33 protein-coding genes (1 of these 33 running past the window's edge) are annotated in these 57,671 nt (G+C 70.9%); 14 read left to right on the top strand and 19 right to left on the bottom strand.

The genetic code is table 11. The annotated features are described in order from the left end of the window. The 3 genes in view from G5C60_RS08780 to G5C60_RS08770 are tightly spaced (at most 34 nt apart) and all read right to left on the bottom strand, a layout consistent with a single transcriptional unit that may run on beyond the window. Positions 1-193 carry the 5' end (the start) of an ABC transporter ATP-binding protein gene (locus G5C60_RS08780; RefSeq protein ID WP_241266606.1) on the bottom strand. Its footprint begins 689 nt before the window's first position, so 193 of the gene's 882 nt are visible here — the first part of the coding sequence; its start codon is at positions 191-193; its stop codon lies off the left edge, out of view. A gap of 34 nt (positions 194-227) precedes the next feature. Beyond that, on the bottom strand, positions 228-1,346 hold the full coding sequence (locus G5C60_RS08775; protein ID WP_165256479.1) for a FecCD family ABC transporter permease: 1,119 nt from the start codon (positions 1,344-1,346) through the stop codon (positions 228-230). A gap of 2 nt (positions 1,347-1,348) precedes the next feature. Then, complete coding sequence (locus G5C60_RS08770) at positions 1,349-2,374, bottom strand: iron chelate uptake ABC transporter family permease subunit (protein WP_165256477.1); 1,026 nt, start codon at positions 2,372-2,374, stop codon at positions 1,349-1,351. Positions 2,375-2,484: 110 nt separating this feature from the next. Between G5C60_RS08770 and G5C60_RS08765 the strand changes: the two genes are divergently transcribed. The 3 genes from G5C60_RS08765 to G5C60_RS08755 are packed head-to-tail and all read left to right on the top strand — an operon-like array spanning position 2,485 to position 23,178. Next, complete coding sequence (locus G5C60_RS08765) at positions 2,485-21,372, top strand: non-ribosomal peptide synthetase (RefSeq protein ID WP_165256475.1); 18,888 nt, start codon at positions 2,485-2,487, stop codon at positions 21,370-21,372. Further along, positions 21,369-21,596, top strand: coding sequence for an MbtH family protein (locus G5C60_RS08760; RefSeq protein ID WP_165256473.1), 228 nt, complete (start codon positions 21,369-21,371; stop codon positions 21,594-21,596). The genes G5C60_RS08765 and G5C60_RS08760 overlap by 4 nt, the downstream gene beginning before the upstream one ends. A 4-nt stretch (positions 21,597-21,600) precedes the next feature. Further along, positions 21,601-23,178, top strand: coding sequence for an amidohydrolase (locus G5C60_RS08755; protein ID WP_165256471.1), 1,578 nt, complete (start codon positions 21,601-21,603; stop codon positions 23,176-23,178). A gap of 159 nt (positions 23,179-23,337) precedes the next feature. Here the strand turns inward: G5C60_RS08755 and G5C60_RS08750 are convergent, their stop codons facing one another. The 4 genes from G5C60_RS08750 to G5C60_RS08735 form a co-directional block, all read right to left on the bottom strand. Further along, complete coding sequence (locus G5C60_RS08750) at positions 23,338-24,396, bottom strand: iron-siderophore ABC transporter substrate-binding protein (RefSeq protein ID WP_165256469.1); 1,059 nt, start codon at positions 24,394-24,396, stop codon at positions 23,338-23,340. Beyond that, a complete protein-coding gene (locus tag G5C60_RS08745; RefSeq protein WP_206439262.1) occupies positions 24,396-26,261 on the bottom strand; it encodes an ABC transporter ATP-binding protein in 1,866 nt (621 codons plus the stop codon). Before G5C60_RS08745 ends, G5C60_RS08750 begins: the two co-directional genes overlap by 1 nt. Positions 26,262-26,311: 50 nt before the next feature. Then, positions 26,312-28,015, bottom strand: a complete 1,704-nt coding sequence (locus tag G5C60_RS08740) for an ABC transporter transmembrane domain-containing protein (RefSeq protein ID WP_165256465.1) — start codon at positions 28,013-28,015, stop codon at positions 26,312-26,314. Between the two features lie 165 nt (positions 28,016-28,180). Further along, positions 28,181-29,572, bottom strand: coding sequence for a SidA/IucD/PvdA family monooxygenase (locus G5C60_RS08735; RefSeq protein WP_165256463.1), 1,392 nt, complete (start codon positions 29,570-29,572; stop codon positions 28,181-28,183). A gap of 85 nt (positions 29,573-29,657) precedes the next feature. Between G5C60_RS08735 and G5C60_RS08730 the strand changes: the two genes are divergently transcribed. Then, positions 29,658-30,605 carry a methionyl-tRNA formyltransferase gene (locus tag G5C60_RS08730; RefSeq protein WP_165256461.1) on the top strand — a complete coding sequence of 316 codons (948 nt, stop codon included), beginning with the start codon at positions 29,658-29,660 and terminating at the stop codon, positions 30,603-30,605. Between the two features lie 71 nt (positions 30,606-30,676). Here G5C60_RS08730 and G5C60_RS08725 read toward each other — a convergent pair whose 3' ends face one another. The 8 genes from G5C60_RS08725 to G5C60_RS08690 form a co-directional block, all read right to left on the bottom strand. Further along, a complete protein-coding gene (locus G5C60_RS08725) occupies positions 30,677-31,606 on the bottom strand; it encodes an RNA polymerase sigma-70 factor (protein WP_165256517.1) in 930 nt (309 codons plus the stop codon). A 50-nt stretch (positions 31,607-31,656) separates the two neighbouring features. Then, a complete protein-coding gene (locus G5C60_RS08720; RefSeq protein ID WP_165256459.1) occupies positions 31,657-32,580 on the bottom strand; it encodes an NAD-dependent epimerase/dehydratase family protein in 924 nt (307 codons plus the stop codon). Positions 32,581-32,688: 108 nt separating this feature from the next. Then, complete coding sequence (locus G5C60_RS08715; RefSeq protein WP_165256457.1) at positions 32,689-33,093, bottom strand: nuclear transport factor 2 family protein; 405 nt, start codon at positions 33,091-33,093, stop codon at positions 32,689-32,691. 177 nt (positions 33,094-33,270) lie between these two features. Further along, positions 33,271-34,476 carry an ROK family protein gene (locus G5C60_RS08710; RefSeq protein WP_165256455.1) on the bottom strand — a complete coding sequence of 402 codons (1,206 nt, stop codon included), beginning with the start codon at positions 34,474-34,476 and terminating at the stop codon, positions 33,271-33,273. Between the two features lie 13 nt (positions 34,477-34,489). Continuing rightward, positions 34,490-35,770 carry a sugar ABC transporter permease gene (locus G5C60_RS08705; RefSeq protein ID WP_165256453.1) on the bottom strand — a complete coding sequence of 427 codons (1,281 nt, stop codon included), beginning with the start codon at positions 35,768-35,770 and terminating at the stop codon, positions 34,490-34,492. Next, positions 35,767-36,543, bottom strand: coding sequence for an ATP-binding cassette domain-containing protein (locus tag G5C60_RS08700; protein ID WP_165256451.1), 777 nt, complete (start codon positions 36,541-36,543; stop codon positions 35,767-35,769). Before G5C60_RS08700 ends, G5C60_RS08705 begins: the two co-directional genes overlap by 4 nt. A gap of 113 nt (positions 36,544-36,656) precedes the next feature. Further along, positions 36,657-37,754 (bottom strand): sugar ABC transporter substrate-binding protein, encoded by a 1,098-nt coding sequence (locus tag G5C60_RS08695; protein ID WP_165256449.1) that lies wholly within the window; start codon positions 37,752-37,754, stop codon positions 36,657-36,659. A gap of 699 nt (positions 37,755-38,453) precedes the next feature. Continuing rightward, positions 38,454-39,659, bottom strand: a complete 1,206-nt coding sequence (locus tag G5C60_RS08690; protein WP_165256447.1) for a PucR family transcriptional regulator — start codon at positions 39,657-39,659, stop codon at positions 38,454-38,456. 280 nt (positions 39,660-39,939) lie between these two features. On the opposite strand from G5C60_RS08690, the gene G5C60_RS08685 reads away from it, so the two are divergent. The 3 genes from G5C60_RS08685 to G5C60_RS08675 all read left to right on the top strand — a co-directional run bounded on the left by G5C60_RS08685 (position 39,940) and on the right by G5C60_RS08675 (position 43,787). After that, positions 39,940-40,815, top strand: a complete 876-nt coding sequence (locus G5C60_RS08685; RefSeq protein ID WP_165256445.1) for a DUF4394 domain-containing protein — start codon at positions 39,940-39,942, stop codon at positions 40,813-40,815. Positions 40,816-41,019: 204 nt separating this feature from the next. Continuing rightward, complete coding sequence (locus G5C60_RS08680; RefSeq protein WP_206439257.1) at positions 41,020-42,369, top strand: long-chain-fatty-acid--protein ligase; 1,350 nt, start codon at positions 41,020-41,022, stop codon at positions 42,367-42,369. Continuing rightward, complete coding sequence (locus G5C60_RS08675) at positions 42,366-43,787, top strand: acyl-CoA reductase (protein ID WP_165256441.1); 1,422 nt, start codon at positions 42,366-42,368, stop codon at positions 43,785-43,787. The genes G5C60_RS08680 and G5C60_RS08675 overlap by 4 nt, the downstream gene beginning before the upstream one ends. Positions 43,788-43,879: 92 nt before the next feature. Here G5C60_RS08675 and katG read toward each other — a convergent pair whose 3' ends face one another. The 3 genes from katG to G5C60_RS08660 form a co-directional block, all read right to left on the bottom strand. After that, positions 43,880-46,096 (bottom strand): catalase/peroxidase HPI, encoded by a 2,217-nt coding sequence (gene katG, locus G5C60_RS08670; RefSeq protein ID WP_165256439.1) that lies wholly within the window; start codon positions 46,094-46,096, stop codon positions 43,880-43,882. Between the two features lie 33 nt (positions 46,097-46,129). Further along, a complete protein-coding gene (locus tag G5C60_RS08665; RefSeq protein WP_165256437.1) occupies positions 46,130-46,570 on the bottom strand; it encodes a Fur family transcriptional regulator in 441 nt (146 codons plus the stop codon). 208 nt (positions 46,571-46,778) lie between these two features. Further along, the gene (locus G5C60_RS08660; protein ID WP_165256435.1) at positions 46,779-47,492 is read right to left on the bottom strand and encodes a GntR family transcriptional regulator; all 714 of its coding nucleotides are present in this window, start codon (positions 47,490-47,492) and stop codon (positions 46,779-46,781) included. Between the two features lie 139 nt (positions 47,493-47,631). On the opposite strand from G5C60_RS08660, the gene manD reads away from it, so the two are divergent. From manD to G5C60_RS08635, 5 genes are all read left to right on the top strand, one after another. Beyond that, positions 47,632-48,840 carry a D-mannonate dehydratase ManD gene (gene manD, locus G5C60_RS08655; RefSeq protein WP_165256433.1) on the top strand — a complete coding sequence of 403 codons (1,209 nt, stop codon included), beginning with the start codon at positions 47,632-47,634 and terminating at the stop codon, positions 48,838-48,840. After that, complete coding sequence (locus tag G5C60_RS08650; protein ID WP_165256431.1) at positions 48,837-50,288, top strand: mannitol dehydrogenase family protein; 1,452 nt, start codon at positions 48,837-48,839, stop codon at positions 50,286-50,288. Before manD ends, G5C60_RS08650 begins: the two co-directional genes overlap by 4 nt. A 100-nt stretch (positions 50,289-50,388) precedes the next feature. After that, complete coding sequence (locus G5C60_RS08645) at positions 50,389-51,819, top strand: MFS transporter (RefSeq protein ID WP_165256429.1); 1,431 nt, start codon at positions 50,389-50,391, stop codon at positions 51,817-51,819. After that, complete coding sequence (locus G5C60_RS08640; protein ID WP_241266605.1) at positions 51,816-52,895, top strand: L-idonate 5-dehydrogenase; 1,080 nt, start codon at positions 51,816-51,818, stop codon at positions 52,893-52,895. Before G5C60_RS08645 ends, G5C60_RS08640 begins: the two co-directional genes overlap by 4 nt. A gap of 45 nt (positions 52,896-52,940) precedes the next feature. Continuing rightward, the gene (locus G5C60_RS08635) at positions 52,941-53,975 is read left to right on the top strand and encodes a sugar kinase (RefSeq protein WP_338145745.1); all 1,035 of its coding nucleotides are present in this window, start codon (positions 52,941-52,943) and stop codon (positions 53,973-53,975) included. A 24-nt stretch (positions 53,976-53,999) separates the two neighbouring features. On the opposite strand, the gene G5C60_RS08630 is transcribed toward G5C60_RS08635, so the two are convergent. Next, on the bottom strand, positions 54,000-54,788 hold the full coding sequence (locus tag G5C60_RS08630; RefSeq protein WP_165256427.1) for an IclR family transcriptional regulator: 789 nt from the start codon (positions 54,786-54,788) through the stop codon (positions 54,000-54,002). 102 nt (positions 54,789-54,890) lie between these two features. Here G5C60_RS08630 and G5C60_RS08625 point away from each other — a divergent pair, with 102 nt between their 5' ends. Continuing rightward, on the top strand, positions 54,891-56,324 hold the full coding sequence (locus G5C60_RS08625; RefSeq protein ID WP_338145744.1) for a gluconate:H+ symporter: 1,434 nt from the start codon (positions 54,891-54,893) through the stop codon (positions 56,322-56,324). A 14-nt stretch (positions 56,325-56,338) separates the two neighbouring features. Beyond that, complete coding sequence (locus tag G5C60_RS08620; RefSeq protein ID WP_165256425.1) at positions 56,339-57,667, top strand: enolase C-terminal domain-like protein; 1,329 nt, start codon at positions 56,339-56,341, stop codon at positions 57,665-57,667. Positions 57,668-57,671: the final 4 nt, after the last annotated feature.

Raw genomic sequence — 57,671 nt, 5'->3', positions numbered from 1 at the left:
GCAGGAGTGTGGACTTGCCGCAGGCGTTGGCGCCGACGATCGCGGTGATCCGGCCGGGCGGTACGGCCAGGTCGAGGCCGTCCACGACCACCCGGTTGTCGTACGCCAGGCGCAGCCCGCTCGCCCGCAGGTCAGGGTCGGTGGTCGACGAGGCATCAGCCGTGGGATCGGCCGACATGGGATCAGCCGACATGGCATCAGTCGACATGCGATCAGCCGACATGGGATCAACCTCCTGAACCCGCGCGGTTGGCGCGGACGAGCAACCAGAGCAGTATCGGCGCACCGAGCACACCGGTGACGATTCCGACCGGCAGTTCCGTGCCGGAGACGAGCGTACGGGCGATGAGGTCGCTGCCCAGGACCACCAGGGCCCCGGTCAGCCCCGAGGCGACGGCGGGCGGCCAGGCGGTCCCGGCCAGCCGCTGGGCGATCTGCGGTGCGGCGAGCGCCACGAAGGCGACGGGTCCCGCGGACGCGGTGGCGAAGGCGATCAGCCCGACCCCGGTCAGCAGGATGGAGAGGCGCACCACCTGCACCCGGGTGCCGAGGCCGGTGGCGACGTCGTCGCCGAGCTGGAGGGTGCGCAGCAGACGCCCGAACAGCAGCGCCGCGGGCAGCAGCACCGCCAGCGCGATGGCGAGCGGGCCGACCTGGTCCCACGTACGGCCGTTGAGGTTGCCCACCAGCCAGCCGAGGGCGGCCTGCGCCTGGAACCGTCCGCCCTTCGCCACCAGATAGTCGGTGGCACTCGTGCAGATCCAGGCCACCCCGATGCCGACCAGGATGATCCGGTAGCCGGTGGTGCCGCGCCGCCAGGCCAGGGCGTACACGATCAGAGCCGTGGTCAGCGCGCCGAGCAGCCCGAGGGCCTGGGTGCCCAGGCCGCCGTCCCAGCCCAGCACGATGCCCGCCACCACGGCGGTGCCCGCACCCTGGGTGAGGCCGATCATGTCGGGGCTGGCCAGCGGATTGCGGGTCATGGTCTGGAACAGTGCGCCGGAGACGGCGAACGCGATCCCGGCCAGCAGACCGACCAGGGCACGCGGCAGCCGGAGTTCCTGGACGACCAGTACGGTGCCGGGATCGCCGGCGCCAACGAGGGCCCGTACGACATCGGCGAAGGCGATCGGATAGTCGCCGATCGTCAGGCCCCAGCAGAACAGCAGGAAGGTGGCCGCCGCGAGCACCGTGCACAGCGCCACGAGGCGGGGACGCAGGATGCCGGAGACGGGCGGTACGGCCAGCCGGTAGGTGCGGTAGGAGCGGACGCGGTCGGGGGCAGGCGAAGTACCGGGATCGAAGCGGGACTTCGACAGGGGCAGGGTGGACCTCGACTCGGTCATGCTCACACCTCCGACAGCTGGCGTCGGCGGACCATGGCGATGAAGAACGGGCCGCCGATGAAGGCGACGATGACACCCGCCTGTATCTCGGTCGGCCGTGCGGCGACCCGGCCGACGATGTCCGCGGCGAGCAGCAGGCTCGGGGCGAGGACGGCCGACAGCGGCAGCAGCCAGCGGTGGTCGGGACCGATCCCCGCCAACTGGGCGAGGACCCGGGCGACATGGGGGACCACGAGCCCGATGAAGACGACCGGGCCGATGACCGCGACCGCCGCACCGGTCAGCAGGGTGACCGCGGCGACGCCCTGGAGCCGGACCAGACCCAGCCGCCGCCCGAGCGAGGCCGCCACGTCCTCGCCGAGGGCCAGGCTGTTGAGGGCCGGCGCACAGGCCAGCGCCAGTACGGCCCCCACGGCGAGGAAGGGCAGGATCCGCAGCACCGTGGCACCGTCCTGGTCGGCCATCGAGCCGGCGGTGAAGAAGCGGTAGCGGTTCAGCGCGTCGGGGTCGGTCAGTGCGATCGCGCTGGTGAACGAGGTGAGCAGCGAGGTCACGGCGATGCCGGCGAGTGCCAGCTTGACCGGCGTGAGGCCGGAGCGCCCCAGCCTGCCGAGGAGGTAGACCACGACGCTCGCCGCGAGCGCGCCCGCGAAGGCGAACCAGACGTACCCGTAGAACGAACCGAGCCCGAACACCCCGACGGCCAGCACGATCGCGAAGGACGCGCCGGCGCTGACCCCGAGGATCCCGGGGTCCGCGAGCGGATTGCGCGTCAGGGCCTGCATGAGGGCACCGGACAGCCCGAGGGCCGCGCCCGCCGCGAGGCCGAGCGTGGTGCGCGGCACGCGCGCCGACCAGACGATGTTGTCCACGAGCCGGCTCGGCGCGTCACCGAACAGCGCCCGGACCACCTGGTCCGGCGGGATGCTCGCCGCCCCCAGTGCGAGCGACAGCAGACAGAGCACGACCAGAACAGCGCCGAGCAGCGCCACCAGCAGAACGGGGCGAACTGTCTTGCCCCGCGTCACCGTTCGGTCTCCAACGGCCAGACTCCCTTAGGTTAGGCAGGCCTTAATCCTAGTCGGGAGTGGGGATCCGCCGAGACTGGCCCTTTTGGTTAGGTAATCCTTACCTTAGTATGACCTGCGGTCCTCCGGCAGAGCCGGTTCCGCACACCCGGGAGGCACGGTCAGCTGTGTCCGGTTTCGTAGAGCGTGTGTCTGGCATCGACGACAACGAAGTACAGGCGTTCTGGAGTCGACGGCTCGACCCGCTCCCTCAGGAGACAGCGCTCCCGGTCGACTTCCCGTACCCGCTGCGGCCCGGCGGGGAACGGCGGACGGTGAGCCGCCCGTTGGGGTTGGGCACCGCGGCCGATGAGACGACGCTGCTGTCCGCGTATGTCGCGGTGCTGCATCGCTACAGCGGCGCTCGGGACATCACCGTCGGGTACGGCGGACTGCCGGTGAGGGTCACGCTGGACGGTGGCACGGAGTTCACCGAGCTGGTGCGCCTGGTGGCCGAGGCATGTGCGGAGGCCCGGGACCACCGGGTCGAACTGTCCACGCTCATCGCGCAGTTGCGGCCGGACCCCACCCGCGGGGGCGGACTGCTGTTCAACACGGCCTTCGGCGGCAGCGGCGCCACGTCTGCCGCCGCGTCCGCCGGACCGCTGGACGTCACGCTCGAAGTCTCGGCGGACGACGTGCGGGTGACGTACCGTCAGGACCTGTTCGAGGCCGCGACCGCCCAGCGGATGGCCGACCACTACGCGACCCTGCTGGCCGACGCCCTCGCCCGGCCGCACACACCCGTCGGCGAACTGGCACTGCTCGACGCCGAGGAACGCCACCGCATCCTCGAGGAGTGGAACGACACCGACCACGACGTCCCGCCGCGCACCTGGCCGGAGATGTTCGCCGAGCAGGTGCGCCTGCGCCCGGACGCCGTCGCCCTCGTCTTCGAGGACACCCGGCTGACCTACGCCGAACTCGACGAGCGCGCCAACCGGCTGGCCCACGCCCTCATCGCACGCGGCGCCGGACCCGAACGGGTGGTCGCCCTGGCCGTGCCCCGCTCGGCCGAGCTGATCGTCGCCGAGGTCGCGGTGCTGAAGTCCGGTGCCGCCTACCTGCCGGTGGACACCGACTATCCGGCGGACCGCATCTCCTACATGCTGACCGACGCGGCCCCCGCCTGCCTGGTCACCACCACCGAGGCCGCGGCCGACATCCCGCCGTGCGACGGCATGGACCGACTGATCCTCGACGAGCCCGAAACCGTACGGGAGTTGGGGGAGCGCCCGACGCACGATCCCGACCACGGCTCACTGTCCGTCGGCAACGCCGCCTACGTCATCTACACCTCCGGCTCCACCGGCCGCCCCAAGGGCGTGGTGCTCTCCCACGCGGGCGTCGCCAAGCTGGTCGCGACGCAGAGCGAACGGTTCGGGATCGGCCCGCACAGCAGGGTGCTGCAGTTCGCCTCGCCGAGCTTCGACGTGGCGTTCTGGGACCTGTGCCTCGGCCTGCTCTCCGGCGGCCGCCTCGTCGTCGTACCGACCGAGCGCCGGGTGCCCGGCGCGCCGCTCGCCGACTACGCGCACGCCCACGGCATCACGTTCATGATCCTCCCGCCGGCCCTGCTCGCCGCGATGCCCGAGGACATCGAACTGCCGCCCGCCACCCTGCTCGCCGGCACCGAACGCGTCTCACCCGAGCTGGTCGGCCGCTACGCGCGCGGCCGGATGATGTTCAACGCGTACGGCCCGACCGAGGCGACCACCAACTCCACCCTCGGCCTGTGCGACCCCGACACCCCCGCCGGCACCATCGTGCCCATCGGCATCCCCGACCCCGGCACCCGCGCCTATGTCCTCGACGCCCGCCTGAAGCCCGTCCCGGCGGGCGTGGCGGGCGAGCTCTACCTCGGCGGCGCGGGCCTGGCCCGCGGCTACCTGGGGCGGCCGGATCTGACGGCCGAGCGGTTCGTCGCCCATCCCTTCGGGCCGCCCGGCGAGCGGCTGTACCGCACCGGCGACCTGGTGCGCTGGAAGGCCGACGGACGCCTCGAGTTCCTGGGCCGGGCCGACTCCCAGGTGAAGATCCGCGGCTTCCGCATCGAACCCGGCGAGATCGAGTCCGTGCTGCGCGGCCACCCGGCCGTGGACCAGGCCGCGGTCGTGGTGCGTGAGGACCGGCCCGGCGACCGCAGGCTGGCCGCCTATGTCGTTCCTTCGCTGGAGGCGGCCACGGACCACGGGGAAACCGAGCAGGTCCAGGAGTGGAAGGACCTCCATGAACTGCTCTACGCGGCGGCGGGATCCGAGGGCCACCGGGAACATGCCGAGGGCGGCTTCCGCGAGAACTTCGCGGGCTGGAACAGCATGTACGACGGACTGCCCATCCCCGTCGACGAGATGAGGGAGTGGCGCGACGCCACGGTCACCCGCATCGAGGAGCTGACGCCCCGCCGGGTCCTGGAGATAGGCGTCGGCAGCGGCCTGATCCTGTCCCGTGTCGCACCCCGATGTGAGGCGTACTGGGGCACCGACCTCTCCGAGGAGGCCGTGCGCGCACTGCGTACGCAGGTCGAGGCGGTGCCGGAACTGGCCGACCGGGTCCGTCTGAGCGCGCAGCCCGCCCACGACACCTCCCGGCTGCCGAAGGGCTACTTCGACACCGTCGTCATCAACTCCGTCGCCCAGTACTTCCCCAGCGCCGACTACCTCGCTGACGTGCTCCGTGCCGTCGCGGAGCTGCTGGCACCCGGCGGCCGGCTGTTCGTCGGCGACGTCCGCAACGCCCGTCTGCTGCGCTGCCTGCGCGCGGCTGTGGAGACCCGGCGGGCCGGCGACCCGGAGGACAAGCAGGCCCTGCGCGCCGCCGTGGAGCGGTCGGTGGCCTGGGAGGGCGAGCTGCTGCTCGACCCCGACTTCTTCGCGGCGCTCGACGGCTTCGACGCCGACATCCGCGTCAAGCGCGGCAGCCATCACAACGAACTGACCCGGTACCGCTACGACGTGGTGCTCACGAAGCGGGCCGCCGCCGCTCCGGCTTCGGCTCCGGTCGACGGCGACGAGATCGCATGGGCCGACCTGCGCGGTGGCCTTGACGATCTCGACGGGCTGCTGGCCGAACGGCCCTCCCCGCTCCGGGTCGTGGGCGTGCCGAACGTCCGACTCGCCGAGGACCTGGCCGCGCTGGCCGTCCTGGACGACAGCAGCCGCACCGCCGCGCCCGCCGACGCGCCTGACCCGGAGGAGTTCCACGCCCTCGGCGCCCGGCACGGCCACCGGGTCGCCGTCACCTGGAACGGCTCCTCCCACGACGGCAGCGTCGACGTGCTGTTCGCCCTCGACGATGCTTTCGGCGGCCTGTACCGCCCGTCGGGCACGGTCCCGCACGCCAACCGCCCCGCGCCCTTCCGTGACGTGAACGCCCTGATGAAGGCCCTGCGTTCGTACGCGGCCGACCGGCTCCCGGAGTACATGGTCCCTGCCGCCGTCGTCCCGCTCGACCGTCTTCCGGTCACCCCCAGCGGCAAGCTCGACGGTGCCGCGCTGCCCGTCCCCGACTTCGGCGCCCTCAGCTCGGGCCGCCCGCCACGCGACGCCCGCGAGGAACTCCTGTGCGCGGCCTACGCCGAGGTGCTCGGCCTGCGCTCGGCCACCATCGACGACGACTTCTTCGCACTCGGCGGCGACAGCATCACCGCCATCCAGCTCCTCGTCCACGCCCGCCGGGCAGGGCTGCGGCTCAGCTCCCGCGACGTCTTCCGGCACCGTACGGTCGCGGCGCTAGCCGAAGCCGCCGACGTACGGACCGATGCGGAGGACCCCGGGGAGGACGCCCCGCTCGTCCGGCTGACCGATGCCGAACTCGCCGAGCTCCAAGGCGAACACCCGGTCGACGTCGAGGACGTGCTGCCGCTGAGCCCTCTCCAGGAAGGCTTCTACTTCCACTCCCTCGTCGACGGCGCCGATCGCGACGCGTACGTCGTCCAGCAGGCCCTCGAACTGTCGGGGCCGGTCGACGGCGAGGCCCTGCGCCGGGCAGCCCAGCGCGTCCTGGACCGGCACGCCCCGCTGCGGGCCTGCTTCCGCCAACTCGCCGACGGGCGCCCGGTGCAGATCGTCGCCGGTCGTCTGGAGCTACCCTGGCGCGAGGTGGATCTGGCCGCGCAGGACGCCGAGGTCAGGCCGCAGCTCGCCGACGCCGTCGCCGCCGACGAGCGTGCCCGGCGCTTCGACCTCGCCCGGCCGCCCCTGGTGCGCTGCGCGCTGGTGCGGCTCGACGAGCACCGCAGCCGACTGTTGCTGACGTTCCATCACATCGTGGCCGACGGCTGGTCGCTGCCCGTCCTGCACCGCGAGCTGATGGCCGGCTACGGGGACACCCCGGCCGCGCTGCCCGAGGTCGCGCCGTACGGCACCTATCTGCGTCGTCTGGCCGCCGCCGACCGCGATGCCGCGCGTGAGGCCTGGCGTACGGCCCTCGCCGGTCTCGACGAGCCCACGCGGCTGGTCGAGACGCCCGCCGACGGGAGGCCGGTCGAGCCCGCGCAGGTCCGCGTCGAGCTCTCCGAGCAGGTCACCGCCCGGCTGTCGGCCCGCGCCCGGGAGCTCGGAGTGACCCTTGGCACGGTCGTCCAGAGCGCCTGGGGTCTGCTGATCGGGCGGCTGACCGCCCGGCAGGACGTGGTGTTCGGCACCACCGTCTCCGGCCGTGACGCCGAGGTCGAGGGCATCGAGTCCATGGTCGGCCTGTTCATCAACACCCTGCCGACCCGTTTCCGCTGGGAGCCCGCCGACTCCCTCGCCGAACTGCTCGGCCGGCTCCAGGACGAGCAGGCCCGGCTCCTCGACCACCAGCACCTCGGCCTCGCGGAGCTTCAGCGTGTCGCCGGACTCGCGGGCAGCGGCGAACTCTTCGACACCCTGGTCGTCTTCGAGAACTATCCGTCCGCGACCGGCCTCGCCGACCCCTCCGGCACGGTCCACGTCACGGGCCACGAGTTCCACGACGCCGTGCACTACCCGCTCGCCCTCATCGTGAAGCCGGGCCGCCGACTCGACCTGCGCCTGAAGCATCACGCCCAGCGGCTCGACGCCGAGAGCGTGCGCCGGATCGGGGACCGGCTCACCCGGATCCTGCACGCCCTCGCCGCCGATCCCGGGCAACCGGCCGCCGCCCTGGAGCTGCTCTCGGCGGAGGAACTGTCGGGGGCCCACCCGCTCGGTGAGCTTCATCAGGTGCCCGAAACCACCCTCGCCGCCGCCTTCGAGGCCCAGGCCGCCCGCACTCCGCAGGCCACCGCAGTGGTGTACGAGGACGAGACGCTCACCTACCGCGAACTCGATGCACGGGCAGAGGAGTTGGCGGCCCGGCTCCGTACCCGGGGCGCAGGGCCCGGCACGGTCGTCGCGGTCGCCGTGCCGCGCTCGACGGAACTCATGGTCGCCCTGTTGGGTGTGCTCAAGTCCGGTGCCGCCTATCTGCCGGTCGACGTGGACTACCCCGCCGACCGTGTGGCGCACATGCTCGCCGACTCCGGAGCGGCGACGGTCGTCACCACGACGGCCACCGCTCCCCGGCTGCCCGAGGTTCCCGGCCTCACTTCCTTGTTGCTGGACACCCCGGCCGACGACGAGTCCGGCACCGCCGCGGTTCCTGTCCCGGCCCGCCCCGACGACCCGGCCTACCTCATCTACACCTCCGGCTCGACCGGCCGCCCCAAGGGCGTGGTCGTCACGCACCGCGCCATCGTCAACCGCCTCGCCTGGATGCAGGGCGAGTATCAACTGACCGCCGATGACCGCGTGTTGCAGAAGACCCCCGCCAGCTTCGACGTCAGCGTCTGGGAGTTCTTCTGGGCGCTGTGCGAAGGCGCCGCCGTCGTGCTCGCACGCCCCGACGGACACCGCGACCCTGCGTACCTGGCCGGGCTGATCCGCGAACAGGGCATCACCACCCTGCACTTCGTGCCCTCGATGCTCGAAGCCTTCCTGCAGTCCGAGGAGATCACCGCCGATCCGGCCTGGGCCGCCTCCCTGCGCCGCGTCTTCAGCAGTGGCGAGGCGCTGCCCGGCGCCGCCGCGTCCCACTGGCGGGAGCTCACCGGGGTGCCGCTGCACAACCTGTACGGGCCCACCGAGGCAGCCGTCGACGTCACGTACCACCCGTACGACGGCACACCCGGCACCACGGTGCCCATCGGCCGCCCGGTGTGGAACACGGGCCTGCGAGTGCTGGACTCCTGCCTGCGCCCGGTGCCGGAAGGCGTGCCCGGAGAGCTGTACTTGACGGGCGTTCAGCTGGCACGCGGCTACCACGCCCGCCCCGGCCTCACCGCCGAGCGGTTCGTGGCCGACCCGTACGGCGGTCCGGGTGAGCGCATGTACCGGACCGGTGACCTGGTGCGCCGCCGCGCCGACGGAAGCGTCGAGTACCTGGGCCGCACCGACCGCCAGGTCAAGATCCGCGGCAACCGGATCGAACTCGGCGAGATCGAGGCCGCGTTGGCCGGCAGGGCCACGGTCGCCCAGGCCGCCGTCACCGTCGCGGGGAACGCACTGATCGCGTACGTCGTCCCCGCCCGCGACGCCCGGCCGGAGCCCGCCGAACTCCGGGCCGCCCTCGGCGAGTCGCTGCCCGCGCCCATGGTGCCCGGTGCCTATGTCGTCCTGGACGCCCTGCCGTTGACCCCGAGCGGCAAGCTCGACCGGGCCGCGCTGCCCGCCCCGCAGGCCGTACGGACCGAGGCGCGCGCCCCGCGTGACGAGCGCGAGCGCGCCCTCACCGAGATCTTCGCGGCCGTGCTGAAGCTGGACGAGGTCGGCATCGACGACGACTTCTTCATGCTCGGCGGCGACAGCATCACCTCGATCGGCGTCTCCAGCCGTGCTCGCCGGGCCGGCCTGGAGCTGAATCCCCGTGACGTCTTCGAGCACCGCACGCCCGCGGCCCTCGCCGCGGCTGCCGTTCCGGTGACGTCGGCCCGCACCCTGCGCTCCGAGTTCTCCCTCACCGCCGAGGAGACCGAGCGCGTCCACCGGCTCAGCCCGGGCCCCGTGGACGACATCTGGCCGCTGGCCCCGCTCCAGGAAGGGCTGTTCTTCCACTCGACGTACGACGACAGCGTCCTGGACGTCTACACCGTCCATGAATCGTTCGACTTCGCCACGCCCATCGATGCGGACCGGCTGCGCAACGCGGCCCGCGTACTGCTGGCGCGCAACCCCAGCCTGCGCGCCGGGTTCACCAGCGAAGGCCTGCGCCAGCCGGTGCAGTTCATCGTCCGCGATCCGCAGATCCCGCTCGACGAGGCCGACCTGTCCGGGCTGCCCGCCGCGGAACAGGACGTACGACTGAGGGAGTTGATGGACGAGGAGCGGACCCGCCGCTTCGACCTGACCCGGCCGCTGCTCTTCCGGATGCTGATCGTGCGGCTCGGCGAGGAGCGCGGCGACCGTCTGGTCGTCGGCCGCCATCTGCTGCTGTGGGACGGCTGGTCCGCGTGGCTCTTCCTCGACCAGCTCTTCGCCCTGTACGAGTCCGGGGGCGACGCGAGTACCCTGCCCGCGCCCGGCTCGTACCGGGACTACCTCACCTGGCTCGAGGCCCAGGACACCGCCGTCGCCACCCGCGCCTGGCGCTCGGCCCTCGCCGGTCTCGACGAGCCCACCCTGCTCGCCGCCGCCGACCAGGGCCTGGAGCCGGACATCCCGGAAAGCCTGGACGCCGCCCTCCCCGCGGACCTGGGCGAGCGGCTGCGCGACACCGCACGACGGCACGGCCTGACCCTCAACACAGTGCTCACCGCCGCCTGGGGCCTGACCCTGGCGAGCGCGACCGGCCGCAGTGACGTCGTCTTCGGCACGACCGTCGCGGGCCGGCCGAGCGAGGTGCCGGACATCGAGAACGTCATCGGCATGTTCCTCAACACCGTTCCCGCCCGCATCGCCTACGACCCCGCCGAGCCCGTACTCGGGCTGCTGCGGCGCGTACAGGACGAACGCCTCGCCGTGATGCCGTACGAGTACCTGGGCCTGGGCGTCCTCCAGGCGGAAACCGGGCACCGGCGGCTGTTCGACACCCTTTTCGTGCTGCGCAACAGCGACACGGAGGAGCGGCTCGCCGAGCTGGCGGACCGGCACGGCGCAACCGCCGTCGCCAACGTCGACGCGACCCACTATCCCGTGAACCTCGTCGTCACGCCGGGACAGCGCATCCAGGTCACCCTCACCCACCGGGCCGACGTCATCGCCCGTCCGCGGGCCCAGGACCTGCTCGACCGCTTCACCCTGCTGCTGGAGCGGCTCGCCCACGACCTGGACACCCCCGTGGGCCGCCTCGATCCGCTGCTGCCCGCCGAGCGTGCCGAGCTGGAGCGTGAACGGGCCGCAGGGCGTGTCCCCGCCCCCGAGGACACCATCGCCGACCTCCTGGCGGCACAGGCCGCCGCCACTCCCGAGACCACCGCCCTGGTCTTCGGCGACAAGACGCTGTCGTACGCCGAACTCGACGCCCGTATCAACCGCATGGCCCGGCTGCTGCTCGCCCGTGGCGCCGCGCCCGAGAAGGTCGTAGCCCTCGGGCTGCCCCGGTCCCTGGACATGGTCGTCGCCCTGTTCGCCGTACTGCGCACCGGAGCCGCGTATCTGCCGCTGGAGCTGGACTACCCGGACGACCGGCTCGCGACGATGCTCGACGACGCCCGGCCGACGCTGATCCTGTCCACGGGAGCGGTCGCCGCACGACTGGAGGGGGCCGCACCCGACTCGCCTCGCGTGCTGCTCGACGACCCGGCGGTGACCGCCGAACTGGCCGCCCTCCCCGGCGACTTGACGCGTCAGGTCTTCAGCCTGGAGCACCCGGCGTACGTCATCTACACCTCCGGCTCCACCGGCCGCCCCAAGGGCGTCGTCACGCCGTACCGCGGCCTGACCAACATGCAGCTCAACCACCAGCGGGAGATCTTCGAACCGGCCATCGCCTCGGCCGGCGGCCGTCGGCTGCGCATCGCGCACACGGTGTCCTTCGCCTTCGACATGTCGTGGGAGGAGCTGCTGTGGCTGGTCGAGGGGCACGAGGTGCACATCTGCGACGAGGAGCTGCGGCGTGACGCCGAGGCGCTGGTCGCGTACTGCGAGACCCATCGCGTCGACGTCGTCAATGTCACCCCCACCTACGCCCATCTCCTCATGGAGCAGGGCCTGCTGGAGGGCCACCGGCCGCCGCTGGTGCTGCTCGGCGGCGAGGCCGTGTCGGAGACGGTGTGGAACCGGCTGCGGGACACCGAGGGCACGTACGGCTACAACCTGTACGGGCCGACCGAGTACACGATCAACACCCTCGGCGGCGGCACCCTCGACAGCCCGACGCCGACGGTCGGGCGTCCGATCCGCGGCACCCGGGCCCACATCCTGGACGCCTGGCTGCGGCCGGTCCCCGAGGGTGTGCCCGGCGAGCTGTACATCGCGGGCATCGGCCTGGCCCGCGGTTATCTGGGGCGGCCGGGACTGACCGCCGAACGCTTCGTCGCCGACCCGTTCGGCGAACCCGGCGAGCGCATGTACCGCACCGGTGACCTGGTGCGGCGCCGCGCGGACGGCAATCTGGACTTCCTCGGCCGCACCGACGACCAGGTCAAGATCCGCGGCTACCGGGTGGAGCTCGGTGAGATCGAGACCGCGCTCAGCCAGCACCCGCGGGTGGCCCAGGCCGCCGTCGTCGTCCGCGACGACCGGCTCGTCGGCTATGTCGTCCCCGACCGGCCCGCCGGCGGCGACCGGGACACCGCCGAGCGCGAACAGGTCGGCGAGTGGCAGGAGATCTACTCCGACGAGTACGAGGAGATCAGCACCGCCGTCTTCACCGAGGACTACGCAGGCTGGGACTCCTCGTACGACGGGCAGCCCATCCCCTTCGACCACATGCGGGAGTGGCGCGAGGCCACCGTCGAACGCATCAGTTCGCTGCGGCCCCGCCGGATCCTGGAGATCGGCGTCGGCTCCGGCCTGCTGCTGTCCAAGCTCGCACCGCAGGCCGAGGCCTACTGGGCCACCGACTTCGCCGCCCCCGTCATCCGCAAGATCGGCGAGGACCTGCGCCAGGACCCGGAACTCGCCGCCAAGGTCACGCTCCGCGCCCAGCCCGCCGACGACCTCACCGGGCTGCCCGGCGACGGCTACTTCGACACCGTCGTCATCAACTCCGTCATCCAGTACTTCCCGAGCGTCGACTACCTGACGTCGGTGATGCGCGGCGCCATGGAACTGCTGGCCCCCGGCGGCACGCTGTTCGTCGGCGACGTACGCAACCTGCGGCTCGCCCGCACCTTCCAGACGGAGATCCAGCTCGCGCGCGGCGTCACCGGGGACGCCCTGGGACGGGCCGTCGAGCGCGGACTGCGCCTGGAGAAGGAACTCCTCGTCGACCCCGACTACTTCACCACCCTCGGCTACGGCGTCGACCTCCGCACGAAGCGCGCCCGCCACCACAACGAGCTGACCCGCTACCGCTACGACGCCGTCCTGTACGCCGGTGAGGCGGGCCTCGACCTCGATGGCGTCCCCGTCGTCGACTTCACGGGCGACCTCGACCTTGCGGAGCTAGTCACTACGGCCCCGCTGCGGCTCACAGGCATCCCCGACGCCCGGATCGGAGCCGACGGGGGACTGGACCCCCAGACGCTGCACGACCTCGGAGCCGAACACGGGCACCGCGTGCTGACCACCTGGTCCCGCGAAGTAGGCACGTACGACGCCGTGTTCCTCACCGGTGACGCTCCCCGACTGACCGCAGGGCTCTACCTCCCCGGCGGTGGGACGGCCCCGTACGCCAACGAGCCGACCGCCGCGCGCGACGCGAACCGCCTGATCCGGCAGCTCCGCGACGACCTCAAGCAGCAACTGCCCGACTACATGGTCCCGGCCGCCTTCGTCACCCTCGACCGGCTGCCCATGAACGACAACGGCAAGCTGGACGTCCGTGCCCTGCCCGAAGCCGAACCGGCCGTCGCGCTCGGCACCGGACGAGGGCCGCGCACCCCGCAGGAAGAGGTGCTCTGCCGGCTCTTCGCCGAGGTCCTCGGCCTGCCGGAAGTCGGCGCCGAGGACGGCTTCTTCGACCTGGGCGGCCACTCCCTGCTCGCCACCCGGCTGATCAGCAGGGCACGCACCGAACTGGGCGCCGAACTGGCCATCCGCGACCTCTTCGAAGCTCCGACACCGGAGCTGCTCGCCGCCCGTGCCGACAGCGGACGCCCCGCCCGGCCGGCCGTCGTCCCCGTCGTCGACCGGCCCGAGCGCATCCCGCTGTCGGCGGCCCAGCGGCGGCTGTGGCTGGTGGAACGGATCACCGGCAGCGGTGTCGCGTACAACTTCCCGCTGGTCTTCCGGCTTCGGGGCGAACTCGACCTGGAGGCGCTGCGGGCCGCTCTGCGGGATGTGGCCGGGCGGCACGAGGCGCTGCGCACCGTGTTCCTGGAGGAGGACGGGGAGCCGTACCAGCGGATTGTTCCGGCGTCCGAAAGCGAACCCTCGTTCACGGTCACGGACTGCACCGAAGGCGACCTGGACACCCTCATCGAGACAGCCCAACGCCGCCCCTTCGACCTCGGCCGCGAACTCCCGCTGCGCTGCGCGGTGTTCCGCACCGGTCCCGCCGACCATGTGGTGGCCCTTGTCCTGCACCACATCACCACCGACGAGTGGTCCGACCGCCCGTTCCTCGACGACCTCACCACCGCGTACCGGGCGCGCCGCGAGGACCGCGAGCCGGAGTGGGCGCCACTGCCGGTGCAGTACGCCGACTACACCTTCTGGCAGGACACCCTGCTCGGCGGCCGGATCGGCGAGCAGCAGCTCGCCCACTGGACCGAGGCCATGCGCGACCTCCCGGACGAACTGGCCCTGCCCCTCGACCGGTCCCGACCGGCCGAGCCCACGGGCCGGGGCGGCAAGGTCCGCCTCGAACTGCCCACCGACACCGGCCGGGAGCTGCGCGAGCTGTCCGCCGCCACGGGCACCAGCATGTTCATGCTGTTCCAGGCCGCGACGGCCGCGCTGCTGCACCGGCTCGGCGCCGGGGACGACATCCCGCTCGGCGCACCGATCGCGGGCCGTACGGACGACGCGCTCAACGATCTGGTCGGCTTCTTCGTCAACACCCTTGTCCTGCGTACCGATCTCTCCGGCGGTGACCCGTCCGACGGCGGCCTCACCTTCCGCCAACTCCTCGGCCGGGTAAGGGAGTCGGCACTGGAGGCGTTCGAGCATCAGGACCTGCCCTTCGACCAGGTCGTCGAGGCGGTCAACCCGTCGCGCGTGGCGGGACGCAATCCGCTCTTCCAGGTCATGCTCGGCTATCACTACCGGCCCGACGGCGATCCGGACGTGCTCGGCATGGCGACCGAGTGGTTCGACATGGACACCGGCATGGCCAAGTTCGATCTCCACTTCACCTTCGTGGACGAGGCGGGCCGGGACCGTCTTGTGCTGCTCCTGGAGTACGCGGCCGACCTGTGCGACGAGACGACGGCCGAGCGCCTTGCCGGGCGCCTGGTGCGGCTGCTGGAACAGGTGGTCGCCGATCCCGACCGGCCCGTACGGGACCTGGAGGTCCTGGACGAGCCCGAACGGCAGTCGGTCCTCGGCCGGTGGAACGACACCGCGCACGACGTTCGGCCCACCACGCTGCCGGAGCTGTTCCGCGCCCAGGCGAGCCGCACACCCGACGCGCCCGCCCTCGTCTTCGGTGAACAGCGCCTGACCTACGCCGAGTTGGACGCACGCGTCGAGCACACCGCCCGGGTGCTGGCCGGCCTGGGCGTGGGCCCGGAGCGCACGGTGGCGGTCGCGCTGCCCCGCTCGGTGGACCTCGTGGTGGCCCTCCTGGCGGTGCACCGCGCCGGTGGGGCGTATCTGCCGCTGGACGCCGACTATCCGGAGGAACGGCTCGCCTTCATGGTGGAGGACGCCCGGCCCGTGTGCGTCATCCGGGACGCCCTGCCGGACGGACCGGCAGGCGAACTGCCGTCGCACCACGACCCGTTGAGCCCGGCGTACGTCATCTACACGTCCGGGTCCACAGGCCGCCCGAAGGGCGTGGTGGTGCCGCACCAGGGCATCGTCAACCGTCTGCTGTGGATGCAGGACACGTACGAACTCACCGGCGACGACCGGGTGTTGCAGAAGACGCCGTCCAGCTTCGATGTGTCGGTGTGGGAGTTCTTCTGGCCGCTGATCACCGGGGCGACTCTCGTCCTGGCCCGGCCGGAAGGCCACAAGGATCCGGCCTATCTGGCCGAGTTGATCCAGGAGCAGCACATCACGACGGTGCACTTCGTGCCGTCCATGCTCCAGCTGTTCCTGGAGGAGCCTGCCGCCGCGCGGTGCACCGGCCTGCGCCGGGTCATGTGCAGCGGCGAAGCCCTGCCCGTACCGCTGGCGAACCGCTTCCACCAGGTGCTGCCCGCCGAACTGCACAACCTCTACGGGCCGACCGAGGCATCCGTCGACGTCACCGCGATCGAGGTGCGACCGGAAGCGGAGAGCGTGCCGATCGGCCGCCCCGTGTGGAACACCCGCGTGTACGTCCTGGACGCCGGCCTGCGTCCGGTGCCCCCGGGCGTCCCCGGTGAGCTCTACCTGGCGGGCGTCCAGCTCGCCCGGGGCTACCTCGACCGCCCGGGACTGACCGCCGAACGCTTCGTCGCCGATCCCTACGGCGCGCCCGGCGCCCGCATGTACCGCACGGGCGACCTGGCCCGCTGGACGGCCGACGGCACGGTCGAGTACCTCGGCCGCACCGACGACCAGGTCAAGATCCGCGGCTTCCGCGTCGAACTCGGTGAGGTCGAGGCCGTGCTCGCCCGGCACGACACCGTCGCCCACGCCGTCGTCGTTCCGCACGACCAGCGGCTCGTGGCGTACGTCGTCCCGGCCCCGGACCGGACACCTGAGGCGGCCGCCCTGCGCGCCCACACCGCGGCGGCCCTGCCCGAGCACATGGTCCCCGCGGCCTTCGTGACGGTCGGCGCGCTGCCGCTCACCCCGAACGGCAAGCTCGACCGCAAGGCCCTGCCCGCCCCCGACTTCGCGGCGGAGACCGGAACGGGCAACGGTCCGCGCACTCCGCGCGAGGAGATCCTCTGCGGCTTGTTCGCGGACGTTCTGGGCCTGGAACGGGTCGGCGTCGACGACGACTTCTTCGCCCTCGGCGGACACTCGCTGCTGGCCATGCGGCTGGTCAGCCGCGTACGGGCGGCCCTCGGGGCGGAGCTGGCGCTGCGCACGGTGTTCGACGCCCCCACAGCTGCCCGGCTCGCGGAGCGACTGGCGCGTGCCGTGGACGGGCCCGCGCGTCCGGCCCTGACCGCCGCGGCCGACCGTCCGCAGCGGCTGCCGCTGTCCTTCGCCCAGCAGCGCCTGTGGGTGCTGTACCAGGTGGAGGGCCCCAGCCCCACGTACAACATCCCGCTCGCCTGGCGGCTGACCGGACCGCTCGACACGGGCGCGCTGCAGCTCGCCGTCGACGACCTGGTCGCCCGGCACGAGCCGCTGCGCACCGTCTTCCCCGAGGAGGGCGGGCGCGCCCACCAGCTGATCCTGGACCCGCGGCAGGCCGGGATCGAGGTGGAGATCACCCGCACCGATGAGGAGGAGCTGCCCGGGCGGCTGGCCGAGGCCGCCTCGTACGGCTTCGAGCTCGACCGCGAACCGCCGCTGCGCGTCCGCCTCTTCCGGATCGCCGACGACGAACACGTACTGCTGCTCCTGCTCCATCACATCGCGGGCGACGAGTGGTCCGACCTGCCGCTCACCCGAGACCTGGCCGAGGCCTACGAGGCGCGGGCCGCGGGCCGGACCCCGGAGCGGGCGCCGCTGCCCGTCCAGTACGCCGACTACAGCCTGTGGCAGCGGGCGATGCTCGGCGACGAGAAGGACCCGGACAGCCTGGCCTCCCGCCAACTCGGCTTCTGGCAGCAGACCCTGGCCGGGATCCCCGAGGAACTGGCGCTGCCCACCGACCGGCCGCGTCCGCTGGAGGCCGGCTACCGCGGTGGAGCCGTGGACCTGGCCCTCGACCCGGGCCTCGAGGCGGGGCTGCGCGAACTGGCCCGGTCGAGCGACGTGAGCATGTTCATGGTGGTCCAGGCCGCGGTGGCGGCGCTGCTGACCCGGCTCGGGGCCGGTACGGACATCCCGCTCGGCAGCCCCATCGCCGGGCGCACCGACGAGGCCCTGGAGGACCTGGTCGGGTTCTTCCTCAACACGCTGGTGCTGCGCACCGACACCGCCGGTGACCCCACCTTCCGCCAACTGCTCGGCCGCGTACGGGAAACCGACCTGGCCGCCTTCGACCACCAGGACGTGCCGTTCGAGCGCGTGGTGGAGGTGCTGAAGCCCGCACGTTCGCTGTCCCGCCACCCGCTGTTCCAGGTCATGGTCGTGTACCTCGTCGCGGGCGGCGGCGAGGCCTCCCTCGCGGGCCTGCGGTCGCGACGCGAACAAGTCGGCCAGACCACCGCCAAGTTCGACCTCTCCTTCGACTTCGTGGAGCGGGCCGACGGCGAGGGCGTCGACGGAGTCCTGGAGTACAGCACCGACCTGTTCGACCACACCACCGCCGAGGCCTTCGCCGAACGGCTGCTCCGGCTGCTGCGTGAGGTGGTCGCGGCCCCCGACACCCCGATCACCCGGATCGACGTCCTCGGCGCCGCCGAACGCGAGCGGATCCTCACCGAGTGGAACGCACGGCCCGCGCTCGCCCCGCCGACCACCGTGCCGGCTCTCTTCGAGCGGCAGGCCGCGCTCTCACCGGACGCCCCTGCCGTGGCGTCCGACGGCATCCGGCTGACCTTCGCCCAGCTGAACGCCAAGGCCAACCGGCTCGCCCGGCTGCTGGTCGCGCACGGTGCGGGCCCGGAGCGGATCGTCGCCCTGGCCCTTCCGCGTACCGCCCGCACGCTGCTGGCCATCCTGGCGGTGCACAAGGCCGGTGCCGCCTATCTGCCGCTCGACCCGGACGCCCCGGCGGGCCGTACCCGGGACATGCTCGACGACGCCCGCCCGGTGCTCGTCCTCACCACGGAGGAGATCGCCCCGCTGCTGCCCTCGGACGGCCCCCCGGCGATGCTCCTCGACGACCCGCGGACCGCGGAACTGCTCGCGGCCCAAGACCCGGCCGACCTTCTCGACACCGACCGCGCCGCGGCCCTGACCCCGCGCCACCCGGCCTATGTGATCTACACGTCCGGCTCCACCGGCCGCCCCAAGGGCGTCGTGATCACTCACGAGACCGTCGGCAATCTCTTCCACAGCCACCGCGAGACGCTGTACGAACCCGCCCAGCAGATCACCGGCCGACGCCATCTGCGCGCCGGACACGCCTGGGCGTTCTCCTTCGACGCCTCCTGGCAGCCGCAACTGTGGCTCCTCGACGGACACTGCGTGCATGTGGTGTCGGACGAGACGCGCCGCGACCCCGAACTGCTCGCCGCGGCCGTCGTCGAGCACGGCTTCGACTTCCTCGAAGTCACGCCGTCGTTCTTCGCGCAGATGGCCGAGACCGGGCTGGTCCGCGAGGACGGGAGCTGCCCGCTCGCCGTCGTCGGAGTGGGCGGCGAGGCCGTACCCGCGGCGCTGTGGGAGCGGCTCGGGCAGCTGCCCGGCACCGAGGCGTTCAACCTGTACGGGCCCACCGAGTCGACCGTCGACGCCCTCGTGGCGCGGGTGCGCGACAGCGACCGGCCGCTCGTCGGCCGCCCCGTCGCGGGCACCCGGGCGTACGTCCTCGACGACCGGCTGGGGCCCGTACCGCCCGGCGTGACGGGCGAGCTGTACCTGGCGGGCGGCGGCCTCGCCCGCGGCTATCTGGGCCGTCCCACCCTGACCGCCGAGCGCTTCGTCGCCGACCCGTTCGGGCCGCCGGGCTCCCGGCTGTACCGGACCGGCGACCTGGCCCGCTGGACCGCAGACGGACAGCTCGACTACCTGGGCCGGGCCGACGACCAGGTCAAGATCCGCGGCTTCCGGATCGAACCCGGCGAGATCGAGTCCGTGCTCGCCGCTCAACCGGACATCGCCCAGGCCGTGGTGACGGTACGTCAGGAAGGCCCGCGGAAACTGCTCGTGGCGTACGTGGTCCCGGTCCCCGGGCGACAGCCCGACCCCGGACGGCTGCGCGGGCACGTCGCGCAGCGCCTGCCGGACTACATGGTCCCGGCCGCCGTCGTACTCCTGGACCGGCTGCCCGCACTGGCCAACGGCAAGCTGGACCGGGCCGCCCTGCCCGCCCCGGACTTCAGCGCCGTCTCCAGTGGGCGGGCTCCCGGTACGGCGCTGGAGAAGACCCTGTGCGCAGTCTTCGCCGACGTGCTCGGCCTGGACGAAGTCGGCGTCGACGACGACTTCTTCACCCTCGGCGGCGACAGCATCGTGGCCATGCAACTCGTCAGCAGGGCCCGCGCGGCGGGCGTGCGGATCACCCCGCGCCTGGTGTTCCGGCACCGTACGGTGGCCGGTCTCGCCGAGGTCGCCACCGCTGCCGAAGAGGCAGGCACCCGCATGGCCGACGACGGCATCGGAACCGTGCCGCTGACTCCGGTCATGCACTGGCTGCGCGAACTGGGCGGCGCATTCCAGGGCTACCACCAGTCGGCCCTGGTCCGCACGCCCGCCGCCCTGGACCGGCCGAAGCTCGCCGCCGTGCTGCGGGCCCTCGCGGACCGGCACGCCATGCTGCGCGGCAGGCTGGTCCGCACGGGAGCGGACGCGGGCGACTGGGCCCTCGAAGTCCCGGGCCCGGACGCCGTCGACACCGATGCGTGGATCGAACGGGTCGACATCCGCGGCCTTGACGCGCCGGCCGGCGAGGCGCTGCGGGAGATCGTCGCGGACCGCGCCCACGCCGCCCGCGCGGCGCTCGACCCGGATGCCGGAGTCATGGTGCGGGCCGTCTGGTTCGACGCGGGCGGCGCGCCGGGCAGGCTGCTCCTGATGGCCCACCACCTCGTCACCGACGGTGTGTCCTGGCGTGTCCTGCTGCCCGACCTTGCGGCCGCTTGGCAGGACGTCGCAGCCGGGCGCCCGGCGGGGCTCCCACCCGTCGACACCTCCTTCCGCACCTGGGCACACAGGCTCGGCGAGCTGGCCCAGGAACCGGCCCGCGAGGCCGAACTGCCCTTCTGGACCGGCGTGTTCGACGGTGCCGTGCCCTTCCCGCTGGACCGGCCACTCGACCCGGCCCGCGACACGGTCGGCACCGTACGGCGGCTGGAACTGCGCCTGCCCGCCGACCACACGGGCCCTCTGCTGTCGGCCGTGCCCGCCGCCTTCGCCGCGAACGTCAACGACGTCCTGCTCACAGGGCTCGGCCTCGCCGTCGCCGACTGGCGGCGGCGCCACGGAGACGGCACGCGGGGCCCGGTCCTGGTGGACCTCGAAAGCCACGGCCGCGAGGAGGAGCTGGCGGAGGACGCCGATCTGTCGCGTACGGTCGGCTGGTTCACCAGCGTCTTCCCGGTCCGCCTCGACACCGGCCCGGCCGACCTGGACGACGCGCTCCGGGGCGGCCCGGCCGCCGAAGAGGCGCTCACCGCGGTACGCGGGCACCTCGGCTCGCTGCCCGCGAACGGCGTCGGCTACGGCATGCTGCGCCACCTCAACCCCCGTACGGCCCCGGTCCTCGCGGCCTTCGAGACGCCGGCGATCGAGTTCAACTACCTCGGCCGGTTCGGCATCCCCGAGGAGACGGACTGGTCGTACGCTCCGGAGGAGGACGTCTCGGACATCGGCCCCGAGCCGGAGATGCGGGAGGGCCATGCGCTGCAGATCAACGTCGTGACCGAGGACCACGCCGACGGGCCGGTCCTGGCCGCCCACTGGTCCTGGCCCGGAGCCGTACTGTCCGAGGAGGCGGTCCGTGACCTGGCCGACACCTGGTTCCGCGCCCTGAAGGCCCTTATCGCACGCACCCAGAACCGTCCCGAAGCCCCGAACCAAGGAGCATCCGCATGAGCAGCGGCACCACCAACCCGTTCGAGAACCCCGAGGGCGTCTACTCGGTGCTCGTCAACGACGAGGGCCAGCACAGCCTCTGGCCCGACTTCGTGGACGTCCCGGCGGGCTGGACGGTCGTGCACGGTCCGGGTCCCCGTCAGGAGTGCCTGGAGTACATCGAGACCCACTGGACCGACATGCGCCCCACGAGTCTGGTGGAGCGGATGGAGCGGACCGGCTGACCCGATGCTCAGCACCAGACTCACGAACGCGCACATCCTGACCATGGACCCGGACCATCCCGTCGCCCATGATCTGGGCATCTGGCAGGGCCGGATCGTGGGTCTGGACGAGGCGGTGACCTCCCTGCCCGCGCGCCGGGTGGTCGATCTTCAGGGCGCCACCGTGCTGCCCGGGTTCATCGACAGCCATGTGCACCTGGCCTGGACCGGCTTCAAGGCCGCCACACCGAGCGTGGCACCGTGCACCTCGGCCGAGGACGTCCTCTCTGTCGTCGCCGCGGCCGTGGCGGGAACGCCGCCCGGCGGCTGGGCACATCTCGTGGGGTACGACCAGCGGGCCCTCGGCCGCCATCTGACCGCCACCGAGCTGGACAAGGTCAGCGAGGGGCGCAAGGTGTACATGCTGCACGACTCCGGACACGGCTGTGTGGTCAACACCGCTGTCCTGGACCTGCTGCCCGACCACGTCCCGCACGAGGACGGCTTCCTCGCCGAGGGCGCCATGGGAGCCGCACGGGCGCTGCGACTGCCGTACTCACAGCAGGAGCTGGCGGACGCGATCGGGCGCGCGGCCCGGGTCTGTCTGGCCGAGGGGGTGACGGCCTGCGCCGAGGCGGGCATCGGCGGCGCCCTGTTCGGCCACAGCCCGGTCGAGCTGGGCGCCTATCAACTGGCCCGGGATCAGGGCAAGTTGCCGTTGCGGGTGCAGCTCATGGTGGCCGCGGACCGGCTGAACCCGGTCGCCGCGCACGCGGCCGACGGCATACCCCGCGCCCTCGATCTCGGTCTGCGCACCGGGTTCGGGGACGAATGGCTCTCCGTGGGCGCGCTGAAGGTCTACACCGACGGCGGCATGATGGCGCGTACGGCCGCACTGAGCAGCCCGTACGAAGGCCTGGACCACACGGGCCAGTTGCAGGACGACCCGGAGGCGCTCGCCGAAACGATCGTGGACGGTCATCTCGCCGGCTGGCAGCTCGCCGTCCACGCCATCGGCGACCGGGCGGCCGATGTCGCACTGGACGCGCTGGAGCGGGCGCAGCACCTGCGGCCACGCCCGGGCGCACGGCACCGCATCGAACACGCCGGACTGATCCGGCCCGACCAGCTGTCCCGCTTCTCGCGGCTCGGCGTGAGCGCCGTGGTCCAGCCGAACTTCCTGCGCTACTTCGGCGACGACTACGCGTCGATCATGGGCGAGGAACGGGCACCGTGGCTGTACCGGGGGAGGGGATTCCTGGAGCACGGCATCACGCTGGTGGGCAGCTCCGACCGGCCCGTCACGGACGGTTCGCCGCTCAGGGCCGTCCAGTTCATGGTCGAGCGTGCCTCCGAGTCGGGGCAGGTGATCGGTCCGGACGAGGCCGTCACCGTCGACGAGGCCCTGCGTGCGTACACCGTCGGCGGGGCCTTCGCCTGCCACTGGGACTCCGTCGCGGGCAGTCTCACGCCGGGCAAGCGGGCAGATCTGGTCGTGCTCGGAGACGACCCGCGGAGGGTCGATACGTCGCGCATCGGGGACATCGAGGTGGTGGCGACATACGTCGCCGGCCGGGCCTGTGACACAGACCCGCGCCCCTGAAAGGGGGCCGCAGGCCTTCCTTTCAGGGGCGCGGGTCTGTATCGATATGCGGCTCCGCCGCGATGGGGGTCCCCCCGCTCGAGCGCAGCCGAGAGTGGGGGAGCGACCAGCCACAACGGACCCGCAGTCGAACTCCGCTTCCTCGGAGCAGCCGGTGTCTCAGGACGCCGGCTGCTCCACCTTCGTCGCGGTGTCGCCGTCGACGGCCGCGGCCAGCTGCGGCACCAGGCGGTCGAGCATGTACGGCAGGCTCAGTACCGTCACGAAGGAGACGGAGTTGCCGTAGTCGCTCGCCTCCTTGACGAACACCTCACGGTCCTCCTTCGCCACCTTCAGGTCGGCGTAGAGGGCGTTCTTGTTGAGCTTGGCCTCGTCCTTGGCCACGTCGGAGACGATCCACACGAGGGCGTCGGTGTCCAGCAGATCGGTGCGCTCCTTGCTGATGTTGGCGCCGAACTCGTCACCGATGACCTTGTCCAGGTCGGCCGGCAGCTTGAAGCCGAGATCGGTGAGCAACCGGGAGCGGGGGTCCTGGCTGCCGAAGACGAACATGCCCTCGTACGGGGTGGCCATCACGGCGCTGGCCCCGGCGAAGTCCGGGTTCTCCTTGGCCGCGGCCTTGAAGTCGGCGTCGACGCCTTCGACGAGCGACTTCGCCTTCGCCTCCTGGCCGAGTGCCTTGCCGATGATCTCGGTCTGCTGCTGCCACGGGACGCCGAAGTCGTTGTACTCCTTGGGCTGGGCGACCACCGGGGCGAACTTCGACAGGGTCTCGTACTGCTGCTTGGTCAGGCCACCGTAGACCGCGAGGATCAGGTCCGGCTTCAGCGCGGCGATCTTCTCGGTCTGCGGTCCGGTGCCGGTGTCCTTCAGCACGGTCGGCGTCTTCGCGCCGCCCAGCTTGTCGGCGGCCCAGGGGCCGATGGCGCCCTTGTAGCCGCCGAGCCACTCGGTGGTGCCGACGGGCACCTTGCCCAGGGCGAGCACGGCGTCCTGGTCGGTGAGACCGACCGTGACGATCCGCTTGGGCTCGGCCTTGATGGAGGTGCTGCCGTACTTGTGCGCAATGGATACCGGGAAGGCGCCGTTCGCGGAATCCGTCTTGTCCGCGGCAGCCTCGGAGTCGTCTCCCGAGCCGCAGGCCGTGGCGGTGGTGAAGAGAAGGAGCGCGGAGACGAGCGCCGCGGCGAGGCGTGTACCTCTGAGAGAGCCGAGCATCAGTGGTCCTTCATGGTGGTTGTGTCGGGACGATGGTGCTGCGTGGGGGGCTGATCGGCCGTGCTGCGGGTACCGGACCAGGCCTCCCACAAGGAGGCGTAGGTCCCGCCCGCGGTGCACAGCTCGTCATGGGTGCCGCTCTCCACGATCCGGCCGCCGTCCATGACGACGATCCGGTCCGCGGCCGCGGCCTGGGTGAGGCGATGTGCGACGACCAGCGCCGTGCGGCCGTCCACCGCCCGGTCGGCCGCACGCTCCAGCAGCCGGGCTCCGGTGCTCCCGGCCTCGGCCGTCGCCTCGTCGAGCACGGCCACCGGCGGATCCGCCAACACGAGCCGTGCCAGGGCGAGTTGCTGGACCTGGGCGGGGGTGAGGCGGTGTCCGCCCTCGCCCACGACCGTGTCCAGGCTCTCGGGCAGCGCTTCGACCCAGTCCAGGGCCTCCACCGTGGTCAGGGCCGTGCGCAGCTCGTCGTCGGAGGCGTCGGCCCGCGCCAGGCGCAGATCCTCCGCGAGTGAACCGGCGAAGACGTGCGTCTCCTGCGTGACCAGGGCCACCGGCAGCCCCTTGCCGTTGCCGGACGCCCCGGCGCCGCTGAGGTGCACCGAGCCGGATGTCGGGACGTGCACGCCCGCGATGAGCTTGGCCAGGGTGGTCTTGCCCGCGCCGCTCGGACCGACCAGGGCCACGCGTTCGCCGGCCCGGAGCGTCAGGTCCACCTCGTGCAGGACGGGACGGCCGGGCTCGTACGCGTGGTCGATGCCGGTCACGGTGACGGTGCCGTCCGCCGCCGTGCCCGGCTCCCGCCGCTTGTGAGGATTCGCCGTCTCTTCCGGCTCGGGGTCCGGCTGGTCGGCGACCCCGACCAGCCGGGCGAGCGCGGCGGTCGCCGACTGCGCGTCGTCGAGCAGTACCAGCGCGGAGTTGATCGGCGCGAACAGACTGTGGAAGTAGAGCGCCGCGGCGGTCGCGGTGCCGATGGACACCGAGTCGGCGCGCACCAACAGGAACCCGGTGACGAGGACCGCCGCGAGGCCGGTGTACTCGGCCACGTGCAGCCGGTTGTAGAACCGCAGCACCAGCTTCACTCCGCGCAGCGTCAGCTCGACCGCCGCCGAAGAACGCCGGGTCACATGCGTGGTGTGCTGCTCCTCCAGCCGGAACGCCCGCACCGTGCCGGCCCCGGCGATGGTGTCGAGGAGCTGCTGCTGCTGAGCGCCGGTCGCGATGCGCTGACGGGCATAGAGCGGCACGGCATTGCGTACGTACCAACGGGCGGTGTGCGCCTGGACGGGCACCGCGAGGAGGGCCGCGAGCAGGAAACGCCAGTCCAGCGCCGCCATCGCGCCCAGCGTCAGCACGATGGCCAGCAGGGAGCGGGCCAGCTCGGGCAGAGCGTTGCGCACTGCCTCGGCCACCACCGAGACGTCCCGGGTCACCCGGGCGGTGAGGTCTCCCGCGCCCGCCTTCTCCACCTGTTCCAGCGGCAGCCGCAGCGCCTTCTCCACGAACCGCTCGCGCAACTGCGCCAGCAGGGTCTCGCCGAGCCGGGAAACCAGCGTCAGGCCCAGCGCGGTGGTGCCGCCCTGGGCGAGGGCCACCAGGACCAGGAGGACGACCGGAGCCGTCACGTCCCCGGGCGGGCGCCCCTCGGCCACGACGTCCACGATGCGGCCAAGCAGCGGCTGGACGAGCAGTCCCACACCGGTGGCCGCGACCATCACAGCGAAGCTGCCGAGAGCCAGGCTGCGACGCGGACGCACCAGTTCACCGACGGCGGCACGGGTGCGGGCCCCGGTCGCGGTGGGCAGCAGTTCCCGGGTGTCGGGCGCCTGCTCGTCCGTATCGGGGCCTGCTGCGGTCATTGCTTCCTTGGTCCCGTTGGTCCCGTTGTTCTCGTTCGCCGAGGTGTCGCTCATGACAACACCGCCGCGCGATACGCCTCGTGACGGCGTACCAGATCGGTGTGCGGGGCCGTGTCGGTGATCCGGCCGTCGTCGAGCAGCACCACCCGGTCGGTGACCGCGAGCAGTGCGGGGCTGGTGGTCACGAGCACCGTGGTGCGGCCCTTGCGGATCTCCCTCAGGCCGGTCGCGATCTGTGCCTCGGTCACCGTGTCGACCGCGGTGGTCGGATCGTGGACCACCAGCACGGGCCGGTCGGCCGCCAACGCGCGAGCCAGAGCGACCCGTTGGCGCTGCCCGCCCGAAAGGGACCGGCCGCGCTCACTGACCGCGGTGTCCTCGCCGTCCGGCAGGGTCTGCGCGACCTGTGTCACCCCGGCCGCCGTCATCGCCGCTTCCGGATCGACGGATTCGGAACCGGCGAGGACGGCGGCCGTGACGTTGTCGCGGACGGTGCCTTCGAAGAGGTCCGCGTCATGCTCGGCCACCAGCAGGGCCGTACGCATCTGAGCGGGATCCAGGTCGCGCAGGGACACGCCGTCCAGTTCGACCGTTCCGGCTTCGGGGTCGGTCTGCCGGGACAGGCAGCGCAGCAGGTCGGTGGCGTGCGCGGGGTCGGTCGCGACCACGCCGAGGAGTTCGCCGGGTGCGATGTCCAGGTCCACCTCGCGCAGCCCGCCATGGCTGAGCCCGCTCAGCCGGACCGCGCCGCGCACCTGCTGCGGCAGGCTCTGGCCGCCGGACGTGACGGAGTGCGGCGTGGCCAGCACCTGAGCGATCCGGGCGGCCGAGGCCCGGCCCTGCGCGAACTCGGCGTTGACCCAGGCGAGCGTCTCCAGAGGCCCGAGCAGGAAGAGTGCGAGCCCGACCGCCGACACCAACTGGCCCAGGCTGATGCTGCCTTGGGCGGCCAGCCGGCCACCGACGAGCGCCACGACGGCGATCAGGCAGCCCGTCAGCGCCAGGACCATGCCGTTCTGGAAGGCCTGCGCGCGTGCGGCCCGCAAGGTCGCTTGCAGGGAGTCGCGGCTGGTGGTGCGGTAGCGGGCGATGGCCGTCGACTCGCCGCCGATGCCCTTCAGGATCCGCAGACCGGCCACCAGGTCGGCGGCCACGGCCGAGGCGTGCGCCGCCCGCTCCTGCTCGGCCTCGCTGCGGCTTTCCAGCGGCTTGCTCAGCAGATGCCCGAGCCAGAGCAGGACAGGTGTGCCGAGCAGCACCACCAGACCGAGCAACACCGACGTACGCAGCAGGACGACGGCACAGGTGAGCAGGCCCATCAGTGCTGAAATGCCGAACATCAGCGCCAGGTTGACGGCGCCGACCCGCTTGGCGTCCTCGGTCGCGATATTGGCCATCGCTCCGGGCAGCCGGCCCTCCTCCGCTCCGCCGCCGGGGTCCAGGACCCTTCGTACGAGAGTGATCCGCAGCGAGTGCTCGGCCTGTACGGAGGCCTTTTCACCGGACCAGGCGCCGATGCGGAAGCTGAACGCCAGTCCCACATAGACCACGGCGAGGATCGCCAGCCAGAGGAACAGGGCGCCGGTGTCGGAGTCGGTGACGGCCTGGTCGATCACGATACCGATCAGGACCGGGACCAGCGCCTCGCCGATCTGGTGCCCGGAACCGAGGAGAGAGCCGAGCGCGACGTTACGTCGCTGACCCCGGACCGTGTCCCTCAGGACGTCCCGCCCCGACGGATATGAAGCACCCACCCGTACCCCTTCGGGATCGGACAAAGAGAAAAACCAGAGAAAAACCTAGGTGAGGCTACCCTAAGTCGATGAGTGTTGCCCAGTGCGGGCATGGACGGGACCGCCACAAGAACCGTCCGACGGCACGCGGGTGCGTGCCGTCCTCCACGACGATGAACCGCCCTTTCAGACTGAGGAGTTGATGTTCTCGGCCGCGTCGCCCGCATGGTGGGTGAGCAGGGAGTCGAGGATCTCGCCGGAGCGCACGGCGGTGGTGGACAGCAGGGTGGAGGTGAGGCCGTGCGTGTGCTCGGTCGCGCCCTGCAGATAGATGCCCGCGGTCACCTCCGGTGCGACCTCGACCCGGTGGTCGCGTCCCACGCGTACGGCGTCGTTGTCGTCCCGCAGGCAGAGCTTCGAGGTCCTGCCGAGGAGCGTGTCGAGGTCTCTGGGCCGGTAGCCGGTCGCATGGACGAGCAGATCGGCGGAGAGCACCTCCCGTTCGCCGGTGGGAAGGTACTCGACGGTGACGTCCAGGCGGTCGTCCAGCGGGCGTACGTCCCGGATGCGGGACACGTTGCGCAGCCGCAGGCGCTCGTGGCCCTGAACCTTCTCGCGGTACATGGTCGCGTACAGCGACTCGATCAGATCCATGTCGACCACCGAGTAGTTGGTGCTGCGGTGGTAGTCGACCAGGGACTGCTTCACCTCCGGCGCCGACTGGAAGTAGACGTCCACGGCTTCCGGGTCGAAGATCCGGTTGGCGAACGGGCTGTCGTCGGCGGGCGTGTACCCGTACTTGGCGAAGATCGCGCAGATCTCCGCCTCGGGGAAGGACCGGTGCAGATAGTCCACCGCCTCGGCGGCGCTCTGACCGGCACCGAGGACCAGGATGCGTCCCACGGAAGTGCCGGAGCCGCCGGAGCCGCCGGACCCGCCGGAGCCGCCGGACCCGCCGGACTCGTTCAACTCGCGGACGCGCGGCACCAGTTCGCTGTTGTGCCAGATACGGTCCGACAACTCGGTGTCCGGCGGGAGATGGGGTTCGAGGCCGACGGCCACCGAGACGTTACGAGCCCTGCGCACAACGGTGCGCTCCGGGGTGCCGGGGACGCGGCTGACCACGTCGAACCAGCGGATCTCCCCGTCCTCGGCCGTCACCGGCTCGACGGACACGACCTCGGTGCCGTAGTCGACCAGATGCGCGACCCGGGCGGCCGCCCACTCGAAGTACTCGTGGAACTCGATCCGCAGCGGGAAGAGGGTCTTCGCGTTGAGGAAGTCCACGAGTCTGCCCCGCTCCCGCAGGAAGCACAGGAAGCTGAAGTCGCTGGTCGGATTGCGCATCGTGACAAGGTCCTTGAGGAAGGACACCTGCATCGTCGCGTCGTCGATGAGCATGCCACGGTGCCAGCCGAACGACGGCTGGCGTTCCAGGAACGTGGCTCGGATCCGCTTCTCAGCGGTGGCTCGGGAGTTGTGTTCCTCAACCGCGATGGCCAGTGCGAGATTTGACGGCCCAAAACCTATGCCGATCACATCGTGGACGGCGTCCGGTTCGTCGTGCAGTGCGTTCACCGCAACTTTCCTTCCCCTAGGCGCCACTGATGTTAAATAAGGTTAGCCTTACCTTGCAATGGTGTGTCCTAGGAGAGGATCGACAATGCGGGTCGTCATGTTCGGCTATCAGACCTGGGGGCACCGCACCCTCCAGGCTCTGCTGGAGTCCGACCACGAGGTGGTCATGGCCGTGACCCACCCCAAGAGCGACCACGTGTACGAGAAGATCTGGGACGATTCGGTGGCCGATCTCGCCGAGAAGCACGACATCCCGGTCCTGCTCCGCAACCGGCCCGACGACCCCGAACTCCTCACCGCACTGCGGGAAGCGGAACCGGACCTCATCGTCGCCAACAACTGGCGGACCGTGCTGCCCCCCGAGGTCTTCGACCTCCCTCCGCACGGCACGCTCAACATCCACGACTCGCTGCTGCCGGCGTACGCGGGCTTCTCCCCGCTGATCTGGGCGCTGATCAACGGCGAGCGGGAGGTCGGTGTCACGGCGCACCGTATGAACGCCGAACTGGACGCGGGCGACATCCTGTTGCAGCGAGCCGTTCCGGTGGGTCCGACCGACACCGTCACCGACCTGTTCCACCGCACGGTCGACCTGATCACGCCGGTCGTGAGCGAGTCGCTCGACCTGATCGCCTCCGGCCGGGCGCGGTGGATACCGCAGGACCGCAGCCGGGCGACCTTCTTCCACAAGCGGTCGCTCGAGGACAGCCGGATCGACTGGAGCTGGCCGGCCGAGGACCTGGACCGCCTGGTGCGCGCCCAGTGCGACCCGTACCCCAACGCCTTCACCCACCACCGCGGTCAGCGTCTGCGCATCATCGAGGCCGCGGTCTCGCAGGGCCGCTACGGCGGCACCCCGGGCCGCATCTTCATCCGCGAGGGCGACGGCGTGGTCATCGTCGCCGGCGCACAGGCCAGGAACGGGCAGCTGCACGGCCTGCTCGTGAAGCGGGTCCGCACGGAGGACGGCACGGAGCACGCGGCGAGCGACTACTTCCGCACCATGGGGGGCTATCTCACCGCACGCCCATGAGCCCCGCGCTCCCGCCCGCGCTCACCCGACGGAACGGTGGGCGCGGGCCGGGAGCGAGGCCGGACTCGGGGTCACGGGTCGAGCCGGGCGCGGCGGGCCTGCTTCACCTCGCGGTCGATCGCCCAGGCGTCCGCCACCGGACCCACGTGCCCGAGCTTGTCGGGGTTGATCACCGAGCGGATCGTCTGGATCCGCCCGTCGAGGACGTCAAGGACCAAGGTGTTGAGGACCTTGCCGTCCCGGTCGCGCAGGATCGCGCCCGGCTGGCCGTTCACCTCGTGCGGCTCCAGCTCCACACCGACCCGGACGACCCAGGGGAAGGCCGAGGCGAACACCCGGGCCACGTTCTCGGCGCCGAATACGGTCCTGGCGAACTGCGGGGCCTTGCCGCCGCCGTCCCCGATCACCTGGACATCGGCGGCGAGCAGCTCCCGCAAGCCATCGAGGTCGCCTTCCCGGATCGCGTCGAAGAACCGCGCCGCCAGCGCGTCCCGCTCCCGGCGGTCCGCCTCGAACCGGGGGCGCCCCGCGTCCATGTGGCGCCGCGCCCGCACCGCGAGCTGACGGCACGCCGCCTCCGACCTGCCCACCGCCGAGGCGACGTCGGGGAAGCCGAACCCGAACACCTCCCGCAGCACGAAGACCCCCCGCTCGAGCGGGCTGAGCCGCTCGAGCAGCAACAGGGCCGCCATCGACACCGAGTCGGCCAGCTCCGCCGACCGCGCCGGGTCCTCGTAGGGGTCGGTGAGCAGTGGCTCGGGGAGCCGCTGCCCGACGTACTGCTCCCGACGGGAGCGGGCCGAGCGCAGCACGTCGATCGCGATCCGGGTCACCACGGCCGAGAGGTAGGCCTTGGCCGACGCGGGCCGTGTCGGGGTGGCCTCGTAGCGCAGCCAGGACTCCTGGACCGCGTCCTCGGCCTCGCTCACACTGCCGAGGATCCGGTACGCGATCGAGAACAGCAGCGGCCGCAGCTCCTCGAACTCCTCGGCCCGGGTCACGCCGCCACTCGCCTTCACGCCGCCACTCGCCTTCACCCCGGCACTCGCTTTCACGCCAGCCCCTCCTTGAAGCCCTGGCGCCACGACGGATAACGCAGCTCCCAGCCGAGCTCCCGCTTGGCCTTGGCGTTGGAGAAGCCACGTCCCTCGATCATCATCACCACCGGCACGTCCCCGGCCAGCAGCTTGGCCAGCCACTTGGGGACCCGCATCGGCCGCTTCGCGCCCGCGGCCGCCGCCAGGTAGGGCAGCCACTCGCGGGCCGGGGCCGGTTCGTCGTCGACGATGCTGAACACGCCCTTCGCCTGCTGCTCCACGGCCAGGACGGTGGCCCTCGCCGCGTCGTCGACATGCACGAACGAGCTGTAGCCGGTGGCGCGCCCGACCAGCGGGAACTTCCGCTTGCTGATGAGCTCGACCATGTCGTCGGTGGCGCCAGGTCCGTAGAACCCGCCGTATCGCAGGGCCGCGCCGCCGGCCTTGACGACGCCTTCCTCGAGGTGGCGTACCGCCTCGACCATCGGTTGCAGCGCCGTCCCCGTCATCGGGTCCAGCGGGTCCTCCTCGGTCTTCACCCAGCCGCCCTCGCGGATGCCGTTGAAGCTGCCGAAGCTCTGCGCGACGAAGGTGGACACACCGGTCGCCTCGGCGGCGGCCAGCAGGTGGTCCGTCCCCTCGGTGCGCAGCCGGTTGGTGGTGGCGAAGAACCGGTCGAAGTGCCTCATGTCGGGCTTGCCGGTGGCGAGCCCGGTCATCTGGTGCACGATCGCGTCCGGCCGGGCCGCGGCCACCGCCTCACCGACCGACACCGCGTCCAGCCCGTCCATCACGACGCCCTCCGCGCCCAGCTGCTTCAGCAGGCCCAGCTTGGCCGCGCTCGTCGTCGTAGCCGTCACCTGATGACCCCCGGCCAGGAGCTGCGGCACCAGCCGCCGCCCCAGGACCCCGGTCCCGCCTGCCACGAACACCCGCATGACCCCCACCTTCCTGATCCCACACATCCCAGAATCCGTCTCTGGTACCTGGGACGAGACAGCCCGGCCGTCTGTGACATGGGGGGCGGCGTCCGAAGGGCGTCGGGGTCACTTGCCGCCCAGTGGGACGCGTCGTGCGAGGATCTTGCGGTGGCTGATGCGCCAGCCCTGGTCACCGTGCACGATCGTGTCCTCGTACGTCGCGCTGCCGCTGCTGCCGTCCGCGTTGACGCCGATCCCCTTGGACAGTGCGCGTACCCGGCCGTCGGCGAGCTCGGTGAGAACGACGTTCGTGATGTGATGACCGACCGGATTCGCCTCGCCCAGCGCGAGCGAGGCGTTCCGGATGGCGTTGATTCCCACGAAGGGTTCCTGCCCGAAGTCGCTGACGTCGTAGACGACGTCGGCCGTGAACAGTTCGTCCAGCCGGTCCAGCTCTCCGGCGTCGAACAAGTGGCCGTGCATCGAGAGCAGTTCGGTGATGGCCGTGCGGTCTTCGAAACCAAGTCCCATGAGGGTCCTCTCATCCACGTACGGTTGGATTCACCTGCATGGTCCCGCGGAACTCCGCGCTGGGCACATCGGGCCGTGGCGCAGCTTGGCTTGGTTGCGCACGATCGCGTGCCGGGTGGGAGCCACGCCGGGCTGTTGATGCGTACGGCCCTCGTGCCGTTCGCGTCGCCGTACCGGCTATGCGCCGGCGCGGGCCAGCGTCTCCAGAGGGCCGACCAGGATCTCGGAGAAGGCGAGTTCGGCGGCTCCGACGAGCACCGCGTCGTCGCCGAGTTCCCCCACTCGCAGCCGCAGGTTCTCGCGGGAGGCCGTAAGGGCAAGGCGGTTGATACGGCTGCGGATCTGGGCGGCGGAGCCGAGGAACACCTCGCGGAGCGTGCCGCCGAAGATGACCGTGCGCGGGTTGAGCACATTGACCAGGTTGGCGACGCCGACGCCGAGCCAGTCGCCGACGTCGTGCAGGGCGGCGCGGGCGGTGATGTCGCCCCGGTCGGCCGCCTCGACGACGGCGCGTACCGCTTCCCGGCCGGTGGCCGACGGGTCGCGCTGAGCGGTCTCCAGCAGGGCGCGTTCCCCCGCCTCGGCTTCGAGGCAGCCGCGGGCCCCGCAGCCACAGGGCCTGCCGTTCCGCGGATTGACGACCATGTGCCCGATCTCGCCGCCGTATCCGCTGTCACCGCCCAGGAGTTGGCCACCGGTGATGACACCGCCGCCGATGCCGATGTCGCCATGCAGGTACACGAGGTCCTGGCAGCCGGTCCCGGCACCGCGCAGGTGCTCCGCGAGCGCACCGAGACTGGCCTCGTTACCCACCGAGACGGTAAGGCCGAGGCCCAGCCGGCGCCTGAGGTCCTCGCCGAAGTCCTCGTCCTCCCAGCCGAGGTAGGGGGCGGCGCGGACGAGGCCGTCGGGTCGGCGCACCATCCCGCGGACGGCGGCGGCCACGCCGACGCAGTAGGTGCCGTGCCGTGCCGTGCCCACCATGTCCAGCGCGGAGCCGGCGAGGACCTCGGCCACCTTGCCGGCGTCGCGACGGCCGGGAAGTACGGGGATCTCCCTGTGGTCGAGGAAGGCCCCGCCCAGGCCGATGCGCGCGACGGCCAGCCGGTCCACGCCCACGTCGAAGGCGAGGACATACACGCGGTCGGACTCGGGCCGTACGACCAGGGACGGCCGGCCGGCCCTGCCGGTGTCACGGGGCAGTTCCTCACGGACCAGGCCGGCCGAGCCCAGCTCGCTCACCAGTCCCAGGATGGTGCTGCGGTTGAGTCCCATGCGCTCGGCCAGGACGGCCCGCGACATGGATCCGCCGATGTGCACATGACGGAGCAGGGTGCCGAGGTTGTGCCGGCGAATCTCCTCCTGCGAGGGACCGGCTTTCATGGAGACCCAGACCTCATCGTTGTACGGCCCGGCGACGGGACAGCGCATCCACGCCTGCGGCCACCAGCAGAACCGAACCCGTGACAGCGTACTTGACCCCTGAGCTGTACCCCATCAGGCCCATGCCGTTCTGGATGACCGCGACCACCATGCCGCCGAGCACGGCGTCAACGACCCTGCCCCGCCCGCCGAACAGGCTCGTCCCGCCGATCACGGCGGCGCCGACCGCCAGCAACAGCACGTTGCTGCCACCGGTGTTGGGGTCGACCGAGTTGCCCCGGGACGCGGCGATGATGCCGCCGACTGCGGCCAGGGACGAGCAGATGACGAACGCGGAGATCCGGATGGCCGACACGTTGATGCCGGCCCGGCGGGCCGCCTCGGCGTTACCGCCCACCGCGTAGATGTGCAGGCCGAACGAGGTGCGCTGGAGCAGGAACGTACCGGCGACGAGCAGGACGGCGATGACCGGCACCACGATCGGCACGCCCTTGAGCGAGTCGACGATGACGTTGCGGCTGCGCTCCTGGTTGAGCAGGTGGACGGCGATCGCACCGAGCACCGCCAGGCCGCCGATCCTGACCGCGAGCAGGGTGAGTGGGGCGGGGGCGAGCCCGCGCCGCCGGCGGTTGCGGTTCTTCCGGAGCTGGATCGCCGCGTACGCCCCGACACTGACGGCGAGCAGTACCCAACCCAGCGCGGGGGAGAGGTTGTTGTTGGCGACGGCCAGGATCGTCTGGTCCCGGATGGAGATGTTGGTGCCTTCCTTCAGCAGCATCAGCACGATGCCCTGGAACCCGAGGAAGGCGGCCAGGGTGACCACGAAGGAGGGGATGCCGACCTTCGCCACCAGCACGCCGAGCAGCAGGCCGATGACCGTGCCGCTGAGGATCGCCGCCCCGGCCGCGCCGTACCAGGGCCATCCGTGGTCGGTGAGCAGGATGGCCAGAACGGCGGCGCAGACCCCGCTGGCGTACCCCGCGGACAGGTCGATCTCGCCGAGGAGGAGGACGAAGACCAGGCCCATGGCGATGGCGATGCTGCCCGCGCCCTGGGTCAGCAGGTTGGCGAAGTTCAGCTCGGACAGGAAGACCGGGCGCAGGGCGGCGAAGAACACGCACAGGACGATCAGGCCGAGTACCGCGGGGAGGGCGCCCAACTCGCCGCCCCGTACCCGCTCGACGTAGTTCCGGGCGACCGAGCGCAGACTCGCGACCTCGGCCGCTCCGTTCTTCTTCGACGTACCGGGACCGCGCGGCAGGTCCGGCTTCTCGGGGGCGACTGCGGCGGTCATGCGGTGACTCCGTTGCTGTGGGCGAGGCCGAGGTCCCCGCTGCGGCCTGAGGTGATGAGTTCGACGATCTGGGAGTACGTCACGTCCGACGTGCTGACCTGGGCGGCCGTCCGGCCCAGGTAGAGGGCGGCGATCCGGTCGGACACCGCGAAGACGTCGTTCATGTTGTGCGAGATCAGGACCACGGCGAGACCGTTGTCGGCCAGCCGCCTGACCAGTTCGAGGACCTGTGCCGTCTGGGCGACACCGAGCGCGGCGGTCGGCTCGTCCAGGATGACGACCTTGCTGTTCCACAGCACGGCCTTGGCGATGGCCACGGTCTGTCGCTGGCCGCCGGAGAGACTGGAGACCTGCTGGCGGATGGACTTGACGGTGCGGACCGACAGCCCTTCGAGGGTCTGGGCGGCCATCTCCTCCATCGTCGCGTCGTCCAGGACGAGTCCCCGGCGCTTCTCGCGGCCGAGGAACATGTTCTGCACGATGTCGAGGTTGTCGCAGAGCGCCAGATCCTGGTACACGATCTCGACGCCCATGGCCGCCGCCTCGCGCGGGCTGTGCACCTGGACCTGCTCACCTTCGAACCAGTACTCGCCGCCGTCGAACGGGTGGATCCCGCCGATGCACTTGACCAGGGTGGACTTGCCCGCACCGTTGTCTCCGACGAGGGCGGTCACCTCCCCCGGGTGGACGTCGAAGGACACGTCGTGCAGTACCTGCACGGCGCCGAAGCTCTTGTCGATCCCGCGCAGCCGAAGGATCGGGGTCGCTGTCATGGAAGACGGCTCCTTACGGTCGTGAGGTCGCGGACCCCGGGGGAGGTGGGAGCCCCCGGGGCCCGCGGTCGGGCAGCCGGACCAGGGGTGACGGTCCGGCCGGCCGGTCAGGGCTACTTGATGCCGGCCTTTGCGCACAGGGCGGCGTACTTGCCCGTGCACAGCTCTGCCTTGGTGACGAAGCCGTCGTCCACGACGTCCTTGACGTTGTCCTTGTAGATGGCCACCGGCGTCTCCAGCACGGACGGGACCTTGCGCTTGCCCTCCGGGTCCTCGACGGTCGCGTTTGTCTCGCCCTTCTCGCCCTTGGCGAGGGAGATGGCGAGCCTGGCCGTGGCGTCGGCCTCCTTCTTGACCGCCTTGTAGACGGTCATGCACTGGTCGCCCGCGAGGATGTTCTGCAGGCCCTGCACGGTGGCGTCCTGGCCGGTGACCGGGACCTCGCCGTTGCGGTTCTGCTTGCGCAGGACGGCGATGGCCGCGTTGCCGAGACCGTCGTTGGCGGCGAGCACGCCGCCGACCTTGGGCTCGCTGGTGAGCATCTGCTCGAAGATGGTGCCGGCCTGGGCGTTGTCCCAGTCCGGAACGGACTGGTCCGGGCCCTTCACGTAGTCGCCCGACTTGTACTTCGGGTCGAGGACGCCGTTGTAGCCCTCGGCGAAGAGAGTGGCGTTGTTGTCCGTCGGGGAGCCGTTGAGCGTGGCGACGATGGGCTTCTCGGCCTTCATGTCGGTCAGGCACTTGCTGAGGCCCTCGCCCTGCAGCTTGCCGACCGCGGTGTTGTCGAAGCTCACGTAGTACTGGGCGGAGCCGCCGAGGGTGAGCCGGTCGTAGTCGATCGTGGCGACGCCCTGCGCCTTGGCCTTGTCCAGAACCGCCTTGCCCGTGCCGCTGTCCAGGTTCACGATCACCAGGACGTTCACCCCGCTGGTGATCATCTGGTCCGCGATGGTCTGGAACTCCTGCTTGTCGCCCTGCGCGTTCTGGATGTCGTACTCGACGCCCGCGGCCTTGAACGCCTCGGACAGGTACTTGCGGTCCGCGGTCTCCCAGCGGGCCGAGGACTTGCTGTCCGGGAGGATCACACCGATCTTCGGCTTGGCGTCGGAGCCGGAGCCGGAGTCGCTGCCGCTCGACGAGTCGTCGCCACAGGCGGTGAGCGAGCTGACCAGCACTACCGAGGCGGCGGTGAGGAGGAGTCCCTTGCGCATGGGCAGGGTCCTTTCTGGTGTTACGGCCGGACGACCGGACGTACGAGGGTGGTGAGAAGGAAGGCGAGAAGCGCGCTCTCGGGGGAATTGCCGGGTGTCGGGTGATCCGCCCGGCTGAATGTTGTGAGCGGGAACTTACGGCGCTCCGGAACCCGTGCGCCAGAGTGCGGGAGGCGCTATTTGTCATCCGCCATAACAATTAGGTGACGCTGTCGCAATGCGGCGACCTCGCTGCCTCCTGTGCGCCATGAATCCGGAGAGAGCATGAGGCCGTGCGCGATGGCCGGCCGTGCAGTGGCCCATGGAGCGGCGTGGCGCGGAGTGTCCGCGCCGGTGGCGCTTCCACAACCGTGACCGGGCCCGCGCGCGTTGGAGTGCAGGAGGGCCGGTCCGGAGTGGTGAGCCGCTCCGCAGGCGCACCGGCCAGGGGGATCTGATCAGCTCAGGGCAGCTACCGCTCGGTGGCCTTGCGGGCGTGTGTGTGGGGCGCGCCGTATTGGGTCAGGCGCTTCGGCTGGCGCCGAGGTGCGCATCCGCCGGACGCGGGGCCTGCGCCTGCGCCTTCGGAATCGAGTGGTTTCCGGGCAACGCCTGGCACGCCGTGCGCAGGGTCTGCATCATGGGACCGTGGATGCGCTGTCGGTACGGGAGTGACGGTGTCACTCCGGTATGGGGGTGACGGTGTCGCTCGGCGCGGAGTCAGGCCCACGCGTCCGACAGCCGCCGCGTCACGACGGCGCTGAGCGTGCGTATGCCGTGCGCCGAACCCGGGTCGATACCGGTGAGTTCACCGACCCGGCGCAGGCGGTAGTCCAGGGTGCGCGGGTGGACGTTGAGGGACGCTGCCGCCGCGCCGCGGTTCATGTCGTGGCGGTAGTAGGCATCGAGCGTGGTCACGAGGTCCGGGCCCGGTTCGAGCCTCCGGGCCACTGTGTGGAGCCAGGCGTCGATGAACGGCACGTCCGCGACCGCGAGTTCGACGAAGACGTCCGCCATGGTGGACGGCCGCAATCGGCGGGACGGCTTCCCCAGCGGGGCCGTCTTGCTGATCCGGCGGGCCCGTTTGAGGGCGGCGGGGAGTTCGTCGAGCGGTGCGGTGGCGGTGCCGGCGGCGCAGGGGCGGCCGAGTGCCTCGGCGAAGTCCCCGACGAGGTCGGCTACGGCGCCGGGTGCCGAGGGCAGCCGTATCTCCTCGTCGGCACACGGCACGACGGCGATCAGCTCACCGCCCTTCGTGCCGCTCTCCGGATACCAGACGGCCGGTACCCGGTGTGTCTTCACGAGCGTTTCGATCTCGATGTCCAGATCATGGTCGCCCAAGGGGCGGTCCGGCACGCGGATCACCGTGACGGCGCAGAATTCGGGGAGTTCCAGGTCGAGGGCGGCTGCGAGGTCCGCGGCCATGGGGTCGCCGGTCAGCAGTGACCTGGCCAGCAGGGCGACCTGTTCGACGTAGGGCAGTCGGCGGCGCAGCACCGTCACGAAGCCGTGTCGGTAGGCGACGATGCCGCGGTCGCCCTGCGGGGCGAACCAGGTCATCACCTGCATGAGTTCCTCGACATCGCCGCCGCGCAGGCCCTCGGCCGCCTCATGGATGTCGCGCAGCATGAGCATGGTGTGCAGTTGCAGTACCTGCTGCCGCGAATCCGAGGACATTCCGGCATCGGCCCGTACCTCGCCGATGGTCGCGATGTAGCGGAGGTCGTCGTCGGTCAGCTCGCTGTTGTCCGGAGACAGCTCGATCGTGCGGCGCCGCAGCCACACCGAGTATTCCATCGTCTCTGCTTTGGCCCGGGGGTTGGTTTCCCACGAACGGAACTCCGGAATCTCGCGCAGATACGTCTCGACCTCACGGCGGGCGTTGGTCGGCGCCTGCCGGGTCAGTTCGGCGAAGAGGCTTCCCATGGGCGGGAGCCTGCCATCGCAGGTGAGCGGATCGACAGGCGAAATCCGGACGTGGTTTTATCACTTCGCGTGAATCGACGGCCTTTGACCTGCCCGGGTATTTGTCATGGTGCGCAAAGTTTCCGAATCAAGGCGGCGTTGTTCCTTGATCCGGTTGTGGAGCTGCGGTGAAGGCGGCTAAATGACAGTCGTCAACATGCCGAAATTCGCATTCGCAGAGATTCGCATCGCGTGTGCAATTTTCCTCGATGGCATTCGATCGAACGGGAGGGGAACACTGATGAAAGCAGGAATCAGAAAGAGACTCGCGGCGGCGGCCGCGGTCCTGTCCGTTTCCGCGGCACTGCTGGTGAGCGCGCCCGGCACCGGTTCGGCCGCCACCACCGCCACGCCCAGCTTGCGGGCCTTCGGGATCACCGGCGACGGCAGCCTGATGGCCACCTTCACCACGGACCGGCCGGACCGGCTCGACTGGGTCCAGGTCATCACCGGCCTCAGTGGCGACACCAAGCTGCTCGCCATCGACCACCGGGTCCAGAACGGCCTGATGTACGGCCTCGGTGAGAAGGGCGGCATCTACACGATCAAGACCCCGCCGCAGACCTCCGACGTGGTGGTCACCAAGGTCTCCCAGCTCCAAGTCCCGCTGTACGGCACCAACTTCGGCTTCGACTTCAACCCGGCGGCCGACCGGCTCCGGGTCGTCAGCGACAATGGCCAGAACCTGCGGCACAACCTCAATGACCACACCACGGTCGAGGACACCACGCTGACCACCCCGCCGCTCACCGGGCCGACCCGGGGCGTCACCGCGTCCGGCTACACGAACAACGACCTGGTCGCCGCCACCGGGACGCTCCTGTACGGCATCGACACCACGACGGACAACCTCGTCCTCCAGGCGCCGGCCAACAACGGCACGCTGTCCACGGTCGGCTCCCTCGGCTTCGACGCGCAGCCCAACGCGGGCCTGGACATCTTCAGTTACCTGACCAACGGCAAGACGACGTCGGTCGCTGCGTTCGCCTCGCTCACCCCGTACGGCGCGAGCACCCCGACGCTCTACAGCGTCAACCTCGTCACCGGTGAACCGACTCCGATCGCCCGGTTCCCGCTGAACATCACGTCCGTGGCGGTCACCCTCACCGGAAGCTGACCCGCACCGACACGCACGGCGGCCCGCCGGTTGTGAAGGGTCTTCGCAGGCGAACAGCCTGCGGAGGCCCTTTTTCGCGAGCGGTCCGCAAGCGAGACAGGCTATTTATTTAAATAATTACTCCGAGAGTACTTCACTAACTGATGCCTGGCCTTCATGCTGTTCGCCATCTCGACCTCGTCATCGCGCCAACTGATTGAGGTGATGTCTGTGTCAAGCGCACGCGAGCAGATCCGGGCCCTGGTCCCGTCCGGCGACGCCTTCGGCCGTCCCGCCGAGGAAGTGCGGGAGTTGCAGCTCGAAGCCGCCCGGGAGGCCTTCGCCGCGCACCGTGAGCGGATCCCGCTGCTGCGTACCCGCGCGGAGGAGACCGGCGTCCGCGAGGTCACCGGTTTCGACGATCTCGTGCCGCTGCTGTTCTCGCACACGAGCTACAAGTCGTACCCCGTCTCCCTCATCGACGGTGGCCGGTGGGATCGGCTGCTGCGCTGGTACTCGACCGTGTCCGTCGTCGAGCCGGACGACGTCGACGTCGAGGGCGTACGGGACATCGACGAATGGACCGAACGTGTCACGGCCACCGGTCACCGGCCGTACATCACCAGCGGTACGTCCGGGAAGGTGTCCTTCCTCAACTGCGACACGAGCGACCTGGTATTCCTGCACGACATCCTGGAGCACCTCACCTGCTGGCCCGACCCACTGCCGCCGAAGCCCACGAGGCGCGGCTATCTGCTGGCTCCGGCGAGCGGCCCGATGCGTTCCATCGACGGCTTCCTCTGGCACGCGGAGGTCTTCGCGCGGCCCGGCGAGACCCGGCTGCTGACCGACGAGCCACTGAGGGTGTCCGAGCTGCTGAGCAGCGCGCTGCTGCGCCGGCGGATGGCCGAGGGCACCGCGACCCCGCAGGAGATCAGCTCCTTCGAGTCTTCGTCCGAGGCGCGGGAGCAGGAGTTGGGCGCGGCCGTGGCCCGGATCGTCGACGACATCGCCGAACACCGTGACGAGCCGCTGCTGATCGCCGGGATGAACAACCAGCAGTTCGCCCTGATCCAGGCACTGCGGGCCCGAGGCGTGCCCGACGGAGGCCTGCACCCGGACACCCTGGTGCTCAGCGGTGGTGGCAACAAGGGCCGTGCGCTGCCCGACGACTACCAGCAGCAGTTGGCCGCCTTCTACCACGGCGTCCGGCGGGTGCGCAGCTACGGCATGACGGAGCTGCAGGGTTCCTGCCCGGCCTGCGAGAAGGGCCGCTACCACGTGCCCCCGTGGGTGATTCCGCTGGTCCTCGACGAGGCGGGCGAGAAGCTGCTGAACACCGGACACGGCGTGGTGGAGGGCCGGTTCGCCTTCCTGGACGTCTCCCTGTCCGGACGCTGGGGCGGACTGATCACCGGCGACCGCGTCTTCGTGGACTTCTCGCCGTGCGACTGCGGCCGACCGGGACCCGTCGTCCTGCCGGACATCCATCGGTACGGGGACCTCGGCGGCGACGACAAGATCACCTGCGCCGCGACGCTCGACTCCTACGTGCGGGGGATGATCCACGGATGACCGGGACGACGCTTGACGGCACCGAAGCGGCCGGACGGCAGGAGGCGGACGGTCCGGTGGCCGTGGTGCACGTCGTCCGCGGCGAGGCCGACCGGACCCCGCACACGCGCCACGGCCGCCCCGGCGCGGCCTTCACCACGCCGGCACTCGACCTGGACCGCCTGGTGTGGCCCCGTACCGAACCCGGCCCCGCCTTCCACATGCCCGTCGCGGAGATCGTCGACCTGCTGGTGGAGACCGGGGAGGCACTCAAAGCGGACCGGGACGGTCTGCTCGCCGAGGCGCTCGACCGCCTGGTCCGGGTCAGCCCGCTCCCCGGGGAGGTGCTCGAACGCGCCTACGCCGCGCTGTGGCGCGGCTTCCAGCGGCCCGCCCTGTACGCCCAGATAGACCACGAACTCGGCGGGGCGGAGATGCTCGACGGCTGGCGCGAGGTGCGGCTGCCCGAAGGCCGGACCTCGGCCATCCGCGCGTTTCCCCCGCGTCTGGTGCACATCATCGCCGGCAACGCCCCCGGCGTCGCGGCGATGTCCGTCGTGCGCGGTGCCCTCACCAAAGGCGTCAACCTGCTGAAACTGCCCTCGAACGACCTGTTCACCGCGACCGCGATCCTGCGCACGATGGCCTCGGTGGCGCCCGGTCACCCCGTGGTGCGCTCGTTCTCCGCGGTGTACTGGCGCGGCGGCGACGAGGCCGTGGAGAGCGTGCTGTTCCGGCCGCAGTTCTTCGACAAGCTGGTCGCCTGGGGCGGTGAGGCCACCATCCGCGGTGCGCTGAGATACGTGGGGCCGGGATTCGAACTCGTCTCCTTCGATCCCAAGACGTCCATCTCGGTGATCGGCCGCGAGGCCTTCGCGTCCGCCGAGGCCCTGGACCGGGCCGCCGACGCGGCCGCTGTCGACGCCACGTTCTTCAACCAGCAGGCCTGTGTGGCCAGCCGCTTCCAGTTCGTCGAGGGTTCCGAGGAGCAGGCCGACCGCTACGCCGCGCTGCTGTGCGAACGTCTGGGGATCGCCCGGGAGTTCAGCTCGGCCGACGGGCCGCGGGTTCCCGCGGAACTCCGCGAGGAGATCGACGTACTGCGGTCTCTGGCGCCCGAATACCGGGTGTGGGGCGGATACGACGGCGGGGGCCTGGTCATCCGCTCTCCCGAACCGGTCGAGTTCCATCCCGACGGCAAGATCGTCAACGTCGTCCCCGTCGCCGCCCTCTCCGACGCCGTCGCGTATGCCGGTGTCGCCACCCAGACGGTCGGCGTGTACCCCGATGCCCGCAAGGCGGAACTGCGCGACGCCCTGGCCTGCGCAGGCGTGCAGCGCGTGGTCTCCCTCGGCAGGGCGGGCGGCATGCCGCCGGGCCTCTCCCACGACGGCTTCCACCCCTTGCGGCGGCTCATGCGCTGGGTGAACGACGAGTGACCCGCGCGGGCTGACCTGCGCGGGCCGTGATCAAAGATGCGTCCGGGCCGGCCGACTTGCGTCGGCCGGCCCGGACGTCGTGATCAGATCGTTCAGACGAGGTCGAACCGGTCCAGGTTCATGACCTTGTCCCACGCCCCGACGAAGTCCTTCACGAACTTCTCCTTCGCGTCATCGCTCGCGTAGACCTCCGCGAGCGCACGCAGCTCGGAGTTCGAGCCGAAGACGAGGTCGGCACGGGTGCCCGTCCACTTGACCTCGCCCGTGGCGGCGTCGCGCCCCTCGAACGTGGTCTGGTCGGCGGACGTCGCCTTCCACGTCGTACCCAGGTCGAGCAGGTTGACGAAGAAGTCGTTCGTCAGCTTGCCGGGCGTCTCGGTGAGCACGCCGAGCTGCGACTGCTGGTGGGTGGCGCCCAGGACGCGCAGACCACCGACGAGGGCCGTCGTCTCGGGGGCGCTCAGGGTGAGCAGGTTGGCACGGTCGAGCAGCAGGTACTCGGCCGGCAGCCGGTTGCCCTTGCCGTGGTAGTTGCGGAACCCGTCGGCGGACGGCTCAAGCGCGGCGAACGACTCCGCGTCGGTGTGCTCCTCCGTCGCGTCCACGCGGCCCGGGGTGAAGGGCACCTCGATGTCGACGCCCGCGTCCTTGGCGGCCTTCTCCACGGCCGCCGAGCCGCCGAGGACGATCAGGTCGGCCAGGGAGACCTTCTTGGCACCGGAGTTGAACTCCTGCTGGATGCTCTCCAGGGTGCGCAGGACCGTCGCGAGCTGGTCGGGGTCGTTGGCCTCCCAGCTGCGCTGCGGCTCCAGGCGGATGCGCGCACCGTTGGCGCCGCCGCGCTTGTCGCTGCCGCGGAACGTCGAGGCCGACGCCCACGCGGTGCTGACCAGCTGCGAGACGGTCAGACCCGAGTCGAGGAGCTTGGCCTTGAGCGACGCGATGTCCGCGGCGCCGATGACCTCACCCTGGGCCTGAGGCAGCGGGTCCTGCCACAGCAGGGTCTCCTCCGGGACCTCCGGGCCGAGGTACAGCGACTTCGGGCCCATGTCGCGGTGGGTCAGCTTGTACCAGGCGCGGGCGAAGGCGTCCGCGAACTGGTCGGGGTTCTCGTAGAAGCGGCGCGCGATCGGCTCGTAGATCGGGTCGAAGCGCAGCGACAGGTCGGTGGTGAGCATCGTCGGAAGCTTCGTCTTCGACGCGTCGTGTGCGTCGGGGATGATCGCCTCGGCGTTCTTCGCCACCCACTGGTTCGCGCCGGCCGGGCTCTGGGTGAGCTCGTACTCGTACTCGAACAGGTTCTTGAAGAAGTTGTTGCTCCACTGCGTGGGCGTCTCCGTCCACGTCACCTCCAGGCCGGAGGTGATGGCGTCGCCGCCCTTGCCGGTGCCGTGGGTGCTCTTCCAGCCCAGGCCCATCTCCTCCATGGAGGCGGCCTCGGGGTCGTCGCCGACGGCGTCCGCCGGGCCCGCGCCGTGCGTCTTGCCGAAGGTGTGACCGCCCGCGATCAGGGCGACCGTCTCCTCGTCGTTCATCGCCATCCGGCGGAACGTCTCACGGATGTCGCGGGCCGCGGCGATCGGGTCCGGGTTGCCGTTCGGGCCCTCCGGGTTGACGTAGATGAGGCCCATCTGGACGGCGCCGAGCGGGTTCTCCAGCTCGCGGTCGCCGGTGTAGCGCTGGTCGTCGAGCCAGGTGGTCTCGGGACCCCAGTACACGTCCTCCTCGGGCTCCCAGACGTCCTCACGGCCGCCGGCGAAGCCGAAGGTCTCGAAGCCCATCTGCTCCAGGGCGACATTGCCGGTGAGGATCATGAGGTCGGCCCAGGAGATGTTCTGGCCGTACTTCTTCTTCACCGGCCACAGCAGACGGCGCGCCTTGTCCAGGTTGCCGTTGTCCGGCCAGCTGTTCAGCGGGGCGAAGCGCTGCTGCCCGGCGCCGGCGCCGCCGCGGCCGTCGCTGATGCGGTAGGTGCCCGCGCTGTGCCAGGCCATACGGATCATGAGCGGGCCGTAGTTGCCGAAGTCGGCCGGCCACCAGTCCTGCGAGGTCGTCAGCACCTCCGCGATGTCCTGCTTCACGGCGGCGAGGTCGAGGGACTTGAACGCCTCGGCGTAGTCGAACTCCTCGCCGAGCGGGTTGGCCACCGCGGGGTTCTTGGCAAGGATCTTCAGGTTGAGCCGCTCCGGCCACCACTGGCGGTTTCCGCCGCCCTGCGTCGGGTGCAGAGCGCGCCCGTGCGCGACCGGGCAGCCACCTGTGCCCTCCGTCTTGGGGTCGGTGACGATTGCATCGGGATTCTCAGCCATGGGAGTCCTTCTCAACTAGGTGAATCATGGTGCTCAGGCACTGCGGGCGGTGGAACAGCCGGGACACAGGCCCCAGTAGACGACCTCGGCCTCGTCGACCGAGAAGCCGCGGTCGTCGGACGCGGTCAGGCAGGGGGCGTGGCCGACCGCACAGTCGACGTCGGCGACGACGCCGCACGACCGGCACACCAGGTGGTGATGGTTGTCGCCGACCCTTCCCTCGAACCGGGCCGGGCTGCCGGGCGGTTCGATGCGGCGTACGAGTCCCGCCGCGGTCAGTGCGTGGAGGGCGTCGTACACGGCCTGCAGGGAGATGTGGCCCACGCGATCACGCACCCCGGAGGCGATCGCCTCGACTCCGAGGTGGTCACCGCCCCGGACGGTCTCGAGCAGTGCGACACGGGCGGACGTCACCCGCAGGCCGACACCGCGCAGCTCCTCGGCGGTGGTCGGGGGCTGCCGGGATGTGGTCATGACGCAAACCTACCTCGACAAACACGAATGACTCAAGAAAAAGAATGGTTCTAATTTTGTGCCGCGTCGCGCGATGTTTGTACCGCTATGGCGTGGTATGCCGTCCAAAGGGTGCCAGGGGCACGATGGAACGCCGACCGGCGGCGGCTGCCGATGGACCGCATCGACCACCCGTCCCGTTCCGGGAACAGGGGGGCTCCTGGGACGGCTACTCCCAGACCACGACGTTCCGGCGCACCGGTGCCTTCGAGGGGCCGGAGGCGAACAGCTCCGGTGAGTGGGCGCGGATGCGCTCGATGTCGCTGAAGACGGCCCGCAGGTGGGAGCGCATCGCGGTGCGCGCGAGCGGCACATCACCGCCGACGACCGCGTCGAAGATCTCGTGATGCTGGGCGGCGAACACGGCGGGCGACACGTTCTCGTGGAGGCCGAGGCGCCTGGCCCGGTCCAGATGGCCCTTGGCGGCGGCGACGGTCGTCCAGGCGTTGCCATGGCCGCTCAGCCGCATCAGGCCCTGATGGAAGGCCTCGTCCAGCTCGAAGAACTCCTCGAGTCCGAGGTCCGCGCGCTGCTGCTGTTCCAGGTTGCCGCGCAGTTCCGTGACGAGCGCCGGGTCGAGCTCGGGCGGCAGGTCGTCGAGCGAGGCGAGTTCGACGGCTTCCCGCAGGAACTGGGCGTCCGCGACCTGCGCCGGGTCCACCCGGGAGACGAACGACCCGATCTGCGGGAAGACCTGCACCAGGCCCTCCTGCGCGAGAAGGATCAGGCTCTCCCGTACCGGCGTGCGGCTCACACCGAGCGACGCGGCGAGCTCGTTCTCCGACAGGGCGGCGCCGGGCGGGAGTTCGAGGGTCAGAACCATCTGACGCAGCGTCGTGTAGATCGCGCGCCGGTTCGTCCGCTGCCGGTTCGGTGGGGCCATGAGCCCATCGTATCGATGACACGGGTATTGCCGTGCTGTGCGACAGATGCTTGTATACAAGTACTGCCCGACAGTATGGGTCCCTGTGCGCCGGGCACATTCCCGGCGTATGAGCCGCCGCCTGTAAGGAGAGCCACCGGTGAGCAAGATCGAGCGCGTCGAGGTGTTCGTCGCCTCGCCCGGGCGCACGTTCGTCACGCTGCGCATCACCACGACCGACGGTGTGACCGGCCTCGGTGACGCCACGCTCAACGGGCGTGAGCTGGCCGTCGCCAGTTACCTGCGCGACCACCTCGTCCCCTTGCTGATCGGCAAGGACCCCGCCCGCATCGAGGACATGTGGCAGTACCTCTACCGGGGCGCCTACTGGCGGCGCGGCCCCGTCACCATGACGGCCATCTCCGCCGTCGACACCGCGCTGTGGGACATCAAGGGCAAGACCGCCGGGCTACCCGTCTACCAGCTCCTCGGCGGACGGTCCCGGGACGGCGTCCTGGTCTACTCGCACGCCAGCGGCACGGACGTACCGTCACTGCTGGACGACGTCGAGCGTTACCTGGAGCTGGGCTACAGGGCGGTCCGCGCCCAGGCCGCGGTACCCGACGTCGGCGGGACCTACGGCATCCGCAAGGGCAAGGTCTACGAACCCGCGGCAACGGAGCTCCCCGACGAACAGCCCTGGGACACCGAGGCCTACCTCGGGTTCGCGCCCGCCTATCTGGAAGCGGTGCGGGAACGCTTCGGCTTCGGCTTCCACCTCCTGCACGACATCCACCACCGGCTCAGCCCGATCGAGGCGGCCCGCTTCGGCAAGAGCGTCGAGGCATGCAGGCTGTTCTGGATGGAGGACCCGACCCCGGCCGAGAACCAGGAGGCCTTCCGCCTCATCCGCCGGCACACCACGACACCGATCGCGGTGGGGGAGGTGTTCAACTCGATCTGGGACGTCCAGCACCTGATCACGGAACAGCTCATCGACTACGTACGCACCACCGTGGTGCACGCGGGCGGTATCACGCACCTGCGGCGGATCTTCGACCTCGCCGCCCTCTACCACGTACGGACCGGCTCCCACGGCGCGACGGACCTCTCGCCCGTGAGCATGGCCGCCGCCGTGCACCTCGACATCGCCGTGCCGAACTTCGGCATCCAGGAGTACATGGGCCACCCGGACGAGACCGCCGAGGTCTTCCGCACCGGCGTCACGTTCGCCGACGGCATGCTCCACCCCTCCGACGAGCCCGGTCTCGGTGTCGAGTACGACGAGAAGGCCGCCGAGCGCTTCCCGTACCAGAGGCGCTACCTCCCGGTCGCGCGCCGCCTCGACGGCTCGGTGCACGACTGGTGAGCGCCGCCGGACTTCCCCCGCTCAACCGCAAGGCGCTCGCCGGGCTCGCCCCCGAACAGCGTCCCGCGGCCGATCCCGCCGAACTGCGCACGCGCATCGTCCACTTCGGACTCGGCGCCTTCCACCGGGCGCACCAGGTCGTCTACACCGAGAACGCCGCCGCCTGCTCAGGCGAACCCTGGGGCATCACCGCCGTCGCACCCCGGTCGGCCGAGACGGTGCGCGCACTGCGGGACCAGGACTGCTTGTACTCCCTCACGGAACGCCGGCCCGGCGGCAGCCTCTCCCGTGTCGTCGGCGCGGTCACCGGCGCGCTCGCCATGCGCCCGGACGCCGCCGCCGTGGACGCCCTGCTCGCCGACCCCGAGGTGACGGTCGTGACGCTGACCGTCACGGAGAAGGGCTACCACCGGTCGGCGCGGACCGGCGGTCTGGACACGACGGACCCGGCAGTCGCCGCCGACCTGGCAGCGGCCCCAGGTGGCCAACTCACCACCGTGGTCGGACGCCTGGCCGCCGGCCTTGCCGCCCGCATGCGCGCCGACGCATCTCCGGTCAGCGTCGTGTCCTGCGACAACATGGCGGACAACGGCGTCGCGCTGAGCCGGGTCGTGTCCGACTTCGTCCGCGCCTCCGCCTGGCCGGACCGCGCGGAGATCCTGGACCGGCTGGCCGAAGCCGTAGCCTTCCCCTCGACCGTGGTCGACCGGATCGTACCCGCGGCCACCGACGCCGACCGGGCGGCGGCCGGTGCCGCGCTCGGGGTGCACGACGCCGTCCCCGTGGTGGGCGAGCCCTACCGGCAGTGGGTCCTGGAGGACTCCTTCGCCGCACCCCGGCCGCCCTGGGAGCTGGACGGCGCCCTGTTCGTGCCGGACGTCGCGCCGTACCAGCTCACCAAGCTGCGGCTGCTCAACGGCTCCCACTCGGCGCTGGCCTGCCTGGGCCTGGCCGCGGGCCGCACCACGATCGCCGACGCCATGGCGACCGACTGGGGCGAGCACCTGGTCAGGGCGCTGTGCGCGGAGGTCGCACCCACCCTGCCCGCCGGCGGTCCCGATCCGGGGACGTACGCCGACGACCTCGTCGTACGCTTCCGCAATCCCGCGATGCACCACCTGCTGCGGCAGATCGCCTCCGACGGATCGGTGAAGATCACCGAACGCTGGCTGCCCGCCCTGCGTTCCCTGCGGGCGCGCGGCGCGGCCACCCCGGTGCTCGAACTCGCCCTCGCCGGCTGGGTCAACGCCACACGCCCGCCCAGCGACATCACCGACCCCGCGCGCGACGCGCTCGCCGCCTGCTGGGCGTTGGCCGCACGTCCCGCGGAGACGGTGAGCGCACTGCTGCGCGTCGTCGGCGCGGCCGACCTGGCGGATGACACAGCCCTCACCACAGCCGTCGCGGACCGCCTCTCCGCCCTGCGGGCGGGCCGCGTCGACATCTGAACACCCGCAACACCCGCACCCCTTCCCCCCCTTTGTCCCTTTCTCCACGCTTTCCCCGCGTTCCACCCGCTCAACGCAGTGCCTGAACAACGGAGTTCACATGAAGGACAGCGTCACCGCCGCGCAGCCATCGAGTACCGCCCAGCGGACGACACGCGACCTCACCAAGGCCGCCGTCTCCGGCTGGCTCGGCACGGCCATGGAGTTCATGGACTTCCAGCTCTACTCGCTGGCCGCCGCGATCGTCTTCAACAAGATCTTCTTCCCGGACGTCAGCCCCGCGATCGGCCTGATCGCCGCGATGGCCACCTACGGCGTCGGCTATGTCGCCAGGCTCGCCGGTGCCGTCTACTTCGGCCGGATGGGCGACCGTCTCGGCCGCAAGAAGGTCCTGTACATCACCATTCTGCTGATGGGCGCCTCCACCACCCTGATCGGCGCCCTGCCCACCTACGCCATGATCGGCATCCTCGCGCCGATCCTGCTCGTGGTGCTCCGGCTCGCCCAGGGCTTCGGCGCGGGAGCCGAGATCGCCGGAGCGACCGTCATGCTCGCCGAGTACGCCCCCGTCAAGCGGCGCGGGCTGATCTCCTCCCTGGTGTCGCTCGGCACCAACTCCGGGACGCTGGCCGCCTCCGGGCTGTGGGCGATCCTGCTCGCCGTGCTCAGCGAGGAGCAACTGCTGTCCTGGGGCTGGCGCCTGCCCTTCCTGCTGAGCTTCGGCCTCATGGTGTTCGCGGTCTGGCTGCGACGCGGACTCAAGGAGAGCCCGGTCTTCGAGGAGCGGCCCGACGTCGTGGACGGCGTGGCGATGACCCGCAGCGAGGTCGAGTCCACGATCGCCGCGACCTCCGAGAACTCTGAGAACTCCGGGACCCCCGGGAGCGACGAGCACCGAAGCAGCGTTCTGGAGGCGGGCATACGCCAGCGCAAGGGCAAGGCGTTCTTCCTCGCGCTGGGACTGCGCTTCGGCCAGGCGGGCAACTCCGGCCTGGTGCAGACGTTCCTGGTCGGGTACATCGCCACCAACCTCTCGGTCGGGCGGTCCGTTCCCACGGACGCGATCGTGTACGGCTCACTGCTGGGCTTCGTCACCGTGCCGGCCGTCGGCCTGCTCGGCGACCGCTACGGCCGCCGGGCGGTGTACCTCGCGCTCACCGTGCTGACCATCGTCGTGGCCTTCCCGGTGATGCTGCTCATCAGCTCCGGTTCCACTCCGGCGGTCATGCTCGGCATGATCCTCGGCCTGAACATCGGTGTCCTCGGCCTGTTCTCGCTGGAGAGCGTGACGATGGCCGAACTCTTCGGATCCCGCACCCGGTTCACCCAGCTCGCGCTCGCCAAGGAGATCGGCGGCATCCTCGCCACCGCGATCGGCCCGGTCCTCGCGGCCACGCTCACGGCCGTCACCGGCAGCTGGTGGCCCATCGCCGCGATGCTCGTCGTCTACTCCCTCATCACCCTGGTCAGCGCGCTCATCTCGCCCGAGACGCGCGGACGCGATCTGGTCCGGCTGGAGGACGCCGTATGAGCCGTACGAGCCCTATGAGTCGTACGAGCGGAATGAAAGCCGTCGTGGTCCACGGGCCCGGAGACGTACGGATCGACGAACGCCCCCGTCCGGTGCCGGGCGAGGGTGAGGTGCTGCTGGCCATGGAGTGGGGCGGCATCTGCGGGTCCGACCTCGCCTACTGGAAGCACGGGGCATCCGGTACCGCCTCGCTCAAGCACCCGATGGTGCTCGGCCACGAGGTCGCGGGCCGGATCGCCGCACTCGGCCACGGGGTGACCGGCCTCGCCGAGGGGCAGCCGGTCACCGTCCACCCGGCAGAGCCGGTCGGCGACGGCCGGTTGCCGGAGCGGATCGCAGGACGTACGAACCTTCACCCGCGCGTCCGCTACTTCGGCTCGGCGGCCTTCCACCCGCACACCGACGGCGGGTTCAGCGAGTACCGGGCTGTGCGCGCGTCGCAGATCCGGCCCCTGCCGGACGGCGTCACCACCGAACAGGGCGCGCTGGCCGAGCCGCTCGCCGTCGCACTGCACGCCGTCGGCCGGGTTCCCGAACTGCGCGGCCGCAGCGTCCTCGTCAACGGTGCCGGGCCGATCGGCTCCCTGGTCGTCGCCGCGGCCAGGCACCTCGGGGCGGGCACCGTCGTCGCCGCCGACCTCGCCGCCTCCTCGCTCGCCGTCGCCCGCGCCATGGGTGCCGACGAGACACGTGACCTCTCGCGCGGCGAAGGGCTGCCCGAGGACGTGGAGGTGGTCTTCGAGGCGTCCGGCGCACCGGGCGCGCTCGGCCCGGTTCTGCGGGCCACGGCCCGCGGGGGCACCCTCGTCCAGGTCGGGAACCTGCCCGGCTCGGCCGCGCCCGCGGTCCTCGGCGACCTCGTCACCCGCGAGATCACCTGGATCGGCTCCTACCGCTTCGTGGAGGAGATCGACGACGCCCTGCGTGCCCTGCGGGACGGCCTGGACGTGGCGCCGGTGATCAGCCACCGCTTCCCGCTCGACCAGGGCGCGCAGGCACTGGCCGTCGCCGCCGACCCGACGAGCGACAGCAGCAAGGTGATGCTGCGCCTGGCCGACATGTCGCCCGGTACCTGAACCCCCAACGCCAGCCCTCAGCGCCAGCTCTCAGGAGGATGCTCCGTGCCCCTGCCGCCGCCCCCACCCCGCACTGCCGACCGTCCTGACCAGGTCACGGCGGACGTCGTGTGTGTCGGTGAGACGATGGCCGTCTTCAGCCCGCCGGACGCCCGCCCGCTCGCCGAACAGCCCACCCTGAGGCTGACGGTGGGTGGAGCCGAGTCCAATGTCGCCTGCGGGGTGGCGGGACTCGGCCACCGGGCCGCCTGGCTGAGCCGCGTGGGTGACGATCCGTTCGGGCAACGCATTCTGTCCGAACTCGCCTCGCGGAACGTCGATGTGAGCGGCGTCGAGATCGATCCGGCGCGACCGACCGGCGTCTACTTCAAGGATCCGGGCCCTGACAGCACTCGTACGCACTACTACCGGGGCGGATCCGCGGCCACGCTGATGAGCCCTGACCTGGTCCGGTCGCCCGTACTGAGCCGTGCCCGCATCGTGCACCTGTCCGGCGTGGCCGCCGCGCTCTCCGAATCCTGCGCCCGGCTCCTGGAGGCGCTCCTCATCCACCGGGCAACCGGCCCGGGAATCACGGGAGTCGGTGGGTCCGGCCGTGGGCCGGTCATCTCCTTCGACGTCAACCACCGCCCCGCCCTGTGGCGGAACGGCACCGCGGACGCCGCGGACAGCCTGCTGAAACTCGCCCGCGCCGCGGACATCGTGTTCGTCGGCCGGGACGAGGCCGAAACGCTGTGGGGCACCGCACGGGCGGACGCCGTCGCGGATCTGCTCGGGCCCGCGCCGCTCGTCGTCGTCAAGGACGCCGAGCACGGAGCCACTTCCTACTCCGGTGGCACCAGGACGTACGTGCCCGCCCTGCCCACCCGGGTCGTCGAACCGGTCGGCGCGGGCGACGCCTTCGCGGCCGGCTACCTGACCGGCGTACTGGAAGACCACGACGAACGCGCGCGGCTGCGCCTCGGTCACCTGGCTGCCCGTGCCGCGCTGAGCACCAGGGACGACGTTCCCGACATGCCCGCGCGGGCCGAGATCGACCCCTGTCTCGAACTGGACGACGCGGCCTGGCCCCCGCGATAGCGCCTTGGATCTCCCGTACGAGGGCTAACGCCAACCAGCTTCGCGAGAGGCCGACGGCAGGAGCGTCTCGATTTTCGCTCGGATCTCCCGCATGACGGTGACGATGCGGTGCTGGTGCTCGTCGGTGAGCCGGGACGCGGGTACCGAGCAACTGATGGCGTCCATGGGCGGCGTGTCGTAGCGCAGGGCGAAGCCGAAGCCGGCGATGCCGGTGACGGTTTCCTCCCGGTCGATCGCATAGCCGCGTTCGCGTGTCTCGGCGAGGTCGGTGAGCAGCGTGGCCCGGGTGGTGTGCGTGTTCTCCGTGAAGGCGGTCAACGGCTCGTCGGGCAAGGTGAGTTCGTCGTCGGAGCGCTCGGCGAGCAGTGCCTTGCCCAGGGCGCCGGCGTGTGCGGGAACCCGGCGGCCGACCCGGCTGATCGTGCGCAGGTATTCGTGGGACTCCCGGGTCGCGAGGTAGACGACGTCCGAGCCGTCCAGTCGCGCCAGGTGGATGGTCTCGCCGAGCGCGTCCGACGCCTCGTCGAGATACGGGCGGACCGTACGTACGCGCCTGTCGCTGTCGAGATAGCTGGTGCCGGTGAGCAGCGCGCGGATCCCGATGCCGTACAGCGACCCCGTCGCGTCGGTGCGGACCCAGCCGTGCTCGACGAGGGTCTGCAGCAGCGCGTACATGCTGCTTCGCGGCACGCCCAGCTCCTCGGAGAGTTCGCGCAGCCGCGCCGGCCGGTCGCCCCGCGCGGCGAGCAGTTCGAGCAACGCGACGGTACGGACCGCCGACTTCACCTCGGGTACGCCCCCAGCCTGTGACATGAGCCGATCGTAAGTCCGTCGGCAATCCGTCGGCCCACACCCATTGACCCGTTCCCGTCCACAAGCTTAGCCTCCATCCTCATACATAGACGCTGTCTTCATATGAGGACACCATCCATGGACCGGACATCCATGGAGCGGACTCGCCCCCGACCCGCGCACCACCGTCCGGCGCACAGTTCAAAGGGGAACTGGCACATGCCACTCGTTGTCGTCGGGATCAGTGTTCTGATCCTGCTCTTCCTGATGACGAAGCTGAAACTCAACGGCTTCGCCGCTCTCCTGCTCGTGGCCGTGGGTGTCGGCCTGGTCCAGGGCATTTCGCCGGAGAAGATCCCCGAAGTCCTCGCCACGGGCATCGGCGACCAGATCGGCGACACGATGCTCACCATCGGGCTCGGCGCCATGGTCGGCCGGGTGATGGGAGACTCCGGCGCGGCCCAGCGGATAGCGAACAAGCTTCTCGACATCTGCGGCCCGCGCTGGGTCCAGGTGGCCATGGTGCTGACAGCCATGCTCATCGGCGTCACCATGTTCTACGAGGTCGCGTTCGTCATCATCGTGCCCATCGCGTTCACGATCGTCCGCGTCACCCGGTCGAACCTGCTGTGGGTCGGGCTCCCCATGTCGATCGCCCTGTCCACCATGCACAGCTTCCTGCCGCCCCACCCCGGCCCGACCGCGGTGGCCGCGTCCTTCGACGCGTCGGTCGGACTGACGCTGTTCTACGGCCTGTTCATCGCCATTCCGGCCGGCGCGCTGATCGCCCTGGTGTGGCCGCGCCTTCCGTTCGTACGGGCGATGAACCCCTCCATCCCCAAGGGCCTGGTCAGCGATCGCGTCTTCGAAGACGAGGAGATGCCGGGCATGGCCTGGTCGCTGTCGGTGGCGCTGCTCCCGGTGGTGCTGATCGCCGGCGCCGCGGTCACCGACCTCGCCACCTCCGGATCGGGCCCCGTCCTGCACTTCGTCGCCTTCATCGGATCGGCGCCGGTCGCCCTGCTGCTGACGCTGTGCGTCGCGATCTGGGCGTTCGGCCCGCGGATCGGCCGCAGTCTGGAGGAGGTCAGCGCCTCGTGCAGGTCGGCGGCCCAGGCGATGGCGATGATCCTGCTCGTGATCGGCGCGGGCGGAGCCTTCAAGCAGGTCCTCGTCGACGGCGGGATATCCGACTACATCAAGGACACGACCGACGGCTGGTCCATCTCGCCGATCGTCCTCGCCTGGCTCATCGCGGTCATCCTCCGCGTGGCCCTCGGCTCGGCGACCGTCGCCGTCGTCACGGCCTCGGGCGTGGTGCTGCCGCTGCTCGCGGGCAGCGGAGTCCACCCCGAGGTCATGGTGCTCGCCGTCTCCTGCGGATCGATCGCCTTCTCCCACGTGAACGATCCGGGCTTCTGGATGTTCAAGGAGTACTTCAACCTGTCCGTCATCGACGCGATCAAGGCGCGCACCACCTACACGACAGTGCTCGCGATCCTCGGCCTGGGCGGCGTACTGGCCGTCGAATGGGCCCTGGACCTCCTCAACCTGTGATTCGGAGACCAGCCATGAGCCAGCCCATCGTCACCAAGTTCGCCGTCTATCCGGTCGCCGGCCGGGACTCCATGGAGCTCAACCTCTCCGGCGCGCACGGTCCGTACTTCACCCGGAACGTCGTCGTCATCGAGGACTCCGAGGGACGTACGGGACTGGGTGAGGTACCAGGTGGCGAGAAGATCACGCGAACCCTGCGGGACGCCGAGTCGCTTGTCGTCGGTGCGCGCGTGGGCGACTACAAGCGCGTCCTGCGGGCCGTGGGGGACAGGTTCGCGGACCGTGACTCCGGCGGCAGGGGCAGCCAGACCTTCGACCTGCGCACCACCGTGCACGCGGTCACCGCGGTCGAGTCGGCGCTCCTGGATCTCCTGGGCCAACACCTGGAGGTTCCCGTCGCCGCCCTCCTGGGCGACGGCAAGCAGCGCGATTCCGTACGGGTCCTCGGTTACCTCTTCTACGTCGGCGACCCCGACCGGACCGACCTGGAGTACGTCCGCGAGCCCGGCTCGGCCGTGGACTGGTACCGGATCCGGCACGAGGAGGCGCTGACTCCCGAGGCGATCGTCCGCCAGGCCGAGGCGACCTACGACCGGTACGGCTTCCGCGACTTCAAGCTCAAGGGCGGTGTCCTGGCGGGGAGCGAGGAGGTCGAGGCCGTACGGGCGCTCAAGGAGCGGTTCCCCGAGGCCCGGATCACCCTCGACCCGAACGGCGCGTGGTCCCTGCGGGAAGCCGTCGAGCTGTGCAAGCCCCTGGTCGGCACGCTCGCCTACGCCGAGGATCCGTGCGGAGCCGAGGGCGGCTACTCGGGCCGTGAGATCCTCGCGGAGTTCCGCCGGGCCACCGGGCTGCCCACGGCGACCAACATGATCGCCACGGACTGGCGGCAGCTGACCCACGCGCTGGCGTTGCAGTCGGTCTCCATCCCGCTCGCCGACCCGCACTTCTGGACCATGCAGGGTTCGGTACGGGTCGCCCAGCTGTGCAACGCGATGGGGCTGACGTGGGGCTGCCACTCCAACAACCACTTCGACATCTCCCTGGCGATGATGGCCCATTGCGGAGCCGCCGCCCCGGGGGAGTACAACGCCCTCGACACGCACTGGATCTGGCAGGAAGGCCTGGAACGGCTCACCACCGAGCCCCCGCGGATCGTCGACGGCGAGGTCGCCGTCCCGGACACCCCCGGCCTCGGCGTCCGCCTCGACATGGACCGGCTCCTCGCGGCTCATGACCTCTACCAGGAGAAGAAGGTCTCCGGCCGCGACGACGCCCTCGCGATGCGCTACCTGGTCAAGGACTGGACCTTCGACGGCAAGCGTCCCTGCCTCGTGCGCTGAGCCC

The organism is Streptomyces scabichelini, from assembly GCF_011045015.1.
Lineage (GTDB): Bacteria > Actinomycetota > Actinomycetes > Streptomycetales > Streptomycetaceae > Streptomyces > Streptomyces scabichelini.
This window is presented reverse-complemented; position numbering and strand designations above follow the sequence as displayed.

Excerpts from the sequence above, each read along its gene's own strand:
- G5C60_RS08775 (WP_165256479.1), bottom strand. The coding sequence starts at position 1,346 with ATGACCGAGTCGAGGTCCACCCTGCCCCTGTCGAAGTCCCGCTTCGAT.
- G5C60_RS08765 (WP_165256475.1), top strand. The coding sequence starts at position 2,485 with ATGACCTGCGGTCCTCCGGCAGAGCCGGTTCCGCACACCCGGGAGGCA.
- G5C60_RS08760 (WP_165256473.1), top strand. The coding sequence starts at position 21,369 with ATGAGCAGCGGCACCACCAACCCGTTCGAGAACCCCGAGGGCGTCTAC.
- G5C60_RS08755 (WP_165256471.1), top strand. The coding sequence starts at position 21,601 with ATGCTCAGCACCAGACTCACGAACGCGCACATCCTGACCATGGACCCG.
- G5C60_RS08750 (WP_165256469.1), bottom strand. The coding sequence starts at position 24,396 with ATGCTCGGCTCTCTCAGAGGTACACGCCTCGCCGCGGCGCTCGTCTCC.
- G5C60_RS08745 (WP_206439262.1), bottom strand. The coding sequence starts at position 26,261 with ATGACCGCAGCAGGCCCCGATACGGACGAGCAGGCGCCCGACACCCGG.
- G5C60_RS08730 (WP_165256461.1), top strand. The coding sequence starts at position 29,658 with ATGCGGGTCGTCATGTTCGGCTATCAGACCTGGGGGCACCGCACCCTC.
- G5C60_RS08720 (WP_165256459.1), bottom strand. The coding sequence starts at position 32,580 with ATGCGGGTGTTCGTGGCAGGCGGGACCGGGGTCCTGGGGCGGCGGCTG.
- G5C60_RS08715 (WP_165256457.1), bottom strand. The coding sequence starts at position 33,093 with ATGGGACTTGGTTTCGAAGACCGCACGGCCATCACCGAACTGCTCTCG.
- G5C60_RS08710 (WP_165256455.1), bottom strand. The coding sequence starts at position 34,476 with ATGAAAGCCGGTCCCTCGCAGGAGGAGATTCGCCGGCACAACCTCGGC.
- G5C60_RS08705 (WP_165256453.1), bottom strand. The coding sequence starts at position 35,770 with ATGACCGCCGCAGTCGCCCCCGAGAAGCCGGACCTGCCGCGCGGTCCC.
- G5C60_RS08700 (WP_165256451.1), bottom strand. The coding sequence starts at position 36,543 with ATGACAGCGACCCCGATCCTTCGGCTGCGCGGGATCGACAAGAGCTTC.
- G5C60_RS08695 (WP_165256449.1), bottom strand. The coding sequence starts at position 37,754 with ATGCGCAAGGGACTCCTCCTCACCGCCGCCTCGGTAGTGCTGGTCAGC.
- G5C60_RS08690 (WP_165256447.1), bottom strand. The coding sequence starts at position 39,659 with ATGGGAAGCCTCTTCGCCGAACTGACCCGGCAGGCGCCGACCAACGCC.
- G5C60_RS08685 (WP_165256445.1), top strand. The coding sequence starts at position 39,940 with ATGAAAGCAGGAATCAGAAAGAGACTCGCGGCGGCGGCCGCGGTCCTG.
- G5C60_RS08680 (WP_206439257.1), top strand. The coding sequence starts at position 41,020 with ATGTCTGTGTCAAGCGCACGCGAGCAGATCCGGGCCCTGGTCCCGTCC.
- G5C60_RS08675 (WP_165256441.1), top strand. The coding sequence starts at position 42,366 with ATGACCGGGACGACGCTTGACGGCACCGAAGCGGCCGGACGGCAGGAG.
- katG (WP_165256439.1), bottom strand. The coding sequence starts at position 46,096 with ATGGCTGAGAATCCCGATGCAATCGTCACCGACCCCAAGACGGAGGGC.
- G5C60_RS08665 (WP_165256437.1), bottom strand. The coding sequence starts at position 46,570 with ATGACCACATCCCGGCAGCCCCCGACCACCGCCGAGGAGCTGCGCGGT.
- G5C60_RS08660 (WP_165256435.1), bottom strand. The coding sequence starts at position 47,492 with ATGGCCCCACCGAACCGGCAGCGGACGAACCGGCGCGCGATCTACACG.
- G5C60_RS08645 (WP_165256429.1), top strand. The coding sequence starts at position 50,389 with ATGAAGGACAGCGTCACCGCCGCGCAGCCATCGAGTACCGCCCAGCGG.
- G5C60_RS08640 (WP_241266605.1), top strand. The coding sequence starts at position 51,816 with ATGAGCCGTACGAGCCCTATGAGTCGTACGAGCGGAATGAAAGCCGTC.
- G5C60_RS08630 (WP_165256427.1), bottom strand. The coding sequence starts at position 54,788 with ATGTCACAGGCTGGGGGCGTACCCGAGGTGAAGTCGGCGGTCCGTACC.
- G5C60_RS08625 (WP_338145744.1), top strand. The coding sequence starts at position 54,891 with ATGAGGACACCATCCATGGACCGGACATCCATGGAGCGGACTCGCCCC.
- G5C60_RS08620 (WP_165256425.1), top strand. The coding sequence starts at position 56,339 with ATGAGCCAGCCCATCGTCACCAAGTTCGCCGTCTATCCGGTCGCCGGC.